This window comes from Tardiphaga sp. 42S5, assembly GCF_034044155.1.
Taxonomy (GTDB): Bacteria; Pseudomonadota; Alphaproteobacteria; order Rhizobiales; family Xanthobacteraceae; genus Tardiphaga; species Tardiphaga robiniae.
Genome location: NZ_CP139027.1, coordinates 744,185 through 800,400, shown reverse-complemented (window position 1 = coordinate 800,400; position 56,216 = coordinate 744,185). Strand labels below are relative to the sequence as shown.

Sequence of the window (56,216 nt, the reverse complement as noted above, 5' to 3'; positions counted from 1 at the left end):
TCCTGCGCGAAGCGTTACGTGTGACGCAAGCCCCCGGCACGATTCATCTGGCTGACATCGGGGATAATGTGGATAGATTTCCCGAGCATGTCGATTGCATCACCGCGCGTGCCGTTGCGTCGTTACATATCGTTATCGGTTTCGCCGAGCCCCTGATGAAGCCGGGCACAAAAGCCTTATTTCTTAAGGGTCAAGATGTAGAATCGGAATTGACCGAAGCTACTAGATATTGGAATATAAGCCCGCGCCTGCATGCCAGCCTGACCGGCGGACAAGGCTGGATCGTCGAACTCGACCGGATCGAGCGACTGACCCCGTCCGCAAACCAAAATGGCCACACCAATGACCGTAATTGATCAGCAATATCAAGAGCATATGTCAAATACGGTGCTTGGCCATCCGCGCATCCTGGCGCTGGCGAATCAGAAGGGCGGCGTTGGCAAGACCACCACCGCGATTAATCTCGGCACCGCACTCGCCGCGATCGGCGAGCGCGTGTTGATCGTCGATCTCGATCCGCAGGGTAATGCGTCCACCGGACTCGGCATCGATCGCCGCAATCGCAATTGCTCAACCTACGACGTGTTGATCGGCGAAGCGCCGCTGCGCGATGCCGTCGTCGTCACCGCGGTGCCGCGTCTGCACATTGCCGCATCGACCATGGATCTGTCGGGTCTCGAGCTCGAACTCGGTTCGGCCCGCGACCGCGCCTTCCGGCTGCGCGATGCGATCGGCGAATTGAACAACAATGTCTCGCCAGGCTCCGACTATACTTACGTGCTGATCGATTGCCCGCCATCGCTCAACCTTCTCACCGTTAATGCCATGGCCGCGTCGGATGCGATTCTCGTTCCGCTGCAGTGTGAGTTCTTCGCGCTCGAAGGTTTGTCTCAATTGTTGCAGACCGTGGAGCAGGTACGCTCGACGCTGAATCCGAACCTGTCGATCCATGGCATCGTGCTGACCATGTTCGACTCGCGCAACAACCTGTCAAACCAGGTCGTTGCCGACGTACGCGAATTCATGGGCAGCAAGGTCTACGAGACCATGATTCCGCGCAACGTCCGCATTTCGGAAGCGCCGTCCTACGGCAAGCCGGTGCTGGTCTATGACCTGAAGTGCTCGGGCTCTGAAGCCTATCTGCGGCTCGCGACCGAAGTGATCCAGCGCGAGCGCGACCTGCGCACCGCTCACTGAGCAAGTAGGGTGGGCAAAGCACAGCGTGCCCACCACAGCGGATCGCAAACGATAATGGCAGGCGCGGCGCAAGTGCGCCTTTGCCCAGCCTGTAACCGAATTTCAAGTTTGAGTACGGAGTGGCGCGATGAGTTCGAAGGGATTGGCGATGGCTGATGAAGCGCGTTCGCGGCTGGGCCGCGGTCTTGCAAGTCTGATCGGCGATGTCGGCGGCGAGGCCGCACATGTCGAGCGTCCTTCGCGCAACCAGCGCAAGGTGCCTATTGAATTTCTCAAGGCCAATCCGCGCAACCCGCGTCGGGCTTTTGCCGATGCTGAGCTCGCCGAACTCGCGGCCTCGATCAAGCAGCATGGCGTGATCCAGCCGATCGTGGTGCGGCCGGTGAAGGGTAGCAACGATCGCTTCGAGATCATCGCCGGCGAACGCCGCTGGCGCGCGTCGCAGATCGCCGGTCTGCATGAAGTGCCGATCGTGCCGCTCGACGTGACGGATTCGGCCGCGATGGAAATCGCGATCATCGAGAACGTCCAGCGCGAAGATCTCAATGCGATGGAAGAGGCGCAGGGCTATCACGCGCTCGCCGAGACTTACAAGCATAGCCAGGACGAGATCGCGAAAATCGTCGGCAAGAGCCGCAGCCATGTCGCCAACATGATGCGCCTTACCAAGCTGCCGGATGACGTGCAGGACCTGATTGCATCGGGACAGCTCTCCAACGGTCACGCCCGCGCGCTGATCAACCTGCCGGACGCATCGAGCGCCGCGAAACGGATCATCGCCGAGGGACTGAACGTTCGTCAGACCGAAGCACTCGCGCATGAAGAGGGCGTGCCGGAGCGCGCGCCGCAGAAGCCGCGCACGTCTTCTCCCAAGGCGGCGAAGGATGCCGACACGATCGCGCTGGAAAAGCGGGTCAGCGACGTGCTCGGGCTGAAGGTGTCGGTGGATCACCGCGATCCCGGCGGCACCGTGATCATCAAGTATCGTGATCTCGATCAGCTCGACGAAATTCTGAAGCGGCTGGATTCGGAGAGCTAACCGCGCCGCCTTGCATTCACGGCAATCGACATCAACGCCCTCTGTGCGATCACCGCGCCGAGGGCGTTTTGCTTGCGGACATCGAGGGCGGCAACGGCGAGCTGGTCGATGATGTTGACCAACCGCTGTGCGGAGAAATTTCGCAGCGCTGCTTCCACCGTTCCCTTGCGGGAAAAATGCAGCCGCGGAAATCCGCTTTCCACGGCTGCTGATGCCGAACTACCAGCCTCCACCAGCAGGCTGGCTTTGTGCAGCAATGCGGCCTGGCGCTGCGCGGCCATCATGATCATGCCCGGATAAGTTCCGGCGATCATCGCCTTGTTGAACTCGACTTCCACCGCGGCGGGATTCCCGGCAAAGGCGCCGTCGACAATTGGATCGATCTTCAGCTCGGACGCGTCGGCGACGACGGCCATCACGTCGTCGAGCGTGACTTCGCCGGTACCATGCGCATAGAGCATGAGCTTGCGGAGCTCGTTACGCGATGCCTGCCGATCGCCGCCGAGCAGCGACATTAGTGTGGCGCGTGCATCCGGCGCCATGCGGAGATTGGAGACGCGGAGCTCTTCATCGATAAGCTTTGCGAGATCGCGCTCGGTGTCGGGGTAACAGGCGATGGCCACCGCGGTCCTGGCCTTCTCGCAGACTTTCCGCAATGGCGATTCCGGCCGAAGCTCACCAGCCTCGATGACGATGCGGCAATCCTTGATATCGGAGTCAGCGAGCGTGTCGACGCCGCTGGAAAAATTCTTCGAGCCTGCGCGCACACGGATCGCGCGACGACCGCCGAACAGCGGCACCGTCATGGCTTCTTCTACGAGACGCGATGGCTCGGCGGCCAAATCATCGCCGTCCATGCGAACCAGCGAAAATGGATCATTGGGATCGTCGACCGCGGATTTCATCAGCGCGTCGGCGCGCTCGCGGACGAGTCCAGCGTCAGCTCCGTAGAGAAGAATGATCGGCCGGCCGGCATCCGGCCGCGCCAGAAACGTGTCGATGTCTTTTCCCCGAAGCGCGACCACGCGACGGCTTAGGTGCCGGCGTAGAAGAACGACGCCAGACGGGTATTGATGTTGTCGGCGATCTCACCGGCCGCACGGTCTTCGGCGTCCCGATAGGCGCGGGCTCGGGCGAAGCGCTGCAACTGGCCGGGGATGTCATAGGTGACGCGGGAGAAGGTGCTGCCGGTCAGGACCTGCTTTCCGGTGGCGATCTCGATCAGGCCGTAGGTCGCGTCGATGCCGTAATTTTCGCTGGTCGGCAGCGCGGTATTCGGGTCGACGATCAGCGAGGTCCGGCTTGGGTTGAAACGGATCTTCAGCTGATAGGTCGGCGGCAGGCCGGTGGCACTGCCATACATCTTGAACATCAGCGCATTGCGGATATTCACGCCGACGCGGGCCTGCGGCGATGCATTGGGATATTCCAATGGCGGAACTTCGACGCCCTGCAGCTTCTCGCGCAGGCCGGGTTTGCCGTCGCCACGCTCGGCATACATCGGCTGGAAGCAGCCGGCCGTCAGCGCCGCCAGGGTGGCGACGACCATGAGCCGGGCGGCAATACGGGATTTAGCCGACAACATTCACGATCCTCTGGGCGACAACGATGACCTTCTTGACGGGCTTGCCGTCCAGCGCCTGTTTTACAGCATCGAGTGCCAGAGCGGCAGCCTCAATTTCCGGGGTCGTCGCTTCCCGGGCCACTGTGACTTCTCCACGTTTCTTACCATTGACCTGTACCGGCAGGGTCATGGTGTCTTCAACCAGCAGATTGGGCTCGATTTGCGGCCAACGGGCTTCCGAAATCATGCCCGGTTGCCCCAGCACACCCCAGCATTCCTCGGCCAGATGCGGCATCATCGGCGCAAACAGTTGAACAAGGATGACCGAGGCCTCGTGGAGCGCCCAGCAGACATCCGGGGTCGGGGTTCCCGAACGCGCTAAAGCTTCGCCCAGCACATTAGAAAATTCGCGGATATGGGCGAGGCAGACATTGAAATGCAGCTTTTCGATCTCGGTCGAGACCTTGCTGAGCGCGCCATGGGCCGCCTTGCGGATCGCTAAGGCATCGGGGCCGAACTCAGCCGGCCGGGCTGCCGACGCCGATTTGCCGTGCGCCGCTGATTCGTTGATCTGCCGCCACAGACGCTGCACGAAGCGCGAGGCGCCTTTAACGCCTTCTTCGCTCCAGATGACGTCGCGGTCCGGCGGCGAATCTGACAGCATGAACCAACGGGCGGTATCGGCGCCGTAGGTGCCCATGATGTCGTCGGGGTCGACTGTGTTGCGCTTCGACTTCGACATCTTTTCGATCGGGCCGATGGTGATGTCTTCGCCAGTGGCGATCAGCGTAGCGCGTTGGCCGTTACCGCCGATCTCGATGTTGATCTCGGCCGGTGAGGCGAAGGTGCCGTCCTGTTTCTTGTAGGTCTCGTGCACCACCATGCCTTGCGTGAACATGCCGGCAAACGGCTCGTCGAAATTGACGTGGCCGGTGGCCTTCATGGCGCGGGTGAAGAAGCGGCTGTACAGCAGATGCAGGATCGCGTGCTCGACGCCGCCGATATACTGATCGACAGGCATCATTCGATTGGCAACGGCGGTCGTCGTGGGTGCCGACGTGTTCCATGGATCCGTGAAGCGCGTGAAGTACCAGGACGAATCCACGAAGGTGTCCATGGTATCGGTTTCGCGCCGCGCATCCGCGCCGCAGTTCGGGCACTTCACATGCTTCCACGTCGGATGATGATCGAGCGCATTGCCCGGCTTGTCGAAGGAAACGTCCTCCGGCAGCACGACCGGCAGATCCTTGTCCGGCACCGGCACGATATCGCAGCTCGGGCAGTGGATGATCGGGATCGGGCAGCCCCAATAGCGCTGACGTGAGATGCCCCAGTCGCGCAGGCGGAAATTGATCTCGCGCTTGCCCCAGCCGTCTTTCTCGAAAATCTCGAGCGACTTCTTCATCGCTTCTTCGCAGGTCATCACGCCGGGTTCACCCACCCAACGGACATACTGCACAGTCTCACTTTTCGCCGGAGCGAAAGCGATGTTACCAACGCGCTCATCGCTACCGAGGGGCACGAACACGTCGAGCACCGGCAGATCGTACTTGCGCGCAAAATCCAGGTCGCGCTGATCGTGTGCCGGGCAACCGATGATGGCGCCGGTGCCGTAATCCATCAGCACGAAGTTTGCGATATAGAGTGGCAGTGTCCATGACGCGTCGGCGGGATGCGTGACCTTGATGCCGGTGTCAAAGCCGAGCTTCTCGGCTGTGTCGATCTCGGCCTGCGAGGTGCCCATGCGATGGCATTCCTCGATGAAGGCGACAACGTTGGGGTCTTTTTCTGCCAGCGCTTTCGCCAGCGGATGATCCGGCGAGATCGCAGCGAAAGTCGGGCCATACATGGTGTCCGGGCGTGTCGTGAACACCGGCAGTTTGTCGAATCCCGCGGGTGCGCCGATCAGTCCGAACTGGAAATGCAGACCTTCCGACTTGCCGATCCAGTTGCGCTGCATCAGGCGCACCTTGTCGGGCCAGCGATCCAGCGTATCCAGCGCAGACAGCAGCTCGTCGGAATATTTACTGATCTTGAAGAACCACTGGGTCAGCTCGCGCTGCTCGACCAGTGCCCCTGAGCGCCAGCCGCGGCCGTCGATCACCTGCTCATTGGCCAGCACAGTGTGATCGACCGGATCCCAATTCACCTTGGACTTCTTGCGCTCGGCGAGGCCGGCGCGCATGAAGTCGAGAAACATCTTCTGCTGATGCTTGTAGTAGGTGGGATCGCAAGTTGCGAATTCGCGCGACCAGTCCAGCGACAGACCCATGGTCTGCAGCTGCTTCTTCATCGATGCGATGTTCTCATAGGTCCACGCCTTCGGAGCGACCTTGCGCTCGATCGCGGCGTTCTCGGCGGGCAGGCCGAACGCATCCCAACCCATCGGATGCAGCACGTTCTTGCCCTGCGCGCGCTGGAAGCGCGCAACCACGTCGCCCATGGTGTAGTTGCGGACATGGCCCATATGGATGCGCCCCGACGGATACGGGAACATCTCGAGCACGTAATACTTCTCGCGCGGGTCGTCGTTCTTGGTGGCGAAGATTGCCTTGTCGTCCCAGACGCGCTGCCAGCGCGGTTCGGTCTCGCGGGCGTTGTAACGTTCGTTGCTCATTGTGCTTTTGAAATCCGCCGGCCGGTTCGAGCGCTTCTCAGATCATGGACGCGCGAACGAGGTCGCAAACCGGTGCTTGCTCGGGCTGAATTCGCGCTTGAGGCGGGGGACTAGGCCATAAAAGGCCGCTTTAGGTCAATGGTTTAAGACAAGAAACGGGGCCAGGGCTGGTCCCCGCCGTTTCACCCGGCTAGCGACACGGCGGTGCCATATGCCCGGACGAAGCCGTGCTCGACCACGGTGTTGCGGCCACGCCGTTTGGCGGCGTAGAGCGAGGCATCCGCTGCCTCGATCAAATCGTTCGCCGTCTCCAGCGTAGCTGGCATCGTCGAGGCGACGCCGACACTGACCGTGACCCGCTGATGTGCGCTGGTGGCATGGGAGACAGCCAGGTTCCAGATTGCCGCGCGGACCATTTCGCCGATCTGGATGCCGCGGGCGACCTCGGTGCCCGGCAGCAGCAAGCAGAATTCCTCGCCGCCATAGCGTCCGGCAAAGCCCGAGCAGCGATCGGCCAGGCTGGAGAGAGCTTCGCCGACGCGTGCCAGGCAAGCATCGCCTTCGGGATGGCCATAGGTGTCGTTGAAGAGTTTGAAGTGATCGACGTCGATCATCAGCAGCGTCAGATGGTCGCCGGATTGCTGGGCCTTCAGCCATTCGAAATCGAGGCGGCTCTGGAAGCCGCGCCGATTGGCCAAGCCAGACAGCATGTCGATGGAGGCAAGCACCGTGAGCTGCTCGTTACTGGCGCGCAATTCGCGTTCGCGACCGCGCAACTGCGCCGCCATGCCGTAAAATGCGCGTGCCAGCGGCACGAACTCGGCCGGTAGCTTGTTCCGCGCTACGCGGGCCGACCAGTCGCCGCGACCGAAGCGCTGCGCCATGGTCTCCATCATCTGGATCGGCTTGATGATCAGTCGCTCCGCAACCACCAGCGCACCAAGCAGAACGAACAGGCAAACGAAAGCGAGCTGCAAATAGGCGGTGCGGATTTCGCGATCGGCAACCGCCGAGACTCGGGCCTCGTCGATGCTGACGATCAATTGCGCGCCGGTACCGGGGATTGTCGCGAATGATACGGTGCGCTGTGAACCGTCACTGGCGCTGAATGACAGCGAACCGGTCTGCTTATCCGTATTGCGCAGATGCGCTTCGATCATCGGCAATAGAGCAAGGTCTTCCATCGGCCGACCGATCGCGCTGGCGTTTGTCGGCGGCGCTGCAAGCACGGTGCCGGCATGATCGACCAGCAGTGTCGTGACACCGGGCCGGTCGCCGAGATTGCCCATGATCTTCGACATCCAGTCGAGATTCACCGCCGCCAGTACCACGGCATCGTCGTCCTTCGTCAGTCCGGGCGCGAGATAGGCGGCCATGACAGTCGGTTGATTCGTGAGACGACTGAAGAGGTAGTCGCTGACCACGAATTCGCCTGTCTCAACGGCCTTCTTGAAATAGGGGCGATCACTGAAATCGAATCTCTGCTCGATGACTTCAGGCCAGGTCGAGCACCTGGCAATACCGTCCGCACCGGCCACCGTCAGGCTGCGCAGCCACGGCATATCGCCGCGGAGGCTCGCCCGCATAATGGCGCAGCTCCGATTCACCTGAGCGGCCGACGTATAGATGTAGGCGGATGATTTCAGCACGGCCTCGATCGAGGCGAAAACTTCGCGCTGTGCATCGGCGCTGTGCTGGGCGACACCAGCGAAATCACGCGCGGCCGTCGCGATCTGGTGGGTACGCGTCGCATCGAGTGAGCGAATTCGCTCCGCCATCAATGGCCCGACCAGAATGAGGGCCAACAGGACCAGTCGAGCGCGAATACCGAGAGCTCCCCTAAGCCTCGCTTTATTGCGGTTAATACCGATGCGTGACATCTTCGATCCCTAAGCCCCGCGGACATAGGTACTCCAAAGCCTTCAAAAAGCCTTTCCCGGATTCGTTAAACTGCAATGGATCTCAAGAAAGTTCGCGCCTTGGTTGAAAATAAATCCGTGCAAGAGTCGTCGGGCGTAACGTCTTCTTTACCAACCGACGGACTCGCTTCGGTCGAGTACGATATCTTCCGCGCATGTAACGAAGCGCGGCGGGACCGCAGTTCTGTGACGTTGATCGCGGTGTCGAAGACGTTCGAGGCTGACGCAATTGCGCCCGTGATCCAGTCCGGTCAGCGTGTGTTCGGCGAAAATCGCGTCCAGGAGGCAAAATCCAAATGGCCGGCGCTGATCGCCACTCAACCCGCGATTGCGTTGCATTTGATAGGGCCTTTGCAGTCCAACAAGGCTAAGGAAGCGGTCGCCTTGTTCGATGCGATTCACTCGGTCGATCGACCGAGCATTTGCGAAGCGTTAAGCAAGGAGATGAAGGCGCAGCAGCGGACGCCGCAGCTCTTCGTACAGCTCAACACTGGTGAGGAGCCGCAAAAGGCCGGTATCGCGCCGGGCGAGGCTGATGATTTCCTGGCGCGTTGCCGCGATACCTATGGGCTGACGATTTCCGGACTGATGTGCATTCCGCCGGTTAACGATGCGCCGGCACCGCATTTCGCGCTGACAGCGAAGATCGCTGCACGCAACGGGCTCACGCAATTATCCATGGGAATGAGCGCCGACTTCGCCATCGCCATCCAGTTCGGCGCAACTCATGTGCGCGTCGGCTCGGCGATTTTCGGACGTCGCTAGGCCATCGGCCTAGCCGATAACGATCTTCGTCTTCGGTCCGATCCGGGCCAGCAGCTGCAGCATGGCTGGCTTGGTCATGGCCACACAGCCCGCGGTCGGCGCGAATTTCGGGCGGGCCAGATGCAGGAACACTGCACTGCCTCGCCCTGCGATCCGTGGTCGGGTGTTCTGGTCGATCTCGATGATGAAATCGTAGAGATGATCCTCGCGGGCCAGTCGGTCGCCGTCATTTCCACGATCGAGCCGGACCGGTCGATTGTAGTGCCGGTCGGATGGGTCTTCGCACCAGCCATCCATCGGCGTGATGGGACGGATCGGCAAAAAGCTACGCGGACGTGGATTACGGTCGGCCCGCCACCACAGCCGGATGGGGCGAAACGTCCCACGCGGCGTTCCGCCATCGCCTTCGCGTTTGTTCGCCTTGATTCCGCCGCGGCCGAGCGCGACGGGTATGGTTGTGTGGTCGGTCGTCAGCCATCCACGGAGTCTGTCTCCGGCTGACGCGCGAACGTGAACCATAGTTAGCGGTCGATCACGCAAGCTTGTTCGATAAGTGTCTGAAATAACGAGACTTCCCATCCGAATGGCGAACTCCGCCTTGCTATTTACCGCAAATGTTCTATTTCGCGCTGCAGCAGTACATTCGCCGGGAATGTCGCTGATTTTGCGCTAGAATATGCGGTAACGGCGAAGCCTGTCACGATTTCTGGCCCACTGTTTCAGCGCGGCGAACAACGCTCCGCCGCAGCCGTTCAAAGGATTGTCGCAATGCCCAATGCCCGCAAGATCCTGATCGTGGATGACGATACTGATTTGCGCGAGGCGCTGGTCGAGCAGCTGTCGCTGCACGAAGAGTTCGAGGCCTCCGCAGTCGACACCGGCGCTAAGGGCGCTACTGCAGCCAAGGCCAATTCTCCCGATCTGGTGCTGATGGATGTCGGCCTGCCCGACACGGACGGCCGCGAAGTCGTGCGCAGCCTGCGCAAGGGTGGCTTCAAGGCGCCGATCATCATGCTGACCGGCCACGACACCGATTCCGACACTATTCTCGGTCTCGAATCCGGCGCCAATGATTATGTCGCCAAGCCGTTCCGCTTCGCCGTGCTGCTGGCGCGTATTCGCGCGCAACTCCGTCAGCACGAAGCCAGCGAAGACGCCGTTTTCACCGTCGGTCCCTATAGTTTCCGGCCTGGCTCCAAAATGCTCACCGGCGCCAATGCCAAGAAGGTCCGCCTGACCGAGAAGGAAACCGCGATCCTGCGCTTCCTGTATCGCGCCGGCCAGTTGCCGGTGTCTCGCGAGACGTTGCTGCAGGAAGTCTGGGGCTACAATTCCGGCGTCACCACGCACACGCTGGAAACGCATATCTATCGGTTGCGTCAGAAGATCGAGAAGGACGCCGCCAATCCTGAAATTCTGGTGACGGAAGCCGGTGGCTACAAGTTGGTGCCGTGATACGATTCGGGAGCCGATTCGCCATTAGCTGTTCGGTATCCTCCTTCGCGCGTCCCGATCACACGGTTCTGCATGTCGATCGATGATGATGTAGCCCTGCTTGAGCGCGTCCCAACATTGCGCCTGTTGGGTATCGCCGCTTTGCGCGTGATCGCGATCGGCTCCGAACAGCAGGAATTTGCACGGGGCTCTGTGTTGTTCCGGCAGGGCGACGATGCCGACTGCGGCTACGTCGTCCAGACTGGCGCATTCCGCATCAGCCTGGACGGTGACAGCGATCATGAAGTGATCGCAGGCCCCGGCACATTGATGGGCGAACTTGCGCTGCTGGTGGCGATGCAGCGGCCCTCGACGGCGGTCGCCACAGAATATTCCAGCACAATCCGGATCACACGCAGCCTGTTTCAGCGCGTGCTTGACAGCGATCCTGCGGCCGCGCGCCGTCTGCGCGACGACATGGCGACTCGCGTCAGCCAGCTCGCCAGCGACGTGACGCTGATCGGCGCCAAGCTCAGCCAGTAACTGATATCAAAGCTCCAGCGCCGTCGTGACCGGTACGTGGTCCGATGGCCGTTCCCATCCGCGTGCATCGCCGGTCACGGTGAAGTCGCGGATCGAATCTTTCAGCGCGGACGACACCCAGATGTGATCGAGACGGCGGCCCCGATTCGACGCCGCCCAGTCGGCGGCGCGGTAGCTCCACCACGTGTAGATCTTTTCCGACAGTGGAATGCGTTCGCGCGCGACGTCGATCCAGTTGCCCTCGCTTTGCACGGCGAGCAGCTTTTCGCACTCGATCGGCGTATGCGACACGATTTTCAGCATCTGCTTGTGCGACCACACGTCATTCTCATGCGGTGCCACATTGAGATCGCCGACCAGGATGTGACGCGCATCGCCGCGCGGATGCAGCGGCTCGCAGGTCTTCATCTCGTCGAGGAATGAGAGCTTGTGCGCGAACTTCGCATTCACGTCCGGATCCGGTACGTCGCCGCCGGCAGGCACATAGAAATCATGCACGATCAGCGGCACGGCCATGCCGGCCTTTTCGCCGAACGATACCGAGATGTGGCGTGAGTCCAGATTATTGCAGAACACGCGGATGTCGCTGCTCTCGAATGGAAGTTTCGAGACGATGGCGACGCCGTGATAGCCCTTCTGCCCGTTCAGCACGACATGGTCATAGCCGAGCTGTTTGAAGCGCTTGAGCGGAAAGGCATCGTCCGGGCACTTGGTTTCCTGCAGACACAGCACATCCGGCTGCATCTCTTCGAGAAACTTGGCGACAAGGTCGATGCGCAATCGCACCGAATTGATATTCCAGGTGGTCAGGGAAAAACGCATGGAAATCCGATGGTGAGACGGCGCAAGCGCGCCTGCTCATCATGAGGGCATCACCTGCAGCGAAAACTAATTCGCGCCGCTGGTGGGATACTTGGTGAAGTCGATCTTGAACAGCCCCGGGTCGGGCTTTTTCGCGGTATCGAGATTGTAGATCGCCACCGTGGTGTCATAGCCCTGCGGGTCGGTGACGGTCCACTGCTTGAGCTGTCCATCCTTGGTGCCGACCATCAGCATCAGGCGCGAGGTGCCGACCAGCGCGTTCTTTTCCTCAATGGTCACCGACGTATAGAGGTCGTCAGCGCTGACGGCGACCACATTGGTGTCCTTCATCAGATCGATGCGATCGGACAGCAGATAGCGCAACGGTGTCTGTGACAGCGGGTAGATGTCCTGGGTTGCCAGCTTGGAATCGCGGACGGCGAGCGACTGGCCGTCGGACACCATGGCGATGGTCGTCGGCGCATCATACTCGAAACGGACCTTGCCGGGCTTCTGGATGAAGAAATCACCGGTGGTGCGGCTGCCGTCCGGGCCCACCTGAACAAAGTTACCGCTCAGATTGCTGAGCGATGACAGATAGCTGCTGACCTTGCTCGCCTGCGCCTTTTGATTGGCGTCGAAGCTCATGAAAATGCTGGCCGGAACGTTGCGGCGCGGATCCGGAATGATCGGATTCGGCGGCGTGGATGTCGTCGTCGATGTCTTGGGTGCGATTGCAACTGGCGGCCGAACGGTCTGGGGCTCGGAGGCCGACATCTGGAAACTGCCATTGCTGCGCGCCTGCGGTGCAGGTCGCGGCAAGGGGATTGACTGGGCATAGGCCGAGGGCGCCACAATGGCGGCGACAAACGTCGCGACGAGGCCGGCTGCGCCGATGCGCAGGAAAGACCGGTCTGCGGCGTGATGGGTCGGGCGTCTCATCAAGGCGTCGTCCTGCTCGGCGGGTTCGGCGCATTTTACCGCGCTTTGCGTCAGAATGGGTACCGGTTTTGCGGTCCGGCCGGTGGTCTCTTGCGCCCCCGCCGCGGCTGGCGCCGCCAGCGCAGGCGCTAACCCGGAGCTGTGGCGATTTCGCGACTCGAAAGCGGGATTGTCCATTGGCAGGGTCAAACTCTCAGAACCCGCTTTCCTCTTCTTCGATCAGAATCTCGCGTTTACCGGCATGGTTGGGCTGACCGACGATGCCTTCATTTTCCATGCGCTCTATCAACGACGCTGCGCGATTGTAACCGATCTGCAGCCGGCGCTGGATGTAGCTGGTCGATGCCTTCCGGTCGCGCTTCACGATGGCAACGGCTTGCTGGAACAGATCGCCACCACCGCCATCGGCGCCCATGCCGGTCGAATCGAATACCGCTCCGTCCTCGCCCTCTTCCGGTTCTTCGGCGGTGACCGCCTCGAGATATTCCGGCTCGCCCTGCGTCTTCAGGTGGCGCACCACCTTCTCGACTTCCTCGTCCGACACGAAAGGACCGTGTACGCGCGAGATGCGGCCGCCGCCAGCCATATAGAGCATGTCGCCGCGGCCGAGCAGTTGCTCGGCGCCCATCTCGCCCAGGATGGTGCGGCTGTCGATCTTCGACGTGACCTGGAAGGAAATGCGCGTCGGGAAGTTGGCCTTGATCGTGCCGGTGATGACGTCCACCGACGGACGCTGCGTCGCGAGGACGACGTGGAGACCGGCGGCACGTGCCATCTGCGCGAGGCGCTGCACCAGGCCTTCGATGTCCTTGCCGGCGACCATCATCAGGTCGGCCATTTCGTCGACAATGATGACGATATAGGGCAGCGGCGCGAGATCGAGTTTCTCTTCCTCGTAGATCGCCTTGCCGGTTTCCTTGTCGAAGCCGGTGTGAACGGTGCGCGAGAGCTCCTCGCCCTTGGCCTTGGCTTCCACGAGGCGCGCATTGTAGCCGTCGATATTGCGCACGCCGAGCTTGGCCATGCGCTTGTAGCGCTCTTCCATCTCGCGCACGGCCCATTTCAGCGCGACAACGGCCTTCTTCGGGTCGGTCACGACGGGCGTCAGCAGATGCGGGATGCCGTCATAGACGGAGAGTTCGAGCATCTTCGGGTCGACCATGATCAGGCGGCACTGATCCGGCCGCAGCCGGTAGACCAGGCTGAGAATCATGGTGTTGATAGCGACCGACTTGCCCGAGCCGGTGGTGCCGGCGATCAGCATATGCGGCGTGCGCGCAAGATCGATGATGATGGACTCGCCGCCGATATTCTTGCCGAGGCAGAGCGGCAGCTTGATGCTGCCGTCATTGGTGTCCTGCACGGTCAGCAGTTCGCGCAAGTAGACGTTTTCGCGATGGGCGTTCGGCAGCTCGATGCCGATGGCGTTGCGACCGGGGACGACGGCGACGCGGGCGGACAGCGCGCTCATGGAGCGTGCGATGTCGTCGGCAAGGCCGATCACGCGCGACGACTTGATGCCGGGTGCGGGTTCGAGTTCGTACAGCGTGACGACGGGGCCGGGATTGGCTTTGACGATTTCACCGCGCACGCCGAAGTCTTGCAGCACGCCTTCCAGCGCGCGCGAATTGGCTTCGAGTTCGACCTTGCTGAGCGGCTTGCGATCGGCGGCCTTCGGCGCGGTGAGCATGCCGACGGAGGGCAGTTCGAACTTGCCGTTGGATTTGCGCACCGGCTCCTTGGCCGAGGATTTCTTACGCGCCTTCGGGGCGGGCTCCTCTTCCTCTTCTTCCTCGTAGTCGTGCTCTTCGTCTTCGTCGTGATCGCTCTCGTCTTCGTCACGCGGCGCAATTGACGGGCTGTTACGACGGCCGCCGAGATTGGGTTCCTGACGCTCGAAGGAGGCCGCGCGCGCTTTCGGCTCGCTCGCAACCATCTTGCCGTAGACCAGCGAGAGCAACCGGCCAAGACGCGCTTTCGCGCTCATCACGGCATGCGCGGCCCAGCCGAGCGAGACCGAGATCGAGCCGCGATCGCGAGCCTCATCTTCCTCGAATGGCTCGTCGTCTTCCTCGATGTCGATCTCGGCAAACTCTTCCTTCGGCTGCGCGCCATAACCGCAGGCGATGAAGAAGGTCACGATCATCGCCGCGCTGAGAATAAAGCCGAGAACGAAGCGATAGATGAAGCCGACGGGACCGAAGACTACCGCGGGCGCGCGAAACAGCGCGTCGCCGACCACGCCACCGACGCCGGTCGGCAGGGGCCAGGATCCGCCATGCTGCCAGCAGCTGGCGAAGCCTGATGCGATGATGGTGCAAAGGACCCAGCAACCGATGCGCAGTGCTTCGCGATCGAAATGCCGGTGCGTCATCATCCGCCAGCCCCAGACGGCGATGGTGAGAATCATCATGATCGCGCCAAGGCCGAGGATCTGCATCAACAGATCGGCACCGATCGCGCCGGGATAACCGGCGACATTGCGGATCGCACGCGAGGTAGCATGGCTCAGGCTCGGGTCCTGCACGGACCATGTCATCATCGCCGCCGCCGCGACACCTGCGGCGCAGACCAGGCCAAAGCCTGCCAGTTCGCGCAGCCGTCGTCCCAGCATCTCGCGAATTGACGCGGGCAGATGGCCGACGAGAGGAATGACGCGTTCGATCGTGGTGCTCATACCGGAGTGCTCATGCGCCCTGCATTAATCCAGGATCTTCAATTCAAAATCTTCACCAGCCGATGCAAAGCCTCGGCTGTCGTTTCACTGTCCTGCACCATGGCCAAACGAATATAGCCGGCGCCGGGATTGCTGCCGTCGGCCTGCGGGCGCGCCAGATAACTTCCGGGCACCACACGCACGCCGCCATCACGATAGAGTCTCACGGTTGCCTCTTCGTCGCCGCCATATGCGGAGACATCGAGCCACAGACAGAAGCCGCCGGCCGGTCGCTTGTAGCCGTAACGATTGCCGAGGATCTGATCCGCAAGATCGAATTTCAAGCGGTAGAGTCTGCGATTCTCTTCCACATGTGCTTCGTCGCTATAGGCGGCAACTGCGACATGCTGCAGCGGTACCGGTACCTGCGGCGCGGCCACATTGCGCAATTCGTGAAACGCGCTCAGGAACTTCTTATCGCCGGCGACGAAGCCGACGCGCATGCCAGGCAGGTTCGAGCGCTTTGATAGCGACTGAAACGCGACGACATTGGCATAGTCAGGTCCGGCTGACGCCAGCATGCTACTGGGCGCGGCCTGCGTATAGATTTCCGAATAGCATTCGTCGGACAGCACGATGAAACCGTAGCGCAGTGCGAGGTCGTGTAACTTCTTGAAATAAGCGGGCGTCGCGACGGCGCCTTGTGGATTGGCCGGCGACGCGACGTACATCGCCACCGTGCGTGCCAGCGTCGCCTCATCGAGCGCATCGAGATCGGGGAGGAAGCCGTTAGCCACTGTGGTCGGCATGAAGATCGGCTCGCAACTCGCGGCGCGCGCACCGGCGCCATAGGCGGGATAGAACGGATTTGGCAGCAGGATCGCCGGCGTGCCTTTGCGTGGACCGACAAAGCGCGCGGCCGTGATCGCGGCGAAGAACAGGCCTTCACGGCTGCCGTTCAGCACCAGCACTTCGGTTTCAGGATTGAGGGCGCGCGGGAGATTGAAGCGCGTACCCATCCATACGGCGGCCGCGCGTCGGAACGGCTCAATGCCCTTGGCGATCGGATAGCGGCCGAAATCGGCGGTATGCTTGGCGAGAACCGGTCCGACGAAATCCGGCACCGGGTGCTGCGGTTCGCCCAATGACAGTGTGATCAGCGGTTGGCCGGGCTGATATGGCGCCAGCAATTCCGTCAGTCGCGCAAACGGCGAACGCTCGCCATCGGGCCCAGCCGAGGTCCGGCTGCCAGCGCCTTGCGCCGCGGAAGGAGGAGCGGTGAGTGCCATCAGGAAACGCCAGTACTTTCAAGGCAGCCGATCGCCCCATGAGATCGGCCGAAACGAGATCAAACCACCATAGATACGGCGAGGTTAAGACGCGATTAACCATCGAGGGGCCGGCCTTGCTATCACGTGTTCGGCGGCCGTCCAGGCCTACGCGGGGATCAGAATGGCTCCCCAAAAAGTGAAAGGCCCCAGCTTGCGCTGGAGCCCTTCGACGGTTGGGACATTGCCGGGTAGTGCCCCAACCGATCCCTTTGTGAGCATCCCGGACCGATGATCCGGGATGCTCGTGACGCTTACATGTTGTAGGCGCGTTCGGTGTGCTCGGTGACGTCGAGGCCTTCGCGCTCGACTTCAACATTGACGCGGAGACCGACGATCACGTCGACGACCTTGAACAGGATCGCCGAACCGACGCCCGACCACACCAACGTGGTCGCGACAGCCTTACACTGCGCGATCATCTGGGTGACCATGTCGTAGTCGCCGATCTTGCCGGCGACGTAGTCCATGACGCCCGTGCCGCCGAGGGCCGGGTTGACCAGGATGCCGGTGCCGAGCGCGCCGATGATGCCGCCGACGCAATGGACGCCGAACACATCGAGCGAGTCGTCATAGCCAAGCGAGTTCTTCACGACGGTGCAGAAGAACAGGCAGACGACGCCTGCGACCAGACCGAGAACCATCGCGCCCATCGGGCCCGAGAAGCCGCAAGCCGGGGTGACGGCGACGAGGCCGGCAACCGCACCCGATGCAGCACCGAGCAGCGACGGGTGACCCTTGGTCATCCACTCCGCGAACATCCAAGCCATCGCCGCAACCGCAGTTGCGAGGAAGGTGTTGGTCATCGCGAGAGCGGCAGTGCCCGAGGCCTCGAGGTTCGAACCGACGTTGAAGCCGAACCAGCCAACCCACAGCAGGGACGCGCCGATCATGGTCATGGTCAGCGAGTGCGGAGCCATCAGCTCCTTGCCGTAGCCGGTGCGCTTGCCGATGATCAGGCAGCCCACGAGGCCAGCAATGCCGGCGTTGATGTGGACGACGGTGCCGCCAGCGAAGTCGAGAGCGCCCCACAGGAACACCTGGCCGGCATCGGCCATGACTTCGTCAAGCTTGGCCTGAGCCGCAGCCTTCGCATCGGGAGCCGCAGCCGCAACAGCCTTGGCAGCTGCAACGATGGCGTCCGGACCAGCCCAGTACCAGACCATGTGCGCGATCGGGAAGTAGATCAACGTCACCCAGAGCGGGATGAACAGTGCAATCGCGGCGAACTTGGTGCGTTCTGCGAAGGCGCCGACGATCAGGCCGGGGGTAATGGCGGCAAAGGTCATCTGGAAGCAGAAGTAGACGAGTTCCGAGATGTTGGCGTCTGCGGTGAACGAAGCAGCCATCGAGTCAGGCGTCACGCCGGCGAGGAACGCCTTCGAGAAGCCACCGATATAGGCCGAACCGCCAGTGAACGTGATGCTGTAGCCGTAGAGAGCCCAGATCACCATCACGATGCAGGCGGTGTAGAGAACCTGCATCAGCACCGAGAGCATGTTCTTGGAACGAACGAGGCCGCCATAGAACAGGGCGAGGCCCGGGACGGTCATCAACAGAACCAGCACCGTCGAGGTCATCATCCAGGCGTTATCGCCCTTGTTGACCGTCGGATCGGCGTAAGCCGCAGTTGCGGCGAACAGGCCAACGGCGAGTGCCGCCAATCCCGCGCCAGAGGGACGCTTAAACGTCATTGTGTTTGACTCCTGATTGAAGAATGGGTGAGCGCGAAATCCGAGGAATTCGACTTAGAGGGCTGCAGCATCGGCCTCGCCGGTGCGGATGCGAACCGCGTGGTCGAGGTTGATGACGAAGATCTTACCGTCGCCGATCTGGCCGGTCTTGGCGGCCGTGGTGATGGCTTCGATGGTCTTGTCGACCTGATCGGAGGCGACTGCTACCTCGATCTTGATCTTGGGCAGAAAGCTCACCGCATATTCAGCGCCGCGATAAATTTCCGTATGACCCTTCTGCCGGCCATATCCTTTGACTTCCGTCACCGTCAAACCATGAACGCCAATGGCGGTCAGGGCATCACGGACTTCCTCAAGCTTGAATGGCTTGATGATCGCCATAACAATTTTCATGGGTCCTATCCCCGCTTGGGCCCGACCGAAAACCGACCGGGCGATCTCGACTGAGGTTCACCACGCGGAGAAGTTCACTACGCGGGCACAGCCAGACCAGATAGAATCAAATGCCGTGCCAGATCGGCGGAATTCTCTAACGGTTTATGAATCCCCAGCTTTTCGCGTTTCTCACGTGATGAGACAGAGTGCGCTATTCGGTCGCGCCCAAACTCTAGTCAATCCTGCCCAAAATGAAAGCATGACAGGCTCTCGACATATTCCTGCTTAGGCGGCGGGCAGCCCAGAGGTGTCCAAATACGTCAATACGAGGCAAAAAACTCGAAATTGTCTAATCTGCAGGCCTTCCAACTGGCGCGCGTGGAATTGACATGGTTCAACCCGGGCAAGGTCGTAGAGCTCTTCGGGCGTATTCGAGCGGACTGTGAGAGCAGCTCTGGCTGAAAGCCCAGTGGGCGCTGGCTTATTGCCTAAAGCGCGTCGCTGTCGGTCTCGCCCGTGCGGATACGCAGGGCGTGGTCGATCGGGGTCACGAAGATCTTGCCGTCGCCGATCTGGCCGGTCCGGGCTCCGGTGGAGATGACCTCGACCGCCTTGGCCGCGAGGTCGGACGCCACAGCGATTTCGAGGCGCAGTTTGGGCAGGAAGTTCACAATATACTCGGCGCCGCGATACATCTCGGTATGGCCCTTCTGTCGGCCATAGCCCTTCACTTCGGTCACCGTCATGCCGTGGACGCCGATGGCCGTCAGAGCCTGACGCACTTCATCGAGCTTGAAGGGTTTGATGATCGCGACCACGAGCTTCATGCAGGATTCCTCTTCGGGGGCGGTGTACGACCCTGCTTACGCAATCAGACAGCTTTATGCCATCCCCGTTGGCATGGCGCGTGGAAATTGGGCGGCGACCCTGCCTTCGGGGCGGGCCGTTTGCACGCCAAGACGGCGAAGCGGGATTCATGGCTGGAAGCGGAGCAACTTACGTCGCCGGCTTCTCGCGGCGCTCGCGCACTGAGCCTTCCTGCGCCACGGTCGCCACCAGCGTGCCATCGGGCTTGAAGATCAGGCCGCGCGCGAGGCCGCGACCGTTCTGGGCGCTCGGCGAATCCTGGCTGTAGAGCAGCCATTCGTCGGCGCGGAACGGGCGGTGAAACCACATGGCGTGATCGAGACTGGCCGCCATCGCCTGACCGTCGAACAAGGTGCGGCCATAGCGGGCCATGATGGAATCGAGCAGCGAAAAGTCCGACGCATAGGCCAGCGCGCACATATGGAGCGCCGGATCGTCCGGCAGCTTCGCGGCGGTACGAATCCAGAAATTAATCCGCCCCTCCGGAATCTTCTCGCCAGCATAACGCTGGAATTCCACCGGACGCAGCTCGATCGGGCGATCGGACTCGTAATAGCGGCGGATGAAATCGGGCATCTTCTCGATGATCGGATGTTTCGACAGCTCTTCCGCAGTGAGCTTGTCCGGCGGCGGCACGTCCGGCATCGGATCCTGGTGGTTGAACGAGTCCTCCTCCTCGGCGTGGAACGACACCATCATCGAGAAGATCGCGTGGCCATGCTGGATCGCGGTGACACGCCGGGTCGAATAGCTCTTGCCGTCGCGCAGGCGCTCGACCTCGTAGACGATCGGAATCTGCGGGTCGCCGGGCAGAATGAAATAACAATGCAGCGAATGCGGCATGCGGCCTTCGACGGTGCGGCACGAAGCCACCATGGCCTGGCCGATCACCTGGCCGCCGAACACCCGCTGCCAGCGCGTTTTCGGGCTGCGCCCGCGGAACATGTTCACCTCGATGGTCTCGAGATCGAGGATATCGATCAGATCGATCAGGCTCTTGGACATGTCGGCATCTTTCGCTCAGCGGCAATATTAAGGGAGGTTTACCAAGACCTTGGCCGTGCAGGCCCGGTCCCATTGCCGCCCTTGTTTCGCGATCCTGTTTCGCCCAGCTATAAGCGCGTGGCAACAGCGAGAACGGATATCATGGCGGCACAACGAGGCATTGTCATCGGCGGCGGAGCCTTCGCCGGACTGGCGCTGGCTTTGGCGTTGCGGCAGGGGCTTGGCCCCGATCTGCCGATCATTGTCGCCGATCCCGCGCTGGCGAACCGGCCGAGCCGCGATCCGCGCGCCACGGCCATCGTTGCTGCCTGTCGGCGGCTGTTTGATGCTCTCGGTGTCTGGGATGCTGTGGCTGCCGAAAGCCAGCCGATTCTCGACATGGTCGTCACCGATTCCAAGCTGGAAGACGCCACCCGTCCGACCTTCCTGACCTTCGGCGGCCATGTGGAGCCGGGCGAGCCGTTCGCACATATGGTTGAGAATCGCCGGCTGATCGACGAACTCGTGATCCGCGCCGAAGCGGCGGGCGTCGACCTGCGTGCGACCGCGGTGACGACATTCGATTCACGGGCCGACGGTGTCAGCGTCACGCTCGGGGATGGCAGTGTGATCGAGGCAGCACTTCTTGTCGCTGCCGATGGCGCGCGCTCGAAGCTGCGCGAGCGTGCGGGCATCGCGACCCATGGCTGGGATTATGACCAGTCCGGTATCGTCGTCACTGTCGGCCATGAGCGCGATCATGACGGACGTGCCGAAGAACACTTCCTGCCCGCCGGGCCGTTTGCAATTCTGCCTTTGACTGGCAAGCGTTCGTCGCTGGTGTGGACCGAGAAGCGCGCGGAAGCCGCGCGCATCGTCGCTTTGCCGGATGATGAATTCCATGCCGAGCTTGAGCAGCGGTTCGGCCTGCACCTCGGCGAGGTCAAAGCGCTCGACAAGCCGCGGGCCTTTCCGCTCGGCTACTTCGTCGCGCGCTCTTTCATCGGCGAACGGCTGGCGCTGATCGGCGACGCCGCACATGTGATCCATCCGATCGCGGGGCAGGGACTCAATATGGGTCTGAAGGATGTCGCGGCATTGGCAGAGACCATCGTCGACGCTGCACGTCTTGGGATGGATTTCGGCCAGAGCGATGTGCTTGAGCGCTATCAGCGCTGGCGCCGCTTCGACACCATGACAATGGGTGTCGCCACCAACGTGCTGAACGTCCTGTTCTCGAACGATCTGCCCTTCGTGCGCAGCATCCGCGACATCGGTCTCGGCATCGTCGATCGGTTGCCGCCGCTGAAGGGCGCGTTCATCAAACAGGCTGCGGGATTGTCGGGCGAAGTGCCGCGGCTTTTGAAGGGCGAGGCACTGTAGGCAGCACGTCATACGGTTATGCCGCTCAACGTAGTGAAGGTGTCTGATTCTTCTCGCCTTCGAACAGTGGGCGCTCGCGGATCAATCCTTCGCCGACGAGGTCGAAGAAGGCCCTGACGCGCGCCGTATTCTTCAAATCTGCATGAGTCACGATCCAGAGTTCACCCTCGAGTTCCTTGAGGGGCTCAGACAGTGCTCTTGCCACCCCAGTGTCCTGATCTGCGAGATAGCACGGCATTAGCGCGAGCCCGATGCCGGCTTTCGTTGCGATGAGCTGGTTGACCAGACTGTTTGTCCGATAGACGAAGGCCTTCGATGGCGCGGCGCGTGACAGCCAGTCGGCAGCCCCGATACCTGATGTTGTTTCCTCCCAGCCGATCAAGGAATGGCGATCGATCTCGGATGGATTCGATAACGGGCCGCCAATTGCCTCGAGATAGGCAGGGGCGGCATAGAGCCCCCACGCGATGGCCGACAGTCTGCGTCCCCAAAGATCGCCTTCTTTCGGACGGATAGGGCGCAATGCGATGTCGGCTTCGCGGCGCGACAGGCTCAGCACGCGGTTGTCGATCACCAACTCCACGACGATCCCGGGGTGAGCCTGCTGGAACGCGGCGAGAAGCGGCGTCAGCCGGCTATAGGCTAGCGTTTCGGACGACGTGACCGTCAGGCGGCCCGACAAACGATGATCGCGACCGGATATGTCGCGATCAAGCGCCAACGCCTCGTCCTCCATGCGCTCCGCGCCGGCAGCCATCCGCGCACCGGCCTCCGTCGCCTGGTAGGCACCGCCTGGAAGTCGCTCGAACAGCCGCACGCCAACCTTGTCCTCCAACGCTTTCAGGCGGCGGAAGGCCGTGGAGTGATCCACGCCGAGTGCTATCGCCGCCGCTGTCAGGCTGCCCGCGCGTTGGATGGCGAGAGCCAGCCGAAGTTCGTTCCAATCATCCATGCCGACGAAGATAGCAGTGTGGCTGCTTGCAGTCACGCAAGCGTCGCTGGCGAAATGCCAATGGGACTTGCGTCTGCGCGGGCACTACCTTGCTGGTGCGATAGCGACCCCACGACGGATGCAATGAAAGTCGAGCCATGAAACTCTATTACGCCACCGGTACCTGTTCGCTCTCGCCGCACATTGTTGCGAACGAGGCGGGTATCCCGCTTGAACTCGTGCGGGTGGATATCCGGAAGTCGCCCCACGTCACCGAGGCGGGCAGCGACTATTCGACGGTGAACCCGAACGGCTATGTGCCGGCGCTGGCGCTCGATGATGGGACAGTGCTGACCGAGGGCACCGCGATCGTTCAATACCTTGCGGACCTCAAACCCGAAAGCAGGTTGGTGCCACCTGCGGGCACACCGCAGCGTGTCGAGCTGCAATCCTGGCTCAACTTCATCGCCACTGAACTCCACAAGATGTTCAGCCCGTGGCTGTTTCACCCCGAATATGGCGCGCAGGCGGCAGATGTCGCGCGCGCAAAGATTGCAGAGCGGCTGACGTCGGTCGAACGCCATCTGGCGGCGGGCGGGCCGTTCCTGCTCGCAGAAAGCTTCACGGCGGCCGACGCCTATCTGTTCACGATCGTCGGGTGGTCCAACTTCGCAGGGGTTAATCTGTCCAACTTTCCGCATCTGCGCGACTTCATGGCCCGCGTCGAAGCGCGGCCCGCCGTACAGCAGGCCATGCGCGCCGAGAGAATAAAGGTGAGCGCATGACCGTGGGTCAGCCAGACGCGTCAGCACTGACGCTCGTCAGCCATCATCTCTGCCCTTACGTGCAGCGAGCGGCCATCGTGCTTGCCGAAAAGGGTGTCCGTTTCGAGCGGTGCTATATCGATCTCGCGCACAAGCCGGACTGGTTTCACGCGATCTCCCCGCTGGGCAAGGTTCCGCTTCTGCTTGTCCGGCGCGACGGCAATGACACCGCCGCACTCTTCGAGAGCGCGGTGATCTGCGAATACATCGAAGAGACGCAAACAGGCGTGCGGCTTCACCCATCCGATCCGCTCGAACGAGCCGGGCACCGTGGCTGGATCGCGTTCGGCTCGTCGATCCTCGCGGATCTGTGGGGATTTGAGACGGCCACCGACGCGAACAGCTACGAAGCGAAGCGGAAGATGTTGGCCGGCAAATTCGGTCGCATCGAGAACGTGCTAACCGCAGCGCCGTTTTTCGCGGGGGAGCACTTCAGTATGGTCGATGCGGTTTACGCGCCGATCTTCCGCTACTTCGATGTGTTCGATACCATCGCTGACACGGAAGTCTTCGCCCACACACCCAAGGTTCGGGCATGGCGCGCAGCGTTACGCGGACGTCCGAGCGTAGCGAACGCCGTCACGGCCGATTACGCCGACCGGTTGCGTGCATTCCTCGCCGAGCGCGACGCACATCTTCTCAAGATCGCAGCATGAGGCAGCCATGAGCCAGGGCGTCGCATGGCTGCTACTGATCGTTGCCGGGCTTCTGGATGTGGGGTGGGCGATTTCGATGAAATATGCCACGGGTTACACCCGACCGGGCTGGACCATCCTGTCGCTGATTTTCCTCGCCGCGTTCGTCTACCTGCTCGGCCGGGTTCTGGAGGTTCTGCCGGTCGGGTCCGCCTACGCGGTATGGGTCGGGATCGGTGCAGCCGGGACGGTCCTGTTCGGAAGCGTGCTGTTTGGCGAGTCGATGACTCTGCTGCGCGGCGGCGGGGTTGCCCTCATCGTCGCGGGCATCGTCGCCCTGAGATTTGCGCCGGCATGAGCCGCCACATCAGAAACTCAGTCGATCTTCCGCGCTTCTTCCGGCAGCATGATCGGAATGCCATCGCGGATCGGATAAGCAAGCTTGGCCTGGCGCGAGATCAGCTCCTGGCGGGCCGCATCGAATTCGAGTTGCCCCTTGGTCAGCGGGCACACCAGAATCTCGAGCAGCTTGGCGTCGACGGTGCTTTCGGCGCGCTCGATTGGCGGTGTGGTCATGGGTGCGCTCCGGTGATGCGGTCGTTGATCATGGTTATTTATCAGAATTACTGCAGCGGTGGGTCGCCGCTGGTGCGCTTCTTGGCCAGATCCATTTCAGTGACAGCGATCAGGATCTCGGCGCGGGTCTTGAGATCGGGCGCTTCGAGCATCGCCTGCTTCTCTGGCGGACCATAGGGCGACATCATCGCCAGCGCGTTCACCAGGGCCTCGTTGGGCGCCTTGTCGATGCCTTCCCAATCCACTTTCAGGTTGTTGGCCTTGAGGAAATCGGTGAGCACCGCGAGCAGCGCGGCCCGGTCGACATCATCTTCGCCCTTGCGTGCGGTGAAATCGTCGATGAAGGGGAAGTAGTCGACCTTGCACTGCCGATATGCCGTCAGCACCGAGAGTTCCCGCACCACTTCGAAACGGGAAACGCCGGTCAGTTCGAGGATGTAGCGGCCGTCACCGGATTCGGCGAGCTGGGTGATGCGCCCGACACAGCCGACCTTGAACAGTGCCGGCTTGGCCTCATCCGGCGAATGCGCCGCATCGGGCTGGATCATGCCAATCAGCCGGTGCCCGTCGCGAAGCGAATCGTCGATCATCGCCAGATAACGCTGTTCGAAAATGTTCAGCGGCATCTGGCCACGCGGCAGGAGCAGTGCGCCCGGCAACGGAAAGACCGGGATCACCTCGGGAAGTTCGGCAGGCCCGCGATAGTCGGCATTGATGGGCATGTCCGGTTCCGATTCGTCACACGAGAAGAATTACGAGAACAGGATAGTCGATAACCGCCTGCGGCCGTCAACGGTGGCCTCATCCGTTGGTCCCCAAGCGTCGAAGAACTGGATCAATTGCTTGCGGGCGCCGTCGTCATCCCATTTGCGATCACGCTTGACGATTTCAAGCAGGTGACCCGTGGCCTCACTGCGTTGATTGGCGCCATTGAGCGCGATCGCAAGGTCGAAGCGGGCCTGATGGTCGAGCGGATTAGCGGCAACCTTCTGTTCCAGTTCGGTGACCGGACCGAGCGCACTGGCCTGTTCGACCAGATCGATCTTGGCCTGCACGGCCTTGACCGCAGCGTCCTCACGCTTCGCGACCGGGACGAGCTCAAGGGTCTGCTTGGCCTGCTCGATGGCGCTGGTCTCGACGTAACAGCGGGCAAGGCCAGCAATGGCGGCGATATTGCCGGCATCGGCGGCAATCACCTCGCCATAGATCGAAGCGGCGGTGGCCGGATCGCCCTCAGCCAGAATCGCTTCGGCTTCCTGAAGCAATTCGGCAGCCGTCGGCTCGGCGCCGGGCATGCCGGCTGTCAGCTTGTCGATGAACGCATTGACCTGGCTCTCCGGAACCGCACCCATGAAGCCATCGGCCGGCTGGCCGTTGACGAAGGCGATCACGGCGGGGATCGACTGGATGCCCATCTGGCCGGGAATCTCCGGATTCTCGTCGATGTTCATCTTGACCAGCTTCACCTTGCCCTTGGCGGCGGTCACGGCTTTCTCGATGACAGGAGTCAGCTGGCGGCACGGACCACACCAAGGCGCCCAGAAGTCGATCAGGACCGGCTGGCGTTTGGATTCCTCGATGACGTCCTGCACGAAGGTGCGGGTGGTCGTGTCCTTGATGAGAGCGGTTGCTGCCTGCGGCGTCGAACCTGCCTGCGGCGCCTGTGCGCCGCCCTGATCCATGATGGTCACGTGAACCTCGCTCGATGTCTGAAAATTTGGCTGCTTCTAGCATGGCCTGAGCGATTAAATGGCGTCCGTGACAGTAATTTGCAATCCGGTGAAATAGGTCCGGCAGGGACCGATTCGACCCGAGAGGCGACATTTCGCTGTTTTGACCCATTTTCTGGGCAAAATCGGGCTCAAAGGGCCATAAACCGCGATTAACTCGTCGCGATCCGAGATGCAGTCTAACTGTTGCATTCGCCACCGGCATTTGGCATAGGTCTGCGCGTCGGCGGCGAGCAATCGCCGCCTGTCTTCTCGGATGCGGGTGTAGCTCAGTGGTAGAGCACGACCTTGCCAAGGTCGGGGTCGAGGGTTCGAATCCCTTCGCCCGCTCCAGAATTTTCCTGGTTTTTTGGCATCAGTTTTATCGATCACAGGCCGCCGTCCGGCGGCCTTGTCGTTTGTGATCCGCAGGCACGCAGATCCGCCCCGCATCGCTTGAAATCATCGGGCGTTGGGCAGACAATCCACGGGCGAAGCGGGTACGAGACTGACGATGCCGTCGACCACTGATTCCAACCTGGAAATTGCCAAGCGTGCCAATGACGAGGCGCGGGCGGATTTTGCGACCTGGGTGATGATGGCGAAGCTGAAAAGCCTCGACGCGCTGCCGCAGGAAGCCCAGACATTCTATGCGGGCTATCTCGCGCTGCTGGCGCGTGGCAAACAATCCGAGCCAGCCGCGGCCGAAGCCACCATCCAGACTGTCTACCGCAGCTATTATTCCCGCATGGGCGGCACCGGCATCGCGCCCATCATCAAGACGGCTTCGAGATCAAGACCAATGCCCGACGACAACAATAACAACGTCACGCCTTTTCGCCGGATCAAGCCCAACACGCCACCGCCCCCGCGCGAAAAGAAGAAGCTGCCGGTCGCGTTGATCTTCATCGGGTTGATCTTGCTGGCCGTGGCCTGGCGCTATCTCACCAAGGGCAGCCTTTAAAAAACGTAGCAGTGATCGCGCGTTGATGCGGTGCGATGCGCCAATTGCATCAGGCTACTGGAACTAACTTTCAAAATTTTTTTCAAGATGTCGTCGTGATGGCGACGTCTTTCATTTGCGCGAGCGTTAGTTGCGCTTTTCACCTGCGACATTTGTGCTAGCATCTCACTGTCTGAGAAAATCACAGACCAATAAAGTTCGTCTCGAACGTTCAATAAGACATAGCAGCCGCAACAAGCTGCACAGGGAGTGACGCGATGAAATCGATGACTGGTCGATCCGTTGTTGCGTGCGCCGCCATCCTCGCTACGGCGATCGGCATGGCCTCGCTCAATCAAGCGAGCGCACAACAAAAGCTCAAGAGCTACAAATCCGATACCAAGGAATTCTGGACCAATCCGCCGGACGACTGGTTCCTCGGCGACGAGACCGAAGCGCAAAAGGGCCTCGCGCCGCCGTCGGGTCCGCCGACCGGTGCGTCCGATGCCGAACTCGCAGCCATGATGAAAAAGATCAAGCTGCCGCCGGGATTCAAGATCGAGGTCTATGCGTCCGGCGTGCTGGCGGCGCGGCAGATGGCTTGGGGCGATAAAGGCACACTCTTTGTCGGATCGTTCGGCCTCGGCAACGTCTATGCGATCACCGACAAGGGCGGCAAGAAAGAGGTCAAGACCGTCATCAAGGGCATGAAGATGCCGACGGGCATCGCCTTCCAGGACGGTGCGCTCTATGTGATCGATATCAACAAGCTGATCAAATACGAGAATGCCGAGGCGAACCTCGACAAGCTCGGTGATGGCAAGGTGGTCTATGACGACATGCCGTCATTCGCGGCGCACGGCTGGAAGTATCTAGCGCCCGATAAAGACGGCTGGTTCTACGTTCCGTTCGGACCTCCCTTCAACATCGGCATTCCGCCGACCAGCCTCTCGCAGATCCGCCGTGTCGATCCCAAGACCGGCAATGCCGAAATCGTTGCGCTGGGCGTGCGCAACTCGGTGGGCGGTGACGTCGATCCCCGCACCGGCAAATACTGGTTCACCGAAAATGCGCGCGACTGGATCAGCGACGATATGCCGAGCGACAAGCTCAACATGATCTCGAAGCTTGGTGAGCATTTCGGCTATCCGCATTGCCATCAAGGCAACATGCCGGATCCGAAATTCGCCATGGGGCACAAGTGTTCGGAATTCACGCCGCCGGTGTTGAATCTCGGCGCCCATGTCGCACCCCTGGGGATGAAGTTCTATACCGGCAACATGTTTCCTGCCGAATACAAGAACAACATCTTCATTGCCGAACACGGCTCGTGGAACCGGCACAAGTATCAGGGCGCACGTATCAAGCGTGTGATCGCCGGGCCGGATGGCAAGAACGCCAAGCAGGAGATCTTTGCCTCCGGCTGGATCGAGGGTGACCAGGGTTATCTCGGCCGCCCTGCCGATATCGTTCTGGCCAAGGATGGATCGCTGCTGATTGCCGACGATTGGGCAGGCGCAATCTATCGCATCAGCTACGCCAAGTAAGTCATGCGTCACGCGAGGCTGGAGTCGCTTCATAAGCGGCTCCAGCCTCGCGCATTCTGGAATGGGAATGTCGCTCATGCATCGTTCTGTACTCGCGGCCGTTATTATCTTTCTCGCGCTTGGTTCTGGCTCTGGTCCGATCGATGCTGCCGATATCGCCGCCGGCAAGGAGAAAGCCGAGCTCTGCAGTGGATGTCATGGCGAGAACGGCCTCTCGCAAATGGAGAACGTGCCATCGCTCGCCGCCCAGCCGGATCTGTTTATCCAGTGGCAGCTGGTGTTCTTTCGTTCAGGCACGCGCAAGAACGAACAGATGCAGCCGATCTTGGAGCAGATCGACAACAACGACATCCGTAATCTCGGCGCCTATTTCGCTTCGCTGAAGCCGCCGGAGGGCAAAAAGCCCGATGACAATCCGGATCTGTCGGCCAAGGGCGCGCAAGCGGCGGTCGGCCGTCGCTGCGCGTCGTGTCACACGGAGAGTTATGCCGGCACCAAGGCAGTGTCACGCATTGCCGGGCAGCGCGAGGACTATCTCGTCAAGGCGCTGCGCGATTACAAGTCCGGCGTCCGCGCCGGTGGCGGCATGGCAGCGATGGCTGAGGTTGCCTATTCGCTCAGTGAAGAAGAGATCACTGCGCTGGCGCATTATCTGGCGCATCTATGAGGGGAAATCCGTAGCCCGGAGTGCGATTGGGTTGATCCGGGCTACGTTGCGATGCTTACGCTACCCGCTGATGCTCATACGCCTTGAGATGCGTATAGATCATCCGCAGTCGCGGCACGGCGACCTTGGCGGCATCGGCGCGGGCGATGACATCGCCGACGATCTGGTCGGCCTCGATCTGCGCCTTGTTGAGGATGTCGCGATACATCGAGGCGGTCATCTTCGAACCCTCTGCTGTCAGCATGCCCTCGGTGCGTTCGAGGAAGGCTGCCCGCGGTGCGAAGCCGTTGGCCTTGGCGACGCCACTCATCTCATCGCGCACGCCGAGGATGAAGTCGCGGCCGCCAGGTGCCGCGACGATGTCACCGACAGCGCCGCGCATGGCGCTGGTCGAGCCGGCAATCGTCGCCAGGAACACCCACTTCTCCCACATATCCTGCATGATATTCTCGGAGGCCGCGCCTCCAAAGTTGCCGGTCGCCATGATCGCAGCGATCGCCTTCACGCGATCTGAACTGCCGCCCTTGCGTTCGCCGAAGCTGAGCACCTGCATCGGCGCCATCTGGACGACCTCGCGCGCGTCGTTGAGCGTTGCAGCGATCTGGCATTGGCCGCCCATGACGTTCTCGGCGCCGAACTTCTTCTCCAGTACGTCGAGATGCTTCATGCCGTTGAGCAGCGGAATGATCGCCGTGTTTGGCCCAACCGCGGGTGCAAAGGACGCGATGGCGTCGTCGAGGTCGAAGGCCTTGCAGCTCAGCAGCACGACATCGAATTTCTCCTTGATCGAATCGGCCTGCACCGTCGGCGGATTCTTCAGGGTCACGTCGCCGTGCGGGCTCTTGATGACAAGGCCGGCGCTTGCCAGCTCACCGGCGCGCTTCGGGCGAACCAGGAAAGTGATGTCATTGCCGGCCTGCAACAGCCTGCCGCCGAAATAGCCGCCGATGGCACCGGCGCCGACCACGAGAATACGCATTGGGATGAGTCCATGTTGGATTGGAACGTGAAGCTGTCAAACAGTAGCCCGTCATTGCGAGCGAAGCGAAGCAATCCAGTTCCTTGTCGATGCAGGGCTGGATTGCTTCGTCGCAAGGGCTCCTCGCAATGACGGCTGTGGTGTGAGCGGACTACCACTTCTCTCCGAACGGGCGGATCTCCAGCTCGAACGTCCAGGCGCTACGCGGCTGCTGATAGAGCTGCCAGTATGACTGGGCGACCGACGCAGGCGGCATCAACAAATCGGGATTGTTGAGCGCCTCCTTGCCCCACATCTGCTCGCGGCGTTCGCGCACCCAGGCGGTGTCGACGCCGCTGTCGATAATCAGATGGGCAACATGGATGTTCTTCGGGCCGAGCTCGCGGGCCATCGCCTGAGCTACTGCACGCAACCCGAATTTGGCCGATGCAAAAGCGGCAAAACCACTGCCGCCACGCAAGCTCGCGGTGGCGCCTGTGAAGAAGATGTTGCCCTGGCCACGCGGCATCATCAGCCGTGCAGCTTCGCGCCCGGCCAGGAAGCCGGAATAGCAGGCCATCTCCCAGACTTTGCGAAATACCCGCTCGGTCGTTTCCAGGATCGGGAAATTCACATTGGCGCCGACATTGAAGATGCAGACCTCCAATGGCGCATGCGCATCGGCGTCATTGAGGAAGGCGGCGATCTCGTCTTCCTTGCGGGCATCGAGCGAGCGCGCCACGATCGTGCCACCCATGGCCTCGATCTCTGCCACCAAAGGCGCCAGCTTGTCGCCGTTGCGGCGCCCGGCGAACACTGTGAAACCTTCTGAGGCAAACTTCTTGGCGATCTCGGCGCCGATATAGTCTCCAGCTCCGATGACCGCGACAGTCGCGTTGCGCTTCTGCATGAAACTCTCCCGTTACTTGCTGGCGCCGGTGATCAGTTCCTCGACTTCGCGCAGTTGCTCCTTGCCGAAGAACATCTCGTTACCCACGAAGAAGGTCGGCGAGCCGAAGGCGCCGCGCTCGACGGCGGTCTGTGTGTTCGCCACCAGTACTGCCTTCACCTCGGGCTCCTGTCCGCGTGCGAACAGTCTTGCGCCATCGAGACCCGACTCGGTCAGCGCTTTGATGGCCACGTCGGGGTCATCCATCTTCTTTGGCTCACCCCACATATGATGGAATGCCGCCTCGACGTATTTCTCGAACACGCCGTCAAGCTGTGCCGCGATGGCGACGCGCATCAGGTTCAGCGTGTTGACCGGGAAGAACGGATTCATCGTGTAGGGCTTGACGCTGAAGCGCTTCACGAACCGCTCGGTCTCGAGCTCATGAAATTCACGTTTGTTCTTGACGCCGGCATAGGTCTCCGCCGGCGAGCGATTATTGGTCGCCTTGAAGATGCCCCCCAGCAGGACCGGGACGTATTCGAATGTCACGCCGGTGCGCGCTTCGATCGCCGGGATCGCCAGATGGCTGAGATAGGCGTTGGGGCTGCCGAAATCGAACAGAAATTGTGGCGACGTCTTGGTCAAGGCGGTCTCCCGATTTTTTATTGGGTGCAGTGTGGCGCAGCACGTGCGATGCGTCCACATCTTTTATGATGACCGTAATGCTATGGCTTGACGGCGCACAGTGTCAGATCAGACGCTGTACGGTCCGTTTGCGCCACACCAGCATGTAATAGCTCATCTGCAGAACAAACATGGCGCAAAAGGTGATGGGATAGGCGGCCCAGACGCCATCGAGACCGATAGTGCGGCTGAGGATGACGGCCGAGGGCACTTCGATGGCAACGATGGCGAAAACCAGAAGCGCCAATGGTGCGAATACCGTTCCGCTGGCACGCATCATTCCGGAGAAGGTTGTGGCCATGCCGAACAGGACCGAACTCCACAGTACAATGTGAAGCGATCGTTGTGCGAGTTCGAGGACCGCGGGATCGACAATGAAAAAGCTCATGAGGGTGCGGGAGAACAGGTAGGCGATCGCCACCAGTCCGCCGGTCAGGACGAGGTTCATCAGCAATCCGGTGCGGACGATGGCGCCGAGCCGGTCGGCCTGGCCGCGGCCGATGGCCTGCGCGCCGAAGATCGAGACCGTAATCGAGATCGAAATGGCCGGAAACTGCACATAGCTCAAAATCTGGTTGACCGCGCCATAAGCGGCGGTCGCGTTGGAGCCGAAGCCGTTGACGAGGCCGAGCAGCACAAGTTCGGCCACCGACATTACGGCCATGCCGATCGCGGAAGGGATACCGATCCGCAACACCTTGCGCAGCAGCGCGGGGTCAAGCCGTATTCTGCGCAGGAGCTCCGCGTCGGGCGCGAGCGCGTGTTTCTTGCGGCGCAGGTACATGGCGAGCCAGAGCAGCGTGAACGCGCTCGACGCGGCCGCGGCGCAGGCAGCGCTGGCCACGCCAAGTCGCGGCAGGCCAAACCAGCCCTGGATCAGCGCCGGTGTGACGGTGAGGCCTATGGATGTGGATAGTGCCAGCGCCCATAGCGGCGTCACGGTGTCGCCGACGCCGCGCATCATCGATGTCATCAGAATGAAGATGAAGGTCGCCGGCATCGCCAGCATCATGATCCGGGCATAGGCGCTGGCCTGGTCGAGAACATCTGCCGGTGTCGCAAGCGCAACCATCATTGGTCGGCTCAACAGGGCGCCGAACACCGCGATGATGACCGCTAGCAGAAGGGCGACAGCGAGAGTCGTACCGGCCACCGCCTTTACCTTGTGGCGCTCGCCCGCGCCCCAGGCCTGGCCAATCAGCACCGACGCGCCCGCTCCCAATCCCACGACGAAGGAGATGAAGAAAAACATTATCGGAAAGAACACCGATGCCGCCGCGAGCGCATCGACGCCGATCATCTGGCCGACATAGATGCTGTTGATGGTGCCGAACAGCGATTGCAGAATATTGCTCAGCATCATCGGTGCAAGGAAGACGAGAAAGGTCTTCCAGAGGGGCGGAACGTTCGACACGGGCATTTCCTTGGGATGGACGCGACGGTCGATCAGGCCGAGGTCGATTCGGCGCGATCACTGAAGGCAAGCTTGATGATGTGGTCGCGAACATCTTCGGGCCATGGGGCGATCAGGCCGGCAAAGCGTCGCCGGTCGTCAGCGAACAAGGCCCGCGACGCTTCCTCGAAACCGGGCCGGTCGCCCGCCATGGTCGACATGAAGTGATAAGCGGCGTCACGCGCCGCACGAAGCCGATCCCGGTCACCATGGACGCGGCGCGCCTCCTCGACCAGTTTTCGTAATGCGACGGAAGCGCCGCCGGGTTGAGTGCCAAGCCACTCCCAATGGCGCGGCAACAGCGTTACCTCGCGGGCGACAACGCCAAGCTTCGGCCGGCCACGGCCACGTGGCTCGGTGGATGCCTCGGTGGCGGGCTCGGCCGTCGATGGCTGGGGCAGGCGGGCGACGACCTCGCGATGGCTGCCGCGCAAATCGATATCGAGTGACTTGCCGGTGGCATTGTCGAAAATGACGATCGGATCGGCGATTGCGCCGGTCGCGATCTTGATTGCGATCGCCACCTCGGCCAATGGCCCAGAAGCCAGCAGCTTCGGACCGGCAAAGGCGCTAAACGGAGGAACACTCATTTCAGTCATGGGATAAGCCCGTCTCATCATCAAGATCGATGCTAATTATACCCGGATAATATATCTGTCAATATTACCCGGGCGATAATTAAGTGCGCAGCTCGCAAAGGATCGCCATGCTCACTGTCCATCACCTGAATAACTCGCGCTCCCAGCGCGTCCTGTGGCTGCTCGAAGAGCTCGGCACTCCCTATGAGATCATCAGATACAACCGGCAGCCCAACATGCTGGCGCCGCCGAAGCTGCGGGCGATTCATCCGCTCGGCAAGTCGCCGGTCATCACCGACAACGGCAACACGATCGCCGAGTCCGGCGCGATCGTCGAATATCTCGTCAAAACCTACGGCAACGGCCGGCTGATTCCGCCTGACGACACACCGGAGCGCCTGCGCTTCACCTATTGGCTGCACTACGCCGAGGGGTCGGCGATGCCGCCGCTCCTGTTGAAGCTGATCTTCCTGATGCTGCCGAAGCGCGCGCCGCTGCTGATGCGCCCGGTGGTCAATGCCATCGCGGCGAAAGCGCTGAACATGCTGGTCGATCCGCAACTCAAACAGCACATGGCGTTCTGGGAAGGCGAACTGTCGAAGAGCGAATGGTTCGCGGGCAACGAGTTCACCGCCGCCGATATCCAGATGAGCTTCCCGCTCGAAGCAGCGTCCGCGCGCGCCGGGCTGGAGCAAGGCCATCCGAAGGCGATGGCCTGGCTCGCGAAGATCCATGCGCGGCCCGCCTATCAGCGTGCGCTGGAGAAGGGCGGGCCGTATTCGGTGGGGAAATAATTGAGCTTCAGTATCCAGATGCCTCGGCGCCACGCGTCCGCGGATCGGGCGCGCCGAGCAAGCCGTCTGGCGTCACCAGAATAGAGTTAGCCGAAGTCTGGCCCATCGGCTCGACCACCTTGTGGCCCATGGCACGCAGGGCATTGAGGGTCTCTTCGCTGAAGCCGCGTTCGATGCGCACTTCATCAGGCAGCCACTGGTGGTGGAGGCGCGGCGCGGCCACGGCTGACATCACGTCCATTTTGTAGTCGATCACATTGACGATCACCTGCAGCACCGTCGAGATAATGCGGCTGCCGCCGGGGGAGCCCGTGACGAGAACAGGTTTGCCGTCTTTCAGCACGATGGTCGGCGACATCGATGACAGCGGTCGCTTGCCTGGACCGGGCAGGTTGGCTTCGAAGCCGACCAGGCCGAAAGCATTCGAGGCGCCAGGTGCTGCGGTGAAATCGTCGAGCTCGTTATTCATCAGCACGCCCGTGCCGTCGGCGACGAGACCGACGCCGTAGGGAAAGTTGAGCGTATAGGTATTGCTCACAACGTTGCCGGCAGCATCGACCACGGAATAGTGGGTCGTGTTCTGCCCTTCACGCGGAGGCACCGCAGAGAGCGCATCGGTCCATGGCGTCGCCTTGTCGAGATCAATCGAGGCGCGCTGTTTGGCGGCGTAGTCTTTCGAGGTCAGTGTCGCAATCGGTGCATTGACGAATGCGGGATCGCCAAGATAGCGCGCACGATCGGCATAAGCGCGTTTCATCGCCTCGATCAGCAGATGCAGTGACGGTGCCGAGCCTTGTTGCAAGGTTGCCACTGGAAAGCCTTCGAGAATGTTGAGTGTTTCCAACAGCACCGTGCCGCCGGATGACGGCAGCGGCATCGAGACGATATCGTAGCCCCGATAGCTGCCGCGCACCGGCTGGCGGATCACCGGTTGATAGGCCTTGAGATCTTCGATCGCAAAAATGCCGCCAGCTTTGTTGATGCCATCGACAAGCTTCTGCGCCACCGGCCCTTCGTAGAAGCCGCGTGGCCCTTGCGCGGCGATTGCCGTCAGCGTCGCAGCAAGGTCGCTCTGGATCAGCGTATCGGCCGGTTGCAGTGCTATGCCATCGGAGCGTGAGAAGATCTTGACCGATGATGGCCAGCGCGCGGTGCGTCGCTGCAGGTCGGGCAGCGTGGCGGCGATATCGTCCGCCACGACGAAGCCGTCGCGCGCCAGCGCAATCGCAGGCTGCAGCAGATCCGACAATGTGAATTTACCCGACCCATATTTCTCCAGCGCCAGTGCAAGTCCCGCAACGGTGCCGGGGATGCCGATGCCCAGCGCGGAGTCGCGCGATTTCGCGATATCTGGCTTGCCGTCACTGCCGAGAAACATGTCACGGGTGGCTTTGGCCGGCGCGGTCTCGCGGTAGTCGATGGTGACGTCTTCGCCGGAGGCTGTGTGGATCACCATGAAACCGCCGCCGCCGATATTACCGGCGCGGGGATAGGTAACCGCCATGGCGAAACCGCTCGCAACAGCCGCATCGATCGCATTGCCACCGCGCGCCATGACATCCGCACCGACTTTGGCGGAGATCTTCTCCTGGGCTACGACCATGCCATGCGTGGCAGCGATGGGTTTGAGCGTGCCTGACGGTGCGGGGGTATAGATGTCACGCGCCTGCTGCGCGTTTGTCGATGCCGGGACGACGAGTATAAATGCGAGTGCTGCGACGCACGTACAACGCAGGAAAGCAAACAGTGCCATCGATCACTCCGGCTGACAGCGGACATGATCGCATCGCCGTCTCGAATGCTATATGGCTTGTGAAACGTACGAGACAACACTCTGTGATTCGCGGGGGATACCACGCATGGCGGTCGCCGCCGCTTCATCAGCCTCTGTGACAGCGGCGCCAAAGACCTATCCACCGCGCTCTGCGGTGATCAGCTGGATGTTTTTCGACTGGGCGGCCCAGCCTTACTTCAGTCTCATCACAACCTTCGTTTTCGCGCCCTATTTCGCCACGCGCGTGGCATCCGATGCCGCCACCGGACAATCCCTGTGGGGTTTCGCTACTGCTGCAGCCGGGTTGATCATCGCGCTGGCATCGCCGATGCTTGGCGCGATTGCCGATGCGAGCGGCCGCCGCAAGCCGTGGATCGCAAGCTTCGGTGCGATCTTCGTGATCGGCGCCTGCATCATGTGGATCGGCAAGCCCGGCGATCCCGCTATCATCCTGCCGCTGCTGATTGCCTATGGCTTCGCGACCATCGGCGTGGAATTTGCCACCGTGTTCAACAATGCGATGATGCCGACGTTGGTGCCGCCGGATAAAATCGGCCGCCTGTCCGGTTCGGGCTGGGCGCTCGGCTATGTCGGCGGCATTCTCAGCCTGATCATCGTGCTCGGCTTCATGGCTGCGAACCCGACCACGGGGCGCACATTGTTCGGTCTGGTCCCGATCCTCGGTCTCGACCCCGCGACGTTCCAGGGCGATCGCATTTCGGCGCCGCTGTCGGGCCTGTGGTTCGTCGTCTTCGTGCTGCCGATGTTTCTGCTGACGCCGGATTTTCCTGCAAAGGTTTCGCCCGGTCACGCCGTGCGTGCAGGTCTGACCGATCTCAGGCACACGCTAAGTGATCTGCCGAAGCATCGCTCGATGATGGCATTCCTGATTGCCAACATGATCTACACGGACGGGCTGGTGTCGCTGTTTGCTTTCGGTGGCATCTATGCGGCCGGCACGTTCGGTTGGAATACGATTCAGATCGGCACGTTCGGTATCATCCTGGCCATTGCCGGAACGTTCGGCGCCTTCGTCGGCGGCAAGCTCGACGATGCGTTCGGACCGAAGCGTGTGATCACTGGCAGCATCCTGCTGCTGCTGACCTCGATCATCGCGATCCTGCTGATTGATCGCGAAACCATCTTCTTCATCAAGGTCGCGCCGCCGGTGCCCGGTGGCGGTCTGTTCGCGGCGCCTGCGGAGAAGGCCTATCTCGCGCTGGGTTGCCTGATCGGCATGGCGGGTGGTCCGCTGCAGGCGGCATCGCGCACGCTGTTGATCCGGCTGGCACCGCAGGACCGCATCGCGCAGTTCTTCGGCCTGTTCGCGCTAACCGGAAAGGTGACGTCCTTCATGGGGCCGCTATTGATCGGCCTCGTCACCGCAGTCACCGCCAGCCAGAAGGCTGGCATGGCAGTGCTGGTGCTGTTCTTTGTCGGAGGCCTCGGTCTGCTCGCGCGCGTGCGGGAAGCCTGAGCCTCGAAAGTCTCAGTGCTTGAAGTGGCGGACGCCGGTGAACACCATTGCGATTCCGGCGTCATCCGCCGCCTTGATCACTTCATCGTCGCGGATCGAACCGCCAGGCTGAATCACGGCCGTGGCTCCGGCCTCGATCGCCACCAATAGTCCGTCGGCGAAGGGGAAGAACGCATCTGATGCGACGACCGATCCTTTGGTCATAGGCTCGGCGAGTTTCAGTTCGGCAGCAGCATCCTGCGCCTTACGTGCGGCAATCCGAGCGGAATCGACCCGACTCATCTGGCCTGCACCGATACCGACGGTGGCAAGGTCTTTCGCGTAAATGATCGTGTTCGATTTGACATGCTTGGCCACACGGAATGCAAATTTGAGATCGCGCAATTCAGCTTCCGTCGGCTGCCGTTTGGTAACCGGCTTTAGGATCATGTCATCGACCACCGCGTTGTCACGGCTCTGCACCAGCAGGCCGCCGGCCACCGTCTTGTAGGTCAGGCCTGGCGCGCGCGGATCAGGCAGACTGCCTGCCAGCAGCAGGCGGATATTCCGTCGTTTGGCGATGATGGCGATTGCTTCTTCGGTGGCGTCCGGCGCGATGATCACCTCGGTCAGGATCTCGGTGATGGTCTGCGCGGTCTCCGCGTCCAGCGTGCGGTTCATGGCAATGATGCCGCCGAAGGCCGAAGTAGAATCGCAGGCCAGTGCCTTGCGATAGGCGTCGATCAGGTTGCTGCCTTCGGCCACGCCGCAGGGGTTGGCGTGCTTGACGATGACGCAGGCTGCGGTGCGCTTTGGATCGAACTCGGCGATGCATTCATAGGCCGCATCGGTGTCGTTGATATTGTTGTAGGACAGTTGCTTGCCCTGCACCTGCCGCGCCGAGGATACGCCGGGGCGCAGTTCGGGCGTGCGATAGAACGCAGCGGTCTGATGCGGGTTCTCGCCGTAACGCAACGCTTCGACGAGCTTGCCGCCAACAGCCCGGAAATCCGGCGCATCGATTTTCAACTGATCGGCAAACCAGTTCGAGATCGCGGCGTCATAGGCCGCAGTGCGGGCATAAGCCTTGGCTGTCAGGCGGCGGCGCAGCGTTAGCGTGGTCGCGCCCTTGTTGGTCGCGAGTTCGTCGAGCACCGACTGATAGTCCGACGGCTCGACGACCACGGTGACGTCGTCGTGGTTCTTGGAGGCCGCGCGGATCATTGCCGGACCGCCGATGTCGATATTCTCGATACAATCCTCATAGGAGGCGTTCTTCGCAACGGTCTCCTCGAACGGGTAGAGGTTCACGACGAGCAGATCGATCTGCGAAATCCCGTGATCCTTCATTGCCTTGGCGTGTTCGGCATTGTCGCGGATCGCGAGCAGGCCGCCATGAACCTTGGGATGCAGCGTCTTGACCCGGCCATCCATCATTTCCGGGAAGCCGGTGAGGTCGGACACGTCGGAGACCTTCAGGCCCGCCGCAGCGATCGCCTTGGCGGTACCGCCGGTGGAGACGAGGTCGATGCCGTGGGCGGACAGCGCCCGCGCGAATTCGATCAGTCCGGACTTGTCGGAAACGGACAATAGAGCGCGAGTAACCTTGCGCGGATGGTCGGTCATGATGCGTATCCCGTGGGAGAAGGACGCCGCGTAGCATGGTTTCGCGGTGCAAGAAACTGCAAGGGCTTGCATGCCAGCAATTTCGTCGTGAAGGCCTGATTTACAACGGCAATTCCGGCTCGCGGCGGGCGTTGCGGCGGGCCGTGGTCTGCGACGGCGAGGAGGCCGAGCGGGCAAAACTCCAGCGGATGCTGGAGGTCTGCTGCGCGTTCTGGTGGATCACGATCTGGGCGGTTCGGCGCGGTCCGTCATTGCCCGCCAGGAACACGCTGTCCTCCAGCTCGACCTTGTCGTCCAGCGCCTCGAAGGTCCAGACGTCGCGGTTCGGCAATACCAGCATGACGCCGCGGGCGTCGCTGAGCCGGCTGGCCTTTACCGACGGGTGCAGATGGAAGCGCAAGGCGTAGTCGGTATTACTGCCTTTCAGCCGCGCGCCGGGCGCCGCCGCGACGATGTCCTCGCCCTCGAGTTTCGAACCGTCCTCGGAGATCATCAGCACGCGCCGATGCGTGACACCGAAGCGTGGGTGATAGCCGTCATGCGCGGTGGTCAGGATGGTGCCGTTCGAGGTGATCTCGCGATAGCTCTCCACCACATGCGGGCCATTGACGATCGGCGCGCCCTGCAGAAACTTCTTCATCGCGCTGCGTTCGACGAACTGGCACGACGAGGTGTTGTGATAGGTCATCGTCGAATGCGCGGGCGTGCCGCGCGCGAAAGCGCGCCAGTTGTCGCGCCCGGTCGACGGCATGCCGCAATTGATGACGATGCGGCTCGGGCCGGACGACAGTTCGAACGACAAAGTACCGGCATGGGCGTCGTGGCTCACACTGGACGGTGGTGGCGGGCCGGTGTCGATGATCACGGTCATCTGACCGGCCTCGAGACGCTGGAAGCCGGTATGCGGCATATGCGCCATCGGCACGCCATGCGTGTCGTCATAGGCCAGCAGCGTCGCCAGCAGATGCGATGGCGCATTGCTCATACCGTTGAACAGTGCGAACGAGCCGTCGCCATGACGGAAGAATCGCAGCATCGGCATCATGCGATCGATCGCATTCAGTAGCGCCGGCGGTGGCGCGATGTTGCGGGCGGCAAAGGTCTGCCGCAGCGGCAGCAGATCGATCAGCAATTCGATCAGCGCGCCGGGATTGCGCGAGATATGTCCGCCATCGGGCAGGATCTGGCGCTGCAATTCGTCGGAGAGTTTGCGTGTGGCGGTACGGATGTGGCGCGCCTGATTGGCGAGACATAGCGAGGCGTAGCACAGAGCAATGAGCACCTGCAGCTTCGGCACGCCGTCGGGAGCGTGAGACAGCGCGTAGCGTAGCGAGCGAATCTCGCGGCTGAGCGAGCGCAGATAGCGGCGATAGAATTTGCCGTCGGTATCGCCGAGTACCAGTGGTGCCTGCGATAGCAGCGAGATCACACGGCGGGCGATGACGTCGGCGCGGCGTCCGACCGGGCGCTTGCGCGACGTATTCGACATCCAGTCGTCGATCAGCGAGCGCGCATTGGCGCGGGTGATGGCGGTGTCGGCGGCGCGCAGATGGCGGAGCCAGCCGAAGCCGAGCAGTGAAACTTCCCAGTCTTCCGATGGCGGTTCCAGATCGAAGATCGAGCGACCGTGGCAGGTGACGATCTTGCCGGCGAAGACGAAGCGCCCGGCATAGATTTCGGCGGCGCGGGTGGCATCAGTGGTGCGCAGATCATGCGGCGCGATGATCAGGCGATCTGTGCGTCCGGGCCAGAGCCGGGCCAGCGCTGCCGATCCGCCGGACGCGCGCGACATCGCGCTCCGCGCGAAGCGGCCGAGGATCAGCCCCGAGATACGTCTGCGATGTGCGACCACGCGCGCCTTGAACTGGAAGAGAAAGGGTTGTTGCGAATCCTTTTAGCCGGAAACGCGATCCGCACACAGTACAAGGAAGCTCCCTGTGGAAGCCTCGCGAATCGGGAGATTGCTCTGTGAATATCAGGATTTAATGAGTCGTGCCGCATAGAAGCCGTCGAGCCCGCCGAGCCGAGGATCGGCATGGGGCAGATGGCTCGGCAAAGTGCGCAGATCGCCCTCGGGGGTGATGATCTCGGCCAGGCCGGCAACTTCACTGGCGTCGGCGGGGGCGCGGCGCATGCTGGAATCCTTGGCCAGCAGTTCGGCGATGGCTTGTTCGCCTTCTTCTGGCTCCAGCGAACAGGTGCAATAGACCAGGGTTCCGCCGGGCTTCAGGATGGAAGCCGCCTTCTGCAGCAGGCGCCGCTGCAGCGCCGTCAGCATGACGATATCGGAGTCCTGTTTCAGCCAGGCGACGTCGGGATGCCGCCGGATAGTGCCAGTCGAGGAGCAGGGCGCGTCCAGCAACACGCCGTCAAAGCCCTCGCCGGGATATTCGGTGCCGTCGACGACGACGGTTTCGGCCTCCAGCGACAGACGCGCCAGATTCTCGCGCAATCGCGCGACGCGGTTTGGCGAGCGGTCTACGGCCGTCACCTGAGCGCCGCCATGAACCAGCTGTGCTGTCTTGCCGCCCGGCGCGGCGCAAAGATCGACGATGCGCTTACCCTTGAGGTCGCCGAACAGCCGCGCCGGCAATGCCGCCGCCGCGTCCTGTACCCACCACTGGCCGTCATCGAAGCCCGGCAACATGGTCACCGAGCCCTGCAGCAGGGTTCGGACGGAGCCTGTGGGGAGTACCTCGCCGTGCAGGCGCGTGGCCCAGGCATCGGCTTCGGATTTGACGGTGAGATCGAGTGATGGCTCATAGCTCAGCGCCACGGCCATTTCCTTCGCGGCCGTCTCGCCGTAATGCGTCGTCCAGCGCGCCATCAACCATGGCGGGATGTCGAGAGTCTGGGCGGCCACTTCGTCGATCAGCGGCTGGCCTTCTCGCGCGCAGCGCCGCAATACGGCATTGACCAGCCCCGCATATTTCGCGGCCTTACGGTCGGATTGCACCATGCGGACCGACAGGTCGACGGCAGCGTGATCCGGCACGTCCATCCAGAGGATCTGGGCAGCGCCGATCAGGAGCGCACTTTGCGCACGCGGGGCATCGGTGGGAACACCACGGTCGAGCAGGCGGGAGAGAATATGCCCGAGCGTGCCCAGTCTGCGCAGGATCGTCGCAACCAGACGTCGCATCAGCGCGCGGTCGCGGTCGGACAGCGTTTTCAGGCCGGGATGGGCTGCGGCGCCTTCGAGCTGGTCGTCGAGGGTCCGATGCTTGTGCAATACGCCGTCGAGAATATCCGCCGCAATCCGTCGCGCGGCGAGGCCGGGGACCTCGGTTGGCGGTGCGTATCTTACTTGCGACATGCGAAAACATCACGACGGAGGGCGGGCAATGGCGCGGGCAGGCTCAGCATGCGGCCATTGGATGGGAGCGATTCTGTCGCATGCGAATATGCCAAATGTAAGAATCGCCCTTATATGCTCACAGTCGAACGGCAACTGTTCGACTGTGATTTATGTAACGCGTGCCGCCCTTGCCGGTTCAGCAGGAAACCTGAGATGAACGACATTCCTTCCGAGTCCGCAACGTCTTTGCCGGAGCCTGAGCCGGCACCGAAGAAAGTTTTGACGCCCGCCGCGCAGCGCGCGCTGGCCGAGGCAGAAGAACGTCGGGCTGCAGCTGCAGCAGCACATACTGCGGCGAAAGCGAAAGAGTTCCAGGGACCTGAAGGCCCGGAGCCCACGCGCTTTGGCGACTGGGAGCGTAAGGGCATTGCGTCCGACTTCTAACTCTTCGGATCACTGAGCCAGATTCTTCTGGCTGGTTGTTTCGACTCACATTATCGCAGGACGATGACCCCAGCATCGCGCATTCACCGTGCGTCGCCGTGGCGATCCCGCATGTCCGCGGCGATGCCGTGGGTATTCGTGCTTGGTCTGGCCGCCGGCACCATGCTGCCGGTGAAGCGTTGGCTGCCGTTCCTGCCCGGCGCGGATCAGACCGAGGCCGCCCGCGATTCCGAGGCGATCGTCAGGCGCGCCGGCAATGCTGAGGCGCGCTACCCGATCGAGATGCGCTATGCCATCGACGGCGATACTTTTGGCGCGCGCGTGCATCTTGGGTCGGGTGAAGACGTCAGCGTGCGCATTCGTTTGCGTGGCATCGATGCGCCGGAACTGAAGGGGCAATGCGCACGCGAGATTCAGAAAGCAGAAACCGCGACGGCCGCACTGACCAAGTTGCTCCGCGAGGGAAGTCTCACGATCTATAATATCGGGCCTGACAAATATCCCGGCCGCGTAGTCGCCGATGTGGCGACCAGGCAAACGCCGAACGTGTCGGCTGCACTGCTCGGTGCTGGTCACGCGCGCGCGTATGGCGGCGGCCATCGCAACGGCTGGTGCGATAACCGCTGAGATCAGCAAAACAAAAAGCCGCGCATCATGCGCGGCTTTTCAGAATAGCGAAGCTGCCAGCGATCAGCGCTGGGTGACGATCACCGGCGTGCCGACCGAGACGCGCGAATAGAGGTCGGTGATGTCTTCGTTGTACATGCGGACGCAACCGTAAGAGACATAGCCGCCGATCGAATTGGGGCGGTTGGTGCCGTGGATGGCATATTCGCCGCCGGCGAGGGTCATCGCAGCAACGCCCATCGGATTAGCTGGCGAACCGCCCGCAATCACATCGGGGATATTCGGATTGTCACGCTTGACGTCGGCGGGCGGAGCCCAGGCCGGCTGGCGGTACTTGCCGTCGATCTTGGTGGCGCCGGCCCACTGTTTGCCGGGCTTGCCGACACCGACGGGATAGCGCACGGCCTGACCCTGTTCGAGCACGAGATACAGCTTACGCTCATTGGTCTTCACGACGATGGTGCCGGGGGCATAGTCGCCGTGGAAGCCGACCACATTGGGCGCTGCCTGCGCGGTGGGGGACATCAGGGCGCCAACGACAACGGTGGCTGCCAGCGCACTAGCAATCTTCAAGGACATCGATCTCTCCAGTTCGGCCCGGCCGGTAGCGGCCGACGAGGTCGTGCCGCCTCTCAAGGCGACGTAAACAATTGCACACGGGAAATTCTCAACCAGTCGCGTAAACAACCGGTCTCTGCCAGCGCGGGGGAGTGCGCCAACGAGCGCCTAAAGAGGAAATCCGCTGAACAAAGTAAATGCCCGGAAAACAACACTCGCTCTAAATTGGCCGGGGGTGGCCATCCGGCCCTGACAATCGCGTGAGGCCAGCCAGATGCAATGCGTTGGAGGTCACTAGGCCAGCGTAAAGGCCTCATGGACGGCGGATTGTACCGCGCCGCCGAGGACAGCGCCGCCACCGGCCACATAGATCCAGTCACCAATAACTGTGGCGCCGACCGCATGGCGCGGGGTCAGCATCGGCGCGTGGCTCTGCCAGGTGTCGGAGGCCGGATCGTAGCTTTCCATCTGTCCGTACACCTTGCCCTGGGTGAGCTGGCCGTTCTGCACCACGCCGGATTCTCCGCCCATGGCAAACAGCCGGTCGCGATACACGACAAGGCCATGGCCCGAACGGGTCGTCGGCAGTGCGGCGCGCAGCTCCCATGTGTCGCGCTCGGGCAGATACACATGGTGCAGATCGGTATTGTACTCGAACGTATTGAAACGCCCGCCGATCACGTGGATCACGCCGCGAGCGGCGACGCAGCCGACATGATCGCGCGCACCGGGCAGTGCCTTGCGGGTCTCCCATTTGTCGGTCTTGGGATCATAGACTTCGTGCCAACTGACACTGGCGCGCTCAGCCGCCGGTTCCGACGCGCCGCCGATCAGATGGATTTTGCCGTTCAGCGCAACGGCAGCGCCGGCACCGCGTGGTCGCGGCAAGGGCGCGATCGCATCCCAGCGATTGGCAGCGACATCATAGGCATAGGCGTTCTGGTCCGAGCCGCGGTTCTGCTGCATGAAACCGCCGAGCGCATAGACGCGTCCGGCATCGGCAGCGACCGAGACATGGTTGGCGCCGCGCGGCAGGGGCGCTGCGTCGAGCCACCGATCTGAAGCGGGATCGTAGACATGGTGATAGGGGCGGTCGACACGGCCTTCGCCGTAGCCGCCGACGATATGCATACGATCGGCCCATGATGTCGCCCAGGCCATCTCGCTGCGCGGCAACGGCAGTGCCGCACGCGATATCCACTTTCCTTGCGGCCCTTTCGGCGCCGGACTCTCTGTGACGCGCTGCGCCTCCTGCTCGGGCGTCATGTGATGCGGTACGCCACCTTGCAATTTGGCGTAGGGCTCTTTCGACGATGGTGCCGCAGGCAATGCGGGATGACCGGCATGTTGCGCACGGGCGGAGGCTCCGCCCGCCACAACTGCAGCACTTCCCAACACGAATGACCGACGATCCACCACATCACTCCGTGTTGGCCGACAGATTGGGCGAGCGGTTACGCCCCCGGCTTCTTGTTCTGCCGATGCTCGACGAGGTCGGTGACCACGGCGGGATCGGCCAGTGTCGATGTATCACCCAGAGATGACGGTTCGTCTTCGGCGATCTTGCGCAGGATGCGACGCATGATCTTGCCGGAGCGGGTCTTTGGTAGACCCGGTGCGAACTGGATCAGATCCGGCGAGGCGATCGGGCCGATGTCCTTGCGAACCCAGGCCACGAGCTCCTTGCGGAGCTCTTCAGTCGGCTCGACGCCGTTCATCAGCGTGACGTAAGCGTAGATGCCCTGGCCCTTGATGTCGTGCGGATAGCCGACCACGGCGGCCTCGGACACTTTCTCATGCGCAACCAGCGACGATTCCACTTCGGCGGTGCCCATGCGGTGGCCGGAGACGTTGATGACGTCATCGACGCGGCCGGTGATCCAGTAATAGCCGTCGGCATCGCGGCGGCAGCCGTCGCCGGTGAAGTACTTGTTCTTGTAGGTCGAGAAATAGGTCTGTTCGAAGCGGGCGTGATCGCCATAGACCGTACGCATCTGGCCCGGCCAGGACTTGGCGATGCAGAGATTGCCCGAGGTCTCGCCGTCCAGCACCTTGCCGTCGGCATCGACGATCTCGGGGACGACACCAAAGAACGGCCGCGTCGCCGAACCTGGTTTGAGCTTCGTGGCGCCGGGCAGTGGTGTGATGAGAATGCCGCCGGTTTCGGTCTGCCACCAGGTATCGACGATCGGCGCGCGCGCCTCACCGACCACGTGATAGTACCACTCCCAGGCTTCCGGATTGATCGGCTCGCCGACCGAACCCAGCAATCGCAGGCTCTTGCGCGAGGTTTTCTTCACCGGCTCGTCGCCGGCCTGCATCAGCGCACGGATCGCGGTCGGTGCGGTGTAGAAAATATTGACCTGATGCTTGTCGATGACTTCCCAGAAGCGCGACATCGACGGATAGTTGGGCACGCCTTCGAACATCAGCGTGGTCGCGCCGTTGGCCAGCGGCCCATAGAGAATGTAGCTGTGACCGGTCACCCAGCCGACATCGGCCGTGCACCAGTAGATATCGCCTTCGTGATAGTCGAACACATATTGATGCGTCATCGAGGCGAACAGCAGATAGCCGCCAGTGGTGTGCAGCACGCCCTTGGGCTGGCCGGTGGAGCCCGACGTGTAGAGGATGAACAGCGGATCTTCCGCATTCATCGGCTCGCAGGGGCATTCGGTGGTCACGACTTCGGCGGCCTCGCGATACCAGAAGTCACGGGCGGGATCCATATTCACCGGCGTACCGGTGTGCTTGACCACGACGACCCAGTCGACACCGCCGGCCTTGGCGACCGCGGCATCCACATTGTTCTTCAGCGGCACCTTCTTGCCGCCGCGCAGGCCTTCATCGGCGGTGATGATGATCTTGGACTGGCAGTCAGTGATGCGCTGCGCCAGCGAGTCCGGCGAGAAGCCGGCGAAGACCACTGAATGGACGGCGCCGATGCGCGCGCAGGCCAGCATCGCGTAAGCGGCTTCCGGAATCATCGGCAGATAAATCGTGACGCGGTCGCCTTTGCCGACATTGCGGTTGCGCAACACGTTGGCCATCTTGCAAACTTCGTCGTGCAGTTCCTGATAGCTGATGTGCTTCGACTGCGAGGGGTCGTCGCCTTCCCAGATGATCGCGGTCTGGTTGGCGCGCTTCGGTAGATGGCGGTCGATGCAATTATAGGCGGCGTTCAATACGCCATCCTCGAACCACTTGATCGAGATCTTGCCTGGGGCAAAGGACGTGTTTTCGATCTTGGTGGGGGCGTGGCTCCAGTTGAGGCGCTTGGCCTGCTCGGCCCAGAAGCCGTTGGAATCGCTGATCGAGCGCGCATACATCTCGTTGTATTTTGCGTCATCGACGAAGGCGCGCGTCGTCCACTCAGCCGGTACGTCGTAAATCTTGTCGGACATCGTCCCCTCCACCACTGTGCGACCGCTGCGCGAATTCGCCGCCAGCCGGTTCTCGTTGCGCGCAATATGCGCCGGGGCGAGATAGCCGGACAAGCGGGCACGGACTAGGCCTTTGGTCGGTCCGCAAGGTCGCAGCCCCGATCACGTTCGCGTTTTGACGGCTCGGAAATTTCATCATAAAGCCAATTCGGGCGCGAAACGGTAACCAGTAACCGAAATTGCGTACCTGTGGACTCGCAATAGTTGCGGGAAGCCCCTAAATCGCCCTCGCAGGGACGGCCAAGCGGCCCGGAACCAAAAATCAATAAACGGCATTAGCAGAGACACAGGGCCGACGAGGCAGATAACACTATGATGGAACAGCAGAATTTCGCGCCTTCCCGGGCCGTTTCCGCCCGTTCCGTCGCGCGGCCAGCCCGTATGGCCAAGCCAAGCCCCGCGAGTGTGGAGGTTTTGGCCCGTGAAATGGGCCTGAAGCTTGGAGATCAGTCTGAGCTGACGATCCGCCGGCTCAAGCGCGGAAAATCTTACTCCTTCGTCAGGGCCAACGGCACCCCGATCAAGCATATCGGGACGATCAAGCGGCTGAACTCCATGGCTGTGCCCCCGGCCTATGCCGAGGTCCGCTATGCCGCTGATCCTACGTCGCATTTGCAGGCCGTAGGCCGCGACGCGGCCGGCCGCCTGCAATACCGCTATCACTCGGATTGGGAGAAGGTCCGCGAGCAGCGCAAGGCGCATCGGCTGGCGAAGCTGGTGGCGGCACTGCCGAAGATCCGCCGCAACGTCTCGGCGCTTTTGGCAGGCGACGAGCCGACGCGTGAGTTCGCGCTCGCCGCTGTCATCGAACTCGTCACGCGCACCGCGATCCGTGCCGGCAATGAGAGCTATATGAAGCTGTCGGGCACCCGCGGCGCTACAACGCTGATGAAGTCGAACGTGCAGCTCGAAGACGATTGCATCGTGCTCACCTTCAAGGCCAAGGGCGGCAAGGCAGTGCGCAAGGAGTCCAATGCGTCGAAGCTCGTCCGCGCGATTGGTATCCTGCACGACGTGCCGGGCAAACGCCTGTTCCAGTATCGCGACAATGCTGGCCGCATTCACAAGGTCAACACGGCAGCAGTGAACGCCTTCCTGCGCGATATCGCCGGCATCAAGATTTCACTGAAGGATTTCCGCACTCTGATGGCGTCGGCGACGGTGGCTGAAACCCTGTCACGGATAGAGCCGGCAGCCAGTGAGCGCGGACGCAGGAAGCAGGTGCTCGAAGCCGTGCGGTCGGCGGCGGACGAATTGCAGAACACGGCGGCGATCTGCCGCAAGAGCTATGTGCACGATACCATCGTCACCGCCTTCGAGGACGGCGTGCTCGCGCGCATCGCCGCGACGCAAACGGGCTATCGCTCGCAATCGAAGCGCGAGCAGCTTCTGGCGCAGGTGGTGGCTGAGGCGGGGTAGTTAGGCCAGCGTCCACACCGCCGTGTTCTTGATCTCTGCATCTTCAAGATCGCGCGTCACGGGCACTCTGTATTCCGCGAGCTTGCGCAATTTGTCTTTCGGCAGATAGCTGCGGCCGGGGTCGCCGATCAGGACCGTTGCACCGCGCGCCGCTTGCTCTGAAAGAAATGCAAAGGCGCGCTCTGCGGTGTCGCGTTCATAGAAAATATCGCCTGCCAGAATCGTTTGTGCGGTCGGGACAGATGAGCCGCCGAGCAGATCGTCACCGCGAGCATTAATCGTAACGCCATTTTCAGCCGCGTTCAGTGCGATGGCCGTGCGCGCAAAGGCGTCGATGTCATAGGCGAAGACGCTGCTTGCCCCGGCTTTCATCGCGGCGATAGCCACCAGCCCCGATCCTGTTGCGAAATCGATGATGGTTTTTTCAGCAACATGTCCGGGATGATCGATAACAAAGCGCGCCAGTGCCTGTCCGCCGGCCCAGGCGAAGGCCCAGAACGGTGGCGGCAGTCCGGCTTCGCCGAGTTCTTCCTCAGTCTTGCTCCACAGCGGTACGGCCTCGTCGGCTGTGTGCAGCACAATGTTCGGCACCAGTGGCACCGGTCGCAGGCGCGTATTGGCGCGGATGAAAGCTACGGGATCAGTGATTGCAAGATTGGCCGCGCCGTCGGCGCTCACAATCCGCCCATTTTGCAGACGAGCTTCCACTCCTCCGCGGTCACCGGCTGCACCGAGAGCCGCGACAGTTTCAGCAGCGCCATCTCGGCGAGTTTCTTCTCGGCCTTCACGGCAACGAGCGTCACCGGTGTCTTCAAAGGCTTGTCGGCGGCGATATCGACGCAGACGAACTTGCCGGATTCATCGGTCGGATCGGGATAGTGCTCTTTCACGATCTCGACGATCCCGACGACCTCCTTGCCTTCGTTGGAATGGTAGAAGAAGGCGCGGTCGCCTTTCCTCATGGCGATCATGTTGAGCTTGGCGCTGTGGTTGCGTACGCCAGTCCAGGCTTCGCCCTTGTTGCCTTTCGCCACCTGCTGGTCCCACGACCACACCGAAGGCTCGGATTTCACCAGCCAGTATTTCATCCCGTCTCTAACCTTCTGCCTTGAATGGCCGCGTCAGCAGGCCCTCGATGACCTGATCGATGGTCGCTTTGCCGGCCAAGATCGCTGCCACGGCTTTCGCCACCGGCATATCGACGCCCTTCGATGTCGCAAGCTCGATCAGCACCGGCGCCGTGAATTCACCCTCGGCGAGTTTGCCAGGCGCCGGTTGTTCGCCGCGGCCCAATGCAACGCCGAGCGAAAAATTGCGCGACTGCGCGCTCGAACAACTCAGGATCAGGTCGCCCAATCCCGACAGACCCGACAATGTCTCGGTGCGCGCACCGCAGGCAATGCCGAGCCGCAGCAATTCGCTGAAGCCGCGCGTGGTGAGTGCCGCGAGGGCCGAGGCGCCCAGTTCCTTGCCGGCGACGATACCCGCGGCAATCGCCAATACGTTCTTGGCCGCGCCGCCGATCTCGACGCCGCGCACATCGGTGGAGTGATAGGGACGGAACGTCGCCGAACCCAAGGCCTGCACGAGTGCGACAGCGACATCCTCGTCGGCGCAAGCGAGCGTCACGGCCGTGGGCAAGCCAGCCGCGACATCGTCAGCGAAATTCGGTCCTGACAGAATGGCAGGGATCGCCTGCGGTGCGACGTCGGCGACGACTTCCGTCATGAATTTGTGGCTGCCGCGCTCGATGCCCTTGGCGCAGGCGACCACCGGAACGCCTGCCGGCAATAGCGGCGCGAGCGCCGTCAATGCCTCGCGCAACTGTTGCGACGGGACGGCGAGCAGAATGATATCGGCGCGCGCTGCCAGCGAAAGATCGGCGGTGACGAAGACAAAGTCATCGATGGCAGCGCCGGGCAATCTCGGATTGGCGCGCGACGACTGCATCAGTTCGGCGGCTGCAGTCGAGCGTGCATAAAGCACGGTTTCGCGGCCGGCGCGCGCCGCGACATCGGCCAGCGCCGTGCCGTAAGCACCAGCGCCGATCACCGCCACAGAGTTGAAGTCGCTCATGGTATTCCCGTCAGTAAGCCGCGCGGGATTTGGAATGGCCGGTCGGCGCCTTGGCATCGACGTCGAGCAACCAGCGCGCGCGGGGCGGTGCTTCCATCGTGTCGGTGAGTCCCAGCGCAAGGCGCTCTGCGCCGGCCCAGGCGATCATCGCGCCGTTGTCGGTGCACAATGCCGGCGGCGGGATGATCAGCGTGGTCTGCGCTTTTGCGGCGACGGCCTGCAGCGCACCGCGGATCGCCTGGTTGGAGGCGACACCGCCGGCTGCGACCAGCGCATGCGGCGGGCCGAATTGTGCTTCGAACAGTCTGAGGCCGACGCTCAACCGATCCGCCGTCGATTCCAGCGCCGCCGCCTGGAAGCTGGCGCAGAGATCCGCGATGTCCTGCTCTTCCAGCGGAATGAGCCGGCTGGCCTCGTTGCGCACGGCGGTCTTGAGACCTGACAGCGAAAAATTCGCATCGGGCCGGCCAAGCATCGGCCGCGGAAAGGCAAAGCGCTTGGGATCGCCACCCGCAGCAGCCCGCTCCACTTGCGGACCGCCGGGATAGGGCAGGCCGAGCATCTTGGCGACCTTGTCGAAGGCTTCGCCCATGGCGTCATCGACGGTGGTGCCGAGCCGGACATAGTGGCCGACGCCGAGCACCGCGACGATCTGGGTATGACCGCCGGAAACGAGAAACAGGCAATACGGAAACGCCAAGGAAGTGGTCAGCCGCGGCGTCAGCGCATGGGCTTCGAGATGGTTCACGGCCACCAGCGGGGTGTCATGCACCATGGCTATGGCTTTTGCGGTGGTGAGACCAACAATGACGCCGCCAATCAGGCCGGGTCCGGCGGCTGCGGCCACACCGCTCAGTTGCGCGAAATTGACGTCGGCGTCCTTCATGGCGCGACCGACGATGCCGTCGAGCAGGTCGATATGGGCGCGCGCGGCGATCTCGGGCACCACGCCGCCATAGGGCGCATGGTCGCTGATCTGCGAATGGACGATATTGGACAGGATCTTGCCGCTGCCGTCGGGCTGGCGTTCGATGACGGCGGCCGCGGTCTCATCGCAGGTCGTCTCGATTCCCAGCACCAGCATCGGTTGGTCGGTGGTCACTATCGGTCCTTGCTAAATCAGCCAAATCCGGGCTTTTCCTATCCCCGGCGTAGCATTGCGGGGTCGCAAGGTGCAATCACTCGATGCCCTGCGTGGCATGCGAGACCCCCGAAACCGGACCTCAGATATGGCTATTCTCGTCACTCGCCCGCAGCCGGACACTACCAGCACTGCCGCCGCCTTGCGCGCGCGCGGCTTCGAGGTGCTGGCGGCGCCGATGCTGCGCTTCGAAAAGGTGATGCTGTCCATCGATTCGGATGCGGATTTCGGCGCGGTGATCGTGACGTCGGCCAATGCGCTACGTGCACTTGCCGATCAACCGGTGCAGGCAACCCTGCTTCGCCTGCCGCTGTTCGCGGTCGGCGACCGGACCGCAGAGGCCGCGCGCAATCTCGGCTTTGCCAAGGTCGTGTCCGCCGAAGGTGATGCTGCGGCGCTGCGGGACCTGTTGACGGAGAGCAGCAAGAGCAAGCTGTTGAACAAGACCCGTCCGCTTCTCTATCTGGCGGGCGCCGATCTGGCGCGGGATCTTGCCAGCGAACTCGGCGCGCGCGGTTTTACGGTGGTGACACAAACCACCTACCGGATGATGCCGGTAGCCGATCTGCCGGATGATGTTGCTGCGGCCTTCGTGGCTGGCAGGATCGAGGCCGTGCTGCATTATTCGCGGCGGAGCGCCCGGGCATTCTTCCAGGCGGTGGGCTTGTCGGGCGTCGAGATCGCTGCCCTCGCAGTTCCACACTATTGCCTTTCAGCCGCAGTCGGCACGATTGCGCATGATGCCGGGGCTACCCAGGTCGTGGTGGCGCATGCTCCGGACGAAAATGTCCTGTTCGCGGCGCTGGACCGTGCCATCGCGCCATTATCGCGTTAAGACTGCTGTGACCAAATCCCGGTAGGGATCGGGCATGTCACGAGGGAACCGACGCCATGGCCGACGATAATGAGACGGGATCGTCTCCGGATGCCGGTCGGCCCAAGCGGCCGCCGCCAACCATCGAATTGACGGCTGCCGAGGTCACCGAGCGTCCGGCTGCAGCAGAGCCTGCGGTACCGGAAACATCGCCGGAGCCGATCGATACCGCGCCGTCGGACATGCCGCCGTCCGAGCCCACCGCGGAGGCTGCGGCTGAAAAGCAGGCACCCGTCTCGCCTGCGCGTGCACCTGTCCTGGTTCCCGCCGCCGTTGGCGCGGTTGCCGGTGCGCTTGTCGCCGGAATTGCATGGTTCGGCCTGAGCGGCATTGCATCGAGCGATAAGGCGGATGTCGATGCGCTGACCTCTCGCATTGCGCAGATCGAAGCGCGCCCGGTCGCTGCGCCGGATACGGGGCTGGCAACGCGGATCGATACGCTCGAGAAATCCATCGCGGGATTGCGGGGCGATCTCACTGCCGCGAAGACACAATCGGATCGTGTCGTCGCCGACATCAATCAACTCAAATCCGCGCCGCGCACCGCGACCGGTGTGGTCGATCTCGGGCCGATCAATGAGCGGCTCGGGCAGATCGAACGTGCAGCCGGCGAGTTGAAGTCTTCGGCCGCCCAACAGAATACCAAACCTTTCGATGACACGGTCTTGCGCCGTGTCGTTGCGGCGTCGTTGCTCGATACGTCGGTGCGTCAAGGTGAGCCCTTTGCGACGGCGCTTGCGGCGGTAAAACCGCTTGCCGGCAATGCCAATCAGCTGAAGCCGCTCGATGCGTTTGCAATGACGGGCGTACCAAACGCAGTCGCACTCAGCCGTGAACTGCTTGCAGTGTTACCGAAGCTCACACCCGCTCCGGCGGACACGCCTGCGGTAGGCGCAGGTTTCATGGATCGTCTGCAGGCCGGCGCGGCCAAGCTGGTGCGCATCGAGCGCACCGATGCTGTCGGCGCAGGTAGCAACAGCGGCGCTGTGTCACGCGCGTCTGCGGCTGCGCGCAGCAACGATATCGCCACGGCCAGGCGTGAGTTGCTGACGCTGTCGCCAGCGGATCGTGCCGTGGTTCAGTCCTGGCTCGATAGAGTCGATATGCGCGATGCAGCGCTGGCGGCTTCACGTCAATTCGCAGCCGACGCGATGGCGGCGCTTTCCAAACCGGCGCCATAGGAATCCGATGTTCCGCATTATTCTGTTTCTTGTGTTGATAGCACTTGCGGCCGCTGGCGCCGCCTGGGTCGCCGATCAGCCCGGCGATGTCGTGATATCCTGGGGCGTCTGGCGCGCTTCGCCGTCGGTGCCGGTGTTTGTGCTGGTGCTCGGCCTGACAATCGTCGCGGTGGTGTTCGCCTGGTCGCTCCTGCGTGGTTTGTGGGGCGCGCCGAAGCGAATGCGCCGTCGCCGACATGAAAAGCGTCAGGCGCGCGGGCGTCAGGCCATCACCCATGGTCTGCTGGCGATCGGGCAGGGCGATGGCCACGCCGCGCGGCGTCATGCCGATATCGCCAAGCGTTTGACGGCTGACGATCCGCTCGCTCTGCTGCTGCATGCCCAGTCCGCCCAGCTCGATGGCGATCGCGCCGGTGCGCATCGTGCGTTTCAGGCGATGGCTGAGCGTAGCGATACGCGGCTGCTGGGTCTGCGCGGTCTGTTCATCGAGGCGCAGCGCAGCGACGATCCCGTCGCCGCCGTCACGATTGCTGAAGAAGCGCTGAAACTGTCGCCGGCATCGACATGGGCGTCGCAAGCCGTTCTTGGCTTCCGCTGCGCGCAGAGCGATTGGACCGGCGCGCTGAAAATCCTCGACAACAATTTTGCCTCTGGCCTGATCGATCGCGCGGCGTTTCGTCGGCAGCGCGGCGTGCTGCTCACCGCGCGTGCGCTTGAGCTGGAGACACAAGATCGCGATCTGTCCCGCGACAGCGTGACCGAGGCGATCAAGCTTGCGCCAACTTTGGTGCCAGCCGCCGTTCTCGCCAGCCGATTCCAGAGCGAGGCGCATCAGACCCGTCGGGCGATGAAAATCATCGAGACAGCGTGGCTGGCGCAGCCGCATCCGGATCTCGCCGACGCCTATGCCCATGTGAAGCTCGGCGATTCTGCGCGGCAGCGGCTGGTGCGTGTCGAGACGCTGGCGTCTAAAGCGCCAGGCCATATCGAAGGCGCGCTG

Annotated in this window: 54 protein-coding genes and 1 tRNA gene (2 of these 55 running past the window's edge); 22 read left to right on the top strand and 33 right to left on the bottom strand. The window is 62.1% G+C overall.

Annotated elements, in window-relative coordinates:
* The 3 genes from rsmG to SFY93_RS03740 form a co-directional block, all read left to right on the top strand.
* Positions 1–356, top strand: the 3' portion of a protein-coding gene (gene rsmG, locus SFY93_RS03750) for a 16S rRNA (guanine(527)-N(7))-methyltransferase RsmG (protein ID WP_231081251.1). The gene continues 355 nt to the left of window position 1, outside the view; only the last 356 of its 711 coding nucleotides appear in the window; its start codon lies beyond the left edge, outside the window; it ends in the stop codon at positions 354–356.
* Complete coding sequence (locus SFY93_RS03745) at positions 343–1,197, top strand: ParA family protein (protein WP_320446102.1); 855 nt, start codon at positions 343–345, stop codon at positions 1,195–1,197. Before rsmG ends, SFY93_RS03745 begins: the two co-directional genes overlap by 14 nt.
* A 148-nt stretch (positions 1,198–1,345) precedes the next feature.
* Positions 1,346–2,236 carry a ParB/RepB/Spo0J family partition protein gene (locus tag SFY93_RS03740; protein WP_320447686.1) on the top strand — a complete coding sequence of 297 codons (891 nt, stop codon included), beginning with the start codon at positions 1,346–1,348 and terminating at the stop codon, positions 2,234–2,236.
* Here SFY93_RS03740 and holA read toward each other — a convergent pair.
* The 4 genes from holA to SFY93_RS03720 all read right to left on the bottom strand — a co-directional run bounded on the left by holA (position 2,233) and on the right by SFY93_RS03720 (position 8,297).
* Positions 2,233–3,261 carry a DNA polymerase III subunit delta gene (holA, locus tag SFY93_RS03735; protein WP_320446101.1) on the bottom strand — a complete coding sequence of 343 codons (1,029 nt, stop codon included), beginning with the start codon at positions 3,259–3,261 and terminating at the stop codon, positions 2,233–2,235. The two genes, SFY93_RS03740 and holA, sit on opposite strands and share 4 nt — an antisense overlap.
* A gap of 8 nt (positions 3,262–3,269) precedes the next feature.
* Entirely contained in the window at positions 3,270–3,821 is a 552-nt protein-coding gene (locus tag SFY93_RS03730; protein WP_068730220.1) for an LPS assembly lipoprotein LptE, read from the bottom strand.
* Positions 3,808–6,417, bottom strand: coding sequence for a leucine--tRNA ligase (leuS, locus tag SFY93_RS03725; RefSeq protein WP_320446100.1), 2,610 nt, complete (start codon positions 6,415–6,417; stop codon positions 3,808–3,810). The genes SFY93_RS03730 and leuS overlap by 14 nt, the downstream gene beginning before the upstream one ends.
* 182 nt (positions 6,418–6,599) lie before the next feature.
* On the bottom strand, positions 6,600–8,297 hold the full coding sequence (locus SFY93_RS03720; RefSeq protein ID WP_320446099.1) for a diguanylate cyclase domain-containing protein: 1,698 nt from the start codon (positions 8,295–8,297) through the stop codon (positions 6,600–6,602).
* A 75-nt stretch (positions 8,298–8,372) separates the two neighbouring features.
* Here SFY93_RS03720 and SFY93_RS03715 point away from each other — a divergent pair, with 75 nt between their 5' ends.
* A complete protein-coding gene (locus SFY93_RS03715; RefSeq protein ID WP_089263137.1) occupies positions 8,373–9,101 on the top strand; it encodes a YggS family pyridoxal phosphate-dependent enzyme in 729 nt (242 codons plus the stop codon).
* A gap of 9 nt (positions 9,102–9,110) precedes the next feature.
* On the opposite strand, the gene SFY93_RS03710 is transcribed toward SFY93_RS03715, so the two are convergent.
* A complete protein-coding gene (locus SFY93_RS03710; protein ID WP_414717056.1) occupies positions 9,111–9,620 on the bottom strand; it encodes a L,D-transpeptidase family protein in 510 nt (169 codons plus the stop codon).
* 249 nt (positions 9,621–9,869) lie between these two features.
* On the opposite strand from SFY93_RS03710, the gene SFY93_RS03705 reads away from it, so the two are divergent.
* Both SFY93_RS03705 and SFY93_RS03700 read left to right on the top strand, forming a co-directional pair.
* Positions 9,870–10,556, top strand: a complete 687-nt coding sequence (locus SFY93_RS03705; RefSeq protein WP_068730214.1) for a response regulator transcription factor — start codon at positions 9,870–9,872, stop codon at positions 10,554–10,556.
* 72 nt (positions 10,557–10,628) lie between these two features.
* Positions 10,629–11,078 (top strand): cyclic nucleotide-binding domain-containing protein, encoded by a 450-nt coding sequence (locus SFY93_RS03700; RefSeq protein ID WP_320446097.1) that lies wholly within the window; start codon positions 10,629–10,631, stop codon positions 11,076–11,078.
* Between the two features lie 6 nt (positions 11,079–11,084).
* Here the strand turns inward: SFY93_RS03700 and SFY93_RS03695 are convergent, their stop codons facing one another.
* The 8 genes from SFY93_RS03695 to tesB all read right to left on the bottom strand — a co-directional run bounded on the left by SFY93_RS03695 (position 11,085) and on the right by tesB (position 20,746).
* Positions 11,085–11,900 (bottom strand): exodeoxyribonuclease III, encoded by an 816-nt coding sequence (locus SFY93_RS03695; protein WP_320446096.1) that lies wholly within the window; start codon positions 11,898–11,900, stop codon positions 11,085–11,087.
* A gap of 66 nt (positions 11,901–11,966) precedes the next feature.
* A complete protein-coding gene (locus SFY93_RS03690; protein ID WP_320446095.1) occupies positions 11,967–12,821 on the bottom strand; it encodes an outer membrane lipoprotein carrier protein LolA in 855 nt (284 codons plus the stop codon).
* Positions 12,822–13,014: 193 nt separating this feature from the next.
* A complete protein-coding gene (locus SFY93_RS03685; protein WP_320446094.1) occupies positions 13,015–15,498 on the bottom strand; it encodes a DNA translocase FtsK in 2,484 nt (827 codons plus the stop codon).
* A 38-nt stretch (positions 15,499–15,536) separates the two neighbouring features.
* Entirely contained in the window at positions 15,537–16,766 is a 1,230-nt protein-coding gene (locus SFY93_RS03680; protein ID WP_320446093.1) for an aminotransferase class I/II-fold pyridoxal phosphate-dependent enzyme, read from the bottom strand.
* A 293-nt stretch (positions 16,767–17,059) separates the two neighbouring features.
* A complete protein-coding gene (locus tag SFY93_RS03675; RefSeq protein WP_089263149.1) occupies positions 17,060–18,499 on the bottom strand; it encodes an ammonium transporter in 1,440 nt (479 codons plus the stop codon).
* A gap of 54 nt (positions 18,500–18,553) precedes the next feature.
* On the bottom strand, positions 18,554–18,892 hold the full coding sequence (locus SFY93_RS03670; RefSeq protein WP_068730208.1) for a P-II family nitrogen regulator: 339 nt from the start codon (positions 18,890–18,892) through the stop codon (positions 18,554–18,556).
* Between the two features lie 470 nt (positions 18,893–19,362).
* Positions 19,363–19,701, bottom strand: coding sequence for a P-II family nitrogen regulator (locus tag SFY93_RS03665; RefSeq protein ID WP_089263151.1), 339 nt, complete (start codon positions 19,699–19,701; stop codon positions 19,363–19,365).
* 169 nt (positions 19,702–19,870) lie between these two features.
* Entirely contained in the window at positions 19,871–20,746 is an 876-nt protein-coding gene (gene tesB / locus SFY93_RS03660; RefSeq protein WP_089263153.1) for an acyl-CoA thioesterase II, read from the bottom strand.
* Positions 20,747–20,887: 141 nt separating this feature from the next.
* Here tesB and SFY93_RS03655 point away from each other — a divergent pair, with 141 nt between their 5' ends.
* Positions 20,888–22,108 carry a ubiquinone biosynthesis hydroxylase gene (locus tag SFY93_RS03655; protein WP_089263155.1) on the top strand — a complete coding sequence of 407 codons (1,221 nt, stop codon included), beginning with the start codon at positions 20,888–20,890 and terminating at the stop codon, positions 22,106–22,108.
* Between the two features lie 25 nt (positions 22,109–22,133).
* Here SFY93_RS03655 and SFY93_RS03650 read toward each other — a convergent pair whose 3' ends face one another.
* Positions 22,134–23,096, bottom strand: coding sequence for a LysR family transcriptional regulator (locus SFY93_RS03650; RefSeq protein WP_320446092.1), 963 nt, complete (start codon positions 23,094–23,096; stop codon positions 22,134–22,136).
* A gap of 101 nt (positions 23,097–23,197) precedes the next feature.
* Between SFY93_RS03650 and gstA the strand changes: the two genes are divergently transcribed.
* The 3 genes from gstA to SFY93_RS03635 are packed head-to-tail and all read left to right on the top strand — an operon-like array spanning position 23,198 to position 24,856.
* The gene (gstA, locus tag SFY93_RS03645; protein ID WP_320446091.1) at positions 23,198–23,824 is read left to right on the top strand and encodes a glutathione transferase GstA; all 627 of its coding nucleotides are present in this window, start codon (positions 23,198–23,200) and stop codon (positions 23,822–23,824) included.
* On the top strand, positions 23,821–24,519 hold the full coding sequence (locus tag SFY93_RS03640) for a glutathione S-transferase family protein (protein WP_320446090.1): 699 nt from the start codon (positions 23,821–23,823) through the stop codon (positions 24,517–24,519). Before gstA ends, SFY93_RS03640 begins: the two co-directional genes overlap by 4 nt.
* Positions 24,520–24,526: 7 nt before the next feature.
* Positions 24,527–24,856, top strand: coding sequence for a DMT family transporter (locus SFY93_RS03635; protein ID WP_320446089.1), 330 nt, complete (start codon positions 24,527–24,529; stop codon positions 24,854–24,856).
* A gap of 17 nt (positions 24,857–24,873) precedes the next feature.
* Here SFY93_RS03635 and SFY93_RS03630 read toward each other — a convergent pair whose 3' ends face one another.
* From SFY93_RS03630 to trxA, 3 genes are read right to left on the bottom strand one after another with little or no spacing between them, the layout of a single operon-like run.
* A complete protein-coding gene (locus SFY93_RS03630; protein ID WP_068730204.1) occupies positions 24,874–25,074 on the bottom strand; it encodes a Trm112 family protein in 201 nt (66 codons plus the stop codon).
* 47 nt (positions 25,075–25,121) lie between these two features.
* Positions 25,122–25,796, bottom strand: coding sequence for an LON peptidase substrate-binding domain-containing protein (locus tag SFY93_RS03625; protein ID WP_089263165.1), 675 nt, complete (start codon positions 25,794–25,796; stop codon positions 25,122–25,124).
* Positions 25,797–25,826: 30 nt separating this feature from the next.
* Complete coding sequence (trxA, locus tag SFY93_RS03620) at positions 25,827–26,765, bottom strand: thioredoxin (protein WP_414717055.1); 939 nt, start codon at positions 26,763–26,765, stop codon at positions 25,827–25,829.
* Positions 26,766–27,062: 297 nt separating this feature from the next.
* On the opposite strand from trxA, the gene SFY93_RS03615 reads away from it, so the two are divergent.
* From SFY93_RS03615 to SFY93_RS03600, 4 genes are all read left to right on the top strand, one after another.
* A tRNA-Gly gene (locus tag SFY93_RS03615) sits at positions 27,063–27,137 on the top strand.
* A 160-nt stretch (positions 27,138–27,297) separates the two neighbouring features.
* Positions 27,298–27,747 carry a hypothetical protein gene (locus tag SFY93_RS03610; protein ID WP_170849625.1) on the top strand — a complete coding sequence of 150 codons (450 nt, stop codon included), beginning with the start codon at positions 27,298–27,300 and terminating at the stop codon, positions 27,745–27,747.
* Positions 27,748–28,004: 257 nt separating this feature from the next.
* Entirely contained in the window at positions 28,005–29,273 is a 1,269-nt protein-coding gene (locus tag SFY93_RS03605; protein WP_175369329.1) for a PQQ-dependent sugar dehydrogenase, read from the top strand.
* A 76-nt stretch (positions 29,274–29,349) separates the two neighbouring features.
* Positions 29,350–29,940, top strand: a complete 591-nt coding sequence (locus SFY93_RS03600) for a c-type cytochrome (protein ID WP_320446088.1) — start codon at positions 29,350–29,352, stop codon at positions 29,938–29,940.
* Between the two features lie 55 nt (positions 29,941–29,995).
* On the opposite strand, the gene panE is transcribed toward SFY93_RS03600, so the two are convergent.
* The 5 genes from panE to SFY93_RS03575 all read right to left on the bottom strand — a co-directional run bounded on the left by panE (position 29,996) and on the right by SFY93_RS03575 (position 34,526).
* On the bottom strand, positions 29,996–30,919 hold the full coding sequence (gene panE, locus SFY93_RS03595; RefSeq protein ID WP_320446087.1) for a 2-dehydropantoate 2-reductase: 924 nt from the start codon (positions 30,917–30,919) through the stop codon (positions 29,996–29,998).
* Positions 30,920–31,070: 151 nt separating this feature from the next.
* A complete protein-coding gene (locus SFY93_RS03590) occupies positions 31,071–31,808 on the bottom strand; it encodes an SDR family oxidoreductase (protein WP_320446086.1) in 738 nt (245 codons plus the stop codon).
* 12 nt (positions 31,809–31,820) lie between these two features.
* Entirely contained in the window at positions 31,821–32,435 is a 615-nt protein-coding gene (locus SFY93_RS03585) for a 2-hydroxychromene-2-carboxylate isomerase (RefSeq protein ID WP_170849624.1), read from the bottom strand.
* A gap of 103 nt (positions 32,436–32,538) precedes the next feature.
* Positions 32,539–33,894 (bottom strand): MATE family efflux transporter, encoded by a 1,356-nt coding sequence (locus tag SFY93_RS03580; protein WP_320446085.1) that lies wholly within the window; start codon positions 33,892–33,894, stop codon positions 32,539–32,541.
* 26 nt (positions 33,895–33,920) lie between these two features.
* Positions 33,921–34,526, bottom strand: a complete 606-nt coding sequence (locus SFY93_RS03575; RefSeq protein WP_414717053.1) for a DUF2239 family protein — start codon at positions 34,524–34,526, stop codon at positions 33,921–33,923.
* A gap of 107 nt (positions 34,527–34,633) precedes the next feature.
* On the opposite strand from SFY93_RS03575, the gene SFY93_RS03570 reads away from it, so the two are divergent.
* On the top strand, positions 34,634–35,299 hold the full coding sequence (locus SFY93_RS03570) for a glutathione S-transferase family protein (protein ID WP_320447684.1): 666 nt from the start codon (positions 34,634–34,636) through the stop codon (positions 35,297–35,299).
* A 7-nt stretch (positions 35,300–35,306) separates the two neighbouring features.
* On the opposite strand, the gene ggt is transcribed toward SFY93_RS03570, so the two are convergent.
* Positions 35,307–37,052, bottom strand: a complete 1,746-nt coding sequence (gene ggt, locus SFY93_RS03565) for a gamma-glutamyltransferase (protein WP_320446084.1) — start codon at positions 37,050–37,052, stop codon at positions 35,307–35,309.
* A gap of 106 nt (positions 37,053–37,158) precedes the next feature.
* On the opposite strand from ggt, the gene SFY93_RS03560 reads away from it, so the two are divergent.
* Positions 37,159–38,550, top strand: a complete 1,392-nt coding sequence (locus SFY93_RS03560; protein ID WP_320446083.1) for an MFS transporter — start codon at positions 37,159–37,161, stop codon at positions 38,548–38,550.
* Positions 38,551–38,562: 12 nt separating this feature from the next.
* Here SFY93_RS03560 and purH read toward each other — a convergent pair whose 3' ends face one another.
* The 3 genes from purH to SFY93_RS03545 all read right to left on the bottom strand — a co-directional run bounded on the left by purH (position 38,563) and on the right by SFY93_RS03545 (position 43,471).
* Complete coding sequence (gene purH, locus SFY93_RS03555; RefSeq protein ID WP_320446082.1) at positions 38,563–40,155, bottom strand: bifunctional phosphoribosylaminoimidazolecarboxamide formyltransferase/IMP cyclohydrolase; 1,593 nt, start codon at positions 40,153–40,155, stop codon at positions 38,563–38,565.
* Positions 40,156–40,255: 100 nt separating this feature from the next.
* Positions 40,256–41,947 carry a heparinase II/III family protein gene (locus SFY93_RS03550; protein WP_089263676.1) on the bottom strand — a complete coding sequence of 564 codons (1,692 nt, stop codon included), beginning with the start codon at positions 41,945–41,947 and terminating at the stop codon, positions 40,256–40,258.
* A 183-nt stretch (positions 41,948–42,130) separates the two neighbouring features.
* Positions 42,131–43,471 (bottom strand): RsmB/NOP family class I SAM-dependent RNA methyltransferase, encoded by a 1,341-nt coding sequence (locus tag SFY93_RS03545; RefSeq protein WP_320446081.1) that lies wholly within the window; start codon positions 43,469–43,471, stop codon positions 42,131–42,133.
* 195 nt (positions 43,472–43,666) lie between these two features.
* Between SFY93_RS03545 and SFY93_RS03540 the strand changes: the two genes are divergently transcribed.
* Both SFY93_RS03540 and SFY93_RS03535 read left to right on the top strand, forming a co-directional pair.
* Positions 43,667–43,897, top strand: coding sequence for a DUF1674 domain-containing protein (locus tag SFY93_RS03540; RefSeq protein ID WP_115033144.1), 231 nt, complete (start codon positions 43,667–43,669; stop codon positions 43,895–43,897).
* Between the two features lie 111 nt (positions 43,898–44,008).
* Entirely contained in the window at positions 44,009–44,524 is a 516-nt protein-coding gene (locus SFY93_RS03535) for a thermonuclease family protein (RefSeq protein ID WP_231078668.1), read from the top strand.
* 63 nt (positions 44,525–44,587) lie between these two features.
* Here SFY93_RS03535 and SFY93_RS03530 read toward each other — a convergent pair whose 3' ends face one another.
* From SFY93_RS03530 to acs, 3 genes are all read right to left on the bottom strand, one after another.
* Complete coding sequence (locus SFY93_RS03530) at positions 44,588–45,103, bottom strand: L,D-transpeptidase (protein WP_175369311.1); 516 nt, start codon at positions 45,101–45,103, stop codon at positions 44,588–44,590.
* 273 nt (positions 45,104–45,376) lie between these two features.
* Positions 45,377–46,498, bottom strand: coding sequence for a Kelch repeat-containing protein (locus tag SFY93_RS03525; protein ID WP_320446080.1), 1,122 nt, complete (start codon positions 46,496–46,498; stop codon positions 45,377–45,379).
* Positions 46,499–46,536: 38 nt separating this feature from the next.
* Positions 46,537–48,486 carry an acetate--CoA ligase gene (gene acs / locus SFY93_RS03520; protein WP_320446079.1) on the bottom strand — a complete coding sequence of 650 codons (1,950 nt, stop codon included), beginning with the start codon at positions 48,484–48,486 and terminating at the stop codon, positions 46,537–46,539.
* A 351-nt stretch (positions 48,487–48,837) separates the two neighbouring features.
* Between acs and SFY93_RS03515 the strand changes: the two genes are divergently transcribed.
* Entirely contained in the window at positions 48,838–49,944 is a 1,107-nt protein-coding gene (locus SFY93_RS03515) for a DNA topoisomerase IB (RefSeq protein WP_089263196.1), read from the top strand.
* On the opposite strand, the gene SFY93_RS03510 is transcribed toward SFY93_RS03515, so the two are convergent.
* Genes SFY93_RS03510 through tsaD form a run of 4 tightly spaced genes read right to left on the bottom strand, consistent with a single transcriptional unit; the run spans position 49,945 to position 53,104 of the window.
* Positions 49,945–50,622, bottom strand: a complete 678-nt coding sequence (locus tag SFY93_RS03510; RefSeq protein ID WP_244528082.1) for a class I SAM-dependent methyltransferase — start codon at positions 50,620–50,622, stop codon at positions 49,945–49,947.
* Positions 50,619–51,032, bottom strand: a complete 414-nt coding sequence (locus tag SFY93_RS03505; RefSeq protein ID WP_320446078.1) for an EVE domain-containing protein — start codon at positions 51,030–51,032, stop codon at positions 50,619–50,621. Before SFY93_RS03505 ends, SFY93_RS03510 begins: the two co-directional genes overlap by 4 nt.
* Before the next feature lie 7 nt (positions 51,033–51,039).
* Positions 51,040–52,020 carry an NAD(P)H-dependent glycerol-3-phosphate dehydrogenase gene (locus tag SFY93_RS03500; protein ID WP_320446077.1) on the bottom strand — a complete coding sequence of 327 codons (981 nt, stop codon included), beginning with the start codon at positions 52,018–52,020 and terminating at the stop codon, positions 51,040–51,042.
* Positions 52,021–52,030: 10 nt separating this feature from the next.
* Positions 52,031–53,104, bottom strand: coding sequence for a tRNA (adenosine(37)-N6)-threonylcarbamoyltransferase complex transferase subunit TsaD (gene tsaD, locus SFY93_RS03495; RefSeq protein WP_320447683.1), 1,074 nt, complete (start codon positions 53,102–53,104; stop codon positions 52,031–52,033).
* Positions 53,105–53,249: 145 nt separating this feature from the next.
* On the opposite strand from tsaD, the gene SFY93_RS03490 reads away from it, so the two are divergent.
* The 3 genes in view from SFY93_RS03490 to SFY93_RS03480 are tightly spaced (at most 56 nt apart) and all read left to right on the top strand, a layout consistent with a single transcriptional unit that may run on beyond the window.
* A complete protein-coding gene (locus SFY93_RS03490; RefSeq protein ID WP_320446076.1) occupies positions 53,250–53,996 on the top strand; it encodes a uroporphyrinogen-III synthase in 747 nt (248 codons plus the stop codon).
* Between the two features lie 56 nt (positions 53,997–54,052).
* Entirely contained in the window at positions 54,053–55,216 is a 1,164-nt protein-coding gene (locus SFY93_RS03485) for a COG4223 family protein (RefSeq protein ID WP_320446075.1), read from the top strand.
* Positions 55,217–55,223: 7 nt separating this feature from the next.
* Positions 55,224–56,216, top strand: partial view of a heme biosynthesis protein HemY gene (locus SFY93_RS03480; RefSeq protein WP_320446074.1) — the 5' portion only. Its footprint extends 723 nt past the window's final position; only the first 993 of its 1,716 coding nucleotides appear in the window; it begins with the start codon at positions 55,224–55,226; its stop codon lies off the right edge, out of view.

Excerpts from the sequence above, each read along its gene's own strand:
- SFY93_RS03530 (WP_175369311.1), bottom strand. The coding sequence starts at position 45,103 with ATGTCCTTGAAGATTGCTAGTGCGCTGGCAGCCACCGTTGTCGTTGGC.
- SFY93_RS03695 (WP_320446096.1), bottom strand. The coding sequence starts at position 11,900 with ATGCGTTTTTCCCTGACCACCTGGAATATCAATTCGGTGCGATTGCGC.
- SFY93_RS03610 (WP_170849625.1), top strand. The coding sequence starts at position 27,298 with ATGCCGTCGACCACTGATTCCAACCTGGAAATTGCCAAGCGTGCCAAT.
- SFY93_RS03690 (WP_320446095.1), bottom strand. The coding sequence starts at position 12,821 with ATGAGACGCCCGACCCATCACGCCGCAGACCGGTCTTTCCTGCGCATC.
- ggt (WP_320446084.1), bottom strand. The coding sequence starts at position 37,052 with ATGGCACTGTTTGCTTTCCTGCGTTGTACGTGCGTCGCAGCACTCGCA.
- SFY93_RS03600 (WP_320446088.1), top strand. The coding sequence starts at position 29,350 with ATGCATCGTTCTGTACTCGCGGCCGTTATTATCTTTCTCGCGCTTGGT.
- SFY93_RS03590 (WP_320446086.1), bottom strand. The coding sequence starts at position 31,808 with ATGCAGAAGCGCAACGCGACTGTCGCGGTCATCGGAGCTGGAGACTAT.
- acs (WP_320446079.1), bottom strand. The coding sequence starts at position 48,486 with ATGTCCGACAAGATTTACGACGTACCGGCTGAGTGGACGACGCGCGCC.
- SFY93_RS03485 (WP_320446075.1), top strand. The coding sequence starts at position 54,053 with ATGGCCGACGATAATGAGACGGGATCGTCTCCGGATGCCGGTCGGCCC.
- SFY93_RS03745 (WP_320446102.1), top strand. The coding sequence starts at position 343 with ATGACCGTAATTGATCAGCAATATCAAGAGCATATGTCAAATACGGTG.
- SFY93_RS03490 (WP_320446076.1), top strand. The coding sequence starts at position 53,250 with ATGGCTATTCTCGTCACTCGCCCGCAGCCGGACACTACCAGCACTGCC.
- SFY93_RS03670 (WP_068730208.1), bottom strand. The coding sequence starts at position 18,892 with ATGAAAATTGTTATGGCGATCATCAAGCCATTCAAGCTTGAGGAAGTC.
- SFY93_RS03640 (WP_320446090.1), top strand. The coding sequence starts at position 23,821 with ATGACCGTGGGTCAGCCAGACGCGTCAGCACTGACGCTCGTCAGCCAT.
- SFY93_RS03505 (WP_320446078.1), bottom strand. The coding sequence starts at position 51,032 with ATGAAATACTGGCTGGTGAAATCCGAGCCTTCGGTGTGGTCGTGGGAC.
- SFY93_RS03705 (WP_068730214.1), top strand. The coding sequence starts at position 9,870 with ATGCCCAATGCCCGCAAGATCCTGATCGTGGATGACGATACTGATTTG.
- SFY93_RS03570 (WP_320447684.1), top strand. The coding sequence starts at position 34,634 with ATGCTCACTGTCCATCACCTGAATAACTCGCGCTCCCAGCGCGTCCTG.
- SFY93_RS03710 (WP_414717056.1), bottom strand. The coding sequence starts at position 9,620 with ATGGTTCACGTTCGCGCGTCAGCCGGAGACAGACTCCGTGGATGGCTG.
- SFY93_RS03720 (WP_320446099.1), bottom strand. The coding sequence starts at position 8,297 with ATGTCACGCATCGGTATTAACCGCAATAAAGCGAGGCTTAGGGGAGCT.
- SFY93_RS03700 (WP_320446097.1), top strand. The coding sequence starts at position 10,629 with ATGTCGATCGATGATGATGTAGCCCTGCTTGAGCGCGTCCCAACATTG.
- SFY93_RS03715 (WP_089263137.1), top strand. The coding sequence starts at position 8,373 with ATGGATCTCAAGAAAGTTCGCGCCTTGGTTGAAAATAAATCCGTGCAA.
- SFY93_RS03685 (WP_320446094.1), bottom strand. The coding sequence starts at position 15,498 with ATGAGCACCACGATCGAACGCGTCATTCCTCTCGTCGGCCATCTGCCC.
- SFY93_RS03740 (WP_320447686.1), top strand. The coding sequence starts at position 1,346 with ATGGCTGATGAAGCGCGTTCGCGGCTGGGCCGCGGTCTTGCAAGTCTG.
- SFY93_RS03580 (WP_320446085.1), bottom strand. The coding sequence starts at position 33,894 with ATGCCCGTGTCGAACGTTCCGCCCCTCTGGAAGACCTTTCTCGTCTTC.
- purH (WP_320446082.1), bottom strand. The coding sequence starts at position 40,155 with ATGACCGACCATCCGCGCAAGGTTACTCGCGCTCTATTGTCCGTTTCC.
- panE (WP_320446087.1), bottom strand. The coding sequence starts at position 30,919 with ATGCGTATTCTCGTGGTCGGCGCCGGTGCCATCGGCGGCTATTTCGGC.
- gstA (WP_320446091.1), top strand. The coding sequence starts at position 23,198 with ATGAAACTCTATTACGCCACCGGTACCTGTTCGCTCTCGCCGCACATT.
- SFY93_RS03635 (WP_320446089.1), top strand. The coding sequence starts at position 24,527 with ATGAGCCAGGGCGTCGCATGGCTGCTACTGATCGTTGCCGGGCTTCTG.
- SFY93_RS03665 (WP_089263151.1), bottom strand. The coding sequence starts at position 19,701 with ATGAAGCTCGTGGTCGCGATCATCAAACCCTTCAAGCTCGATGAAGTG.
- SFY93_RS03680 (WP_320446093.1), bottom strand. The coding sequence starts at position 16,766 with ATGGCACTCACCGCTCCTCCTTCCGCGGCGCAAGGCGCTGGCAGCCGG.
- SFY93_RS03515 (WP_089263196.1), top strand. The coding sequence starts at position 48,838 with ATGATGGAACAGCAGAATTTCGCGCCTTCCCGGGCCGTTTCCGCCCGT.
- tesB (WP_089263153.1), bottom strand. The coding sequence starts at position 20,746 with ATGTCCAAGAGCCTGATCGATCTGATCGATATCCTCGATCTCGAGACC.
- SFY93_RS03540 (WP_115033144.1), top strand. The coding sequence starts at position 43,667 with ATGAACGACATTCCTTCCGAGTCCGCAACGTCTTTGCCGGAGCCTGAG.
- SFY93_RS03625 (WP_089263165.1), bottom strand. The coding sequence starts at position 25,796 with ATGCCCATCAATGCCGACTATCGCGGGCCTGCCGAACTTCCCGAGGTG.
- SFY93_RS03550 (WP_089263676.1), bottom strand. The coding sequence starts at position 41,947 with ATGTCGCGCGCGTCCGGCGGATCGGCAGCGCTGGCCCGGCTCTGGCCC.
- SFY93_RS03655 (WP_089263155.1), top strand. The coding sequence starts at position 20,888 with ATGGCGGCACAACGAGGCATTGTCATCGGCGGCGGAGCCTTCGCCGGA.
- SFY93_RS03500 (WP_320446077.1), bottom strand. The coding sequence starts at position 52,020 with ATGAGCGACTTCAACTCTGTGGCGGTGATCGGCGCTGGTGCTTACGGC.
- SFY93_RS03575 (WP_414717053.1), bottom strand. The coding sequence starts at position 34,526 with ATGACTGAAATGAGTGTTCCTCCGTTTAGCGCCTTTGCCGGTCCGAAG.
- leuS (WP_320446100.1), bottom strand. The coding sequence starts at position 6,417 with ATGAGCAACGAACGTTACAACGCCCGCGAGACCGAACCGCGCTGGCAG.
- SFY93_RS03560 (WP_320446083.1), top strand. The coding sequence starts at position 37,159 with ATGGCGGTCGCCGCCGCTTCATCAGCCTCTGTGACAGCGGCGCCAAAG.
- SFY93_RS03605 (WP_175369329.1), top strand. The coding sequence starts at position 28,005 with ATGAAATCGATGACTGGTCGATCCGTTGTTGCGTGCGCCGCCATCCTC.
- tsaD (WP_320447683.1), bottom strand. The coding sequence starts at position 53,104 with ATGCTGGTGCTGGGAATCGAGACGACCTGCGATGAGACCGCGGCCGCC.
- SFY93_RS03675 (WP_089263149.1), bottom strand. The coding sequence starts at position 18,499 with ATGACGTTTAAGCGTCCCTCTGGCGCGGGATTGGCGGCACTCGCCGTT.
- SFY93_RS03730 (WP_068730220.1), bottom strand. The coding sequence starts at position 3,821 with ATGTTGTCGGCTAAATCCCGTATTGCCGCCCGGCTCATGGTCGTCGCC.
- SFY93_RS03630 (WP_068730204.1), bottom strand. The coding sequence starts at position 25,074 with ATGACCACACCGCCAATCGAGCGCGCCGAAAGCACCGTCGACGCCAAG.
- SFY93_RS03545 (WP_320446081.1), bottom strand. The coding sequence starts at position 43,471 with ATGTCGCAAGTAAGATACGCACCGCCAACCGAGGTCCCCGGCCTCGCC.
- SFY93_RS03535 (WP_231078668.1), top strand. The coding sequence starts at position 44,009 with ATGTCCGCGGCGATGCCGTGGGTATTCGTGCTTGGTCTGGCCGCCGGC.